The organism is Trinickia symbiotica (assembly GCF_003028655.1).
Taxonomy (GTDB): Bacteria; Pseudomonadota; Gammaproteobacteria; order Burkholderiales; family Burkholderiaceae; genus Trinickia; species Trinickia symbiotica_A.
The window spans coordinates 1-57,671 of record NZ_PYUC01000022.1; the positions used below are offsets into that span (position 1 = coordinate 1).

Annotated in this window: 51 protein-coding genes and 1 tRNA gene (1 of these 52 running past the window's edge); 23 read left to right on the forward strand and 29 right to left on the reverse strand. The window is 65.2% G+C overall.

The annotated features are described in order from the left end of the window. Both alaS and C9I57_RS29300 read right to left on the reverse strand, forming a co-directional pair. Window positions 1–2,553: alanine--tRNA ligase (gene alaS / locus C9I57_RS29290; RefSeq protein WP_107154093.1), on the reverse strand; the 2,553-nt coding region annotated here is incomplete at its 3' end. 243 nt (window positions 2,554–2,796) lie between these two features. Continuing rightward, a complete protein-coding gene (locus C9I57_RS29300; protein ID WP_018438968.1) occupies window positions 2,797–3,009 on the reverse strand; it encodes a hypothetical protein in 213 nt (70 codons plus the stop codon). Window positions 3,010–3,303: 294 nt separating this feature from the next. Between C9I57_RS29300 and C9I57_RS29305 the strand changes: the two genes are divergently transcribed. Then, the gene (locus C9I57_RS29305) at window positions 3,304–5,019 is read left to right on the forward strand and encodes a glutamine--tRNA ligase/YqeY domain fusion protein (RefSeq protein WP_107154094.1); all 1,716 of its coding nucleotides are present in this window, start codon (window positions 3,304–3,306) and stop codon (window positions 5,017–5,019) included. A 74-nt stretch (window positions 5,020–5,093) separates the two neighbouring features. On the opposite strand, the gene C9I57_RS29310 is transcribed toward C9I57_RS29305, so the two are convergent. From C9I57_RS29310 to C9I57_RS29365, 12 genes are all read right to left on the reverse strand, one after another. Then, complete coding sequence (locus tag C9I57_RS29310; protein WP_107154040.1) at window positions 5,094–7,829, reverse strand: MGH1-like glycoside hydrolase domain-containing protein; 2,736 nt, start codon at window positions 7,827–7,829, stop codon at window positions 5,094–5,096. 93 nt (window positions 7,830–7,922) lie between these two features. Further along, window positions 7,923–9,893: an amylo-alpha-1,6-glucosidase gene (locus C9I57_RS29315; RefSeq protein ID WP_107154041.1), complete on the reverse strand. Its 1,971-nt coding sequence runs from the start codon at window positions 9,891–9,893 to the stop codon at window positions 7,923–7,925. A 10-nt stretch (window positions 9,894–9,903) separates the two neighbouring features. Continuing rightward, the gene (locus C9I57_RS29320; protein WP_107154042.1) at window positions 9,904–10,353 is read right to left on the reverse strand and encodes an NUDIX hydrolase; all 450 of its coding nucleotides are present in this window, start codon (window positions 10,351–10,353) and stop codon (window positions 9,904–9,906) included. 139 nt (window positions 10,354–10,492) lie between these two features. Continuing rightward, on the reverse strand, window positions 10,493–11,221 hold the full coding sequence (gene aqpZ / locus C9I57_RS29325; protein WP_107154043.1) for an aquaporin Z: 729 nt from the start codon (window positions 11,219–11,221) through the stop codon (window positions 10,493–10,495). 209 nt (window positions 11,222–11,430) lie between these two features. Next, a complete protein-coding gene (locus C9I57_RS29330; RefSeq protein WP_146166289.1) occupies window positions 11,431–13,989 on the reverse strand; it encodes an ATP-binding protein in 2,559 nt (852 codons plus the stop codon). Then, window positions 13,986–14,642: a response regulator transcription factor gene (locus C9I57_RS29335; RefSeq protein ID WP_181321995.1), complete on the reverse strand. Its 657-nt coding sequence runs from the start codon at window positions 14,640–14,642 to the stop codon at window positions 13,986–13,988. Before C9I57_RS29335 ends, C9I57_RS29330 begins: the two co-directional genes overlap by 4 nt. A gap of 250 nt (window positions 14,643–14,892) precedes the next feature. Next, window positions 14,893–15,498, reverse strand: coding sequence for an HrpE/YscL family type III secretion apparatus protein (locus tag C9I57_RS29340; protein ID WP_107154046.1), 606 nt, complete (start codon window positions 15,496–15,498; stop codon window positions 14,893–14,895). 9 nt (window positions 15,499–15,507) lie between these two features. After that, the gene (locus C9I57_RS29345; RefSeq protein WP_146166290.1) at window positions 15,508–16,122 is read right to left on the reverse strand and encodes a hypothetical protein; all 615 of its coding nucleotides are present in this window, start codon (window positions 16,120–16,122) and stop codon (window positions 15,508–15,510) included. Between the two features lie 71 nt (window positions 16,123–16,193). Next, window positions 16,194–16,931: an EscJ/YscJ/HrcJ family type III secretion inner membrane ring protein gene (locus C9I57_RS29350; protein WP_107154048.1), complete on the reverse strand. Its 738-nt coding sequence runs from the start codon at window positions 16,929–16,931 to the stop codon at window positions 16,194–16,196. Beyond that, complete coding sequence (locus C9I57_RS29355; protein WP_107154049.1) at window positions 16,928–17,275, reverse strand: hypothetical protein; 348 nt, start codon at window positions 17,273–17,275, stop codon at window positions 16,928–16,930. Before C9I57_RS29355 ends, C9I57_RS29350 begins: the two co-directional genes overlap by 4 nt. A gap of 18 nt (window positions 17,276–17,293) precedes the next feature. Next, entirely contained in the window at window positions 17,294–17,497 is a 204-nt protein-coding gene (locus C9I57_RS29360; protein WP_107154050.1) for a hypothetical protein, read from the reverse strand. Window positions 17,498–17,574: 77 nt separating this feature from the next. Beyond that, window positions 17,575–17,904, reverse strand: coding sequence for a hypothetical protein (locus C9I57_RS29365; RefSeq protein WP_107154051.1), 330 nt, complete (start codon window positions 17,902–17,904; stop codon window positions 17,575–17,577). Window positions 17,905–18,176: 272 nt separating this feature from the next. Here C9I57_RS29365 and C9I57_RS29370 point away from each other — a divergent pair, with 272 nt between their 5' ends. From C9I57_RS29370 to C9I57_RS29420, 11 genes are all read left to right on the forward strand, one after another. After that, complete coding sequence (locus tag C9I57_RS29370) at window positions 18,177–18,719, forward strand: RNA polymerase sigma factor (RefSeq protein WP_107154052.1); 543 nt, start codon at window positions 18,177–18,179, stop codon at window positions 18,717–18,719. Window positions 18,720–18,805: 86 nt separating this feature from the next. Beyond that, window positions 18,806–19,006 carry a hypothetical protein gene (locus C9I57_RS29375; protein WP_146166291.1) on the forward strand — a complete coding sequence of 67 codons (201 nt, stop codon included), beginning with the start codon at window positions 18,806–18,808 and terminating at the stop codon, window positions 19,004–19,006. A 20-nt stretch (window positions 19,007–19,026) separates the two neighbouring features. Next, the gene (locus C9I57_RS29380; protein WP_181321996.1) at window positions 19,027–20,643 is read left to right on the forward strand and encodes a secretin N-terminal domain-containing protein; all 1,617 of its coding nucleotides are present in this window, start codon (window positions 19,027–19,029) and stop codon (window positions 20,641–20,643) included. Window positions 20,644–20,714: 71 nt separating this feature from the next. After that, the gene (locus tag C9I57_RS29385) at window positions 20,715–21,425 is read left to right on the forward strand and encodes an FHA domain-containing protein (RefSeq protein ID WP_107154055.1); all 711 of its coding nucleotides are present in this window, start codon (window positions 20,715–20,717) and stop codon (window positions 21,423–21,425) included. Then, window positions 21,419–22,822 (forward strand): FliI/YscN family ATPase, encoded by a 1,404-nt coding sequence (locus tag C9I57_RS29390; protein WP_107154056.1) that lies wholly within the window; start codon window positions 21,419–21,421, stop codon window positions 22,820–22,822. Before C9I57_RS29385 ends, C9I57_RS29390 begins: the two co-directional genes overlap by 7 nt. Then, window positions 22,803–23,240 carry a hypothetical protein gene (locus C9I57_RS29395; RefSeq protein ID WP_107154057.1) on the forward strand — a complete coding sequence of 146 codons (438 nt, stop codon included), beginning with the start codon at window positions 22,803–22,805 and terminating at the stop codon, window positions 23,238–23,240. The genes C9I57_RS29390 and C9I57_RS29395 overlap by 20 nt, the downstream gene beginning before the upstream one ends. Further along, on the forward strand, window positions 23,237–24,271 hold the full coding sequence (gene sctQ, locus C9I57_RS29400) for a type III secretion system cytoplasmic ring protein SctQ (protein WP_107154058.1): 1,035 nt from the start codon (window positions 23,237–23,239) through the stop codon (window positions 24,269–24,271). Before C9I57_RS29395 ends, sctQ begins: the two co-directional genes overlap by 4 nt. Next, on the forward strand, window positions 24,268–24,918 hold the full coding sequence (gene sctR, locus C9I57_RS29405) for a type III secretion system export apparatus subunit SctR (RefSeq protein WP_181321998.1): 651 nt from the start codon (window positions 24,268–24,270) through the stop codon (window positions 24,916–24,918). The genes sctQ and sctR overlap by 4 nt, the downstream gene beginning before the upstream one ends. 4 nt (window positions 24,919–24,922) lie before the next feature. Continuing rightward, the gene (locus C9I57_RS29410) at window positions 24,923–25,192 is read left to right on the forward strand and encodes a flagellar biosynthetic protein FliQ (protein ID WP_107154060.1); all 270 of its coding nucleotides are present in this window, start codon (window positions 24,923–24,925) and stop codon (window positions 25,190–25,192) included. Beyond that, the gene (locus C9I57_RS29415) at window positions 25,189–25,983 is read left to right on the forward strand and encodes an EscT/YscT/HrcT family type III secretion system export apparatus protein (RefSeq protein ID WP_107154061.1); all 795 of its coding nucleotides are present in this window, start codon (window positions 25,189–25,191) and stop codon (window positions 25,981–25,983) included. Before C9I57_RS29410 ends, C9I57_RS29415 begins: the two co-directional genes overlap by 4 nt. Next, complete coding sequence (locus C9I57_RS29420; RefSeq protein ID WP_107154062.1) at window positions 25,980–27,092, forward strand: EscU/YscU/HrcU family type III secretion system export apparatus switch protein; 1,113 nt, start codon at window positions 25,980–25,982, stop codon at window positions 27,090–27,092. The genes C9I57_RS29415 and C9I57_RS29420 overlap by 4 nt, the downstream gene beginning before the upstream one ends. Before the next feature lie 70 nt (window positions 27,093–27,162). On the opposite strand, the gene sctV is transcribed toward C9I57_RS29420, so the two are convergent. From sctV to C9I57_RS29475, 11 genes are all read right to left on the reverse strand, one after another. Beyond that, on the reverse strand, window positions 27,163–29,379 hold the full coding sequence (sctV, locus tag C9I57_RS29425; protein WP_146166292.1) for a type III secretion system export apparatus subunit SctV: 2,217 nt from the start codon (window positions 29,377–29,379) through the stop codon (window positions 27,163–27,165). Next, the gene (locus C9I57_RS29430; protein WP_107154064.1) at window positions 29,372–32,872 is read right to left on the reverse strand and encodes a hypothetical protein; all 3,501 of its coding nucleotides are present in this window, start codon (window positions 32,870–32,872) and stop codon (window positions 29,372–29,374) included. The genes sctV and C9I57_RS29430 overlap by 8 nt, the downstream gene beginning before the upstream one ends. A 162-nt stretch (window positions 32,873–33,034) precedes the next feature. Next, window positions 33,035–33,445: a hypothetical protein gene (locus C9I57_RS29435; RefSeq protein WP_107154065.1), complete on the reverse strand. Its 411-nt coding sequence runs from the start codon at window positions 33,443–33,445 to the stop codon at window positions 33,035–33,037. Continuing rightward, on the reverse strand, window positions 33,420–36,602 hold the full coding sequence (locus C9I57_RS29440) for an ATP-binding protein (protein WP_107154066.1): 3,183 nt from the start codon (window positions 36,600–36,602) through the stop codon (window positions 33,420–33,422). The genes C9I57_RS29435 and C9I57_RS29440 overlap by 26 nt, the downstream gene beginning before the upstream one ends. A gap of 8 nt (window positions 36,603–36,610) precedes the next feature. Next, complete coding sequence (locus C9I57_RS29445) at window positions 36,611–37,252, reverse strand: response regulator transcription factor (protein WP_258187889.1); 642 nt, start codon at window positions 37,250–37,252, stop codon at window positions 36,611–36,613. 697 nt (window positions 37,253–37,949) lie between these two features. Then, window positions 37,950–38,261, reverse strand: a complete 312-nt coding sequence (locus tag C9I57_RS29450; protein ID WP_107154095.1) for a helix-turn-helix domain-containing protein — start codon at window positions 38,259–38,261, stop codon at window positions 37,950–37,952. A 12-nt stretch (window positions 38,262–38,273) separates the two neighbouring features. Next, complete coding sequence (locus C9I57_RS29455; RefSeq protein ID WP_258187890.1) at window positions 38,274–38,498, reverse strand: hypothetical protein; 225 nt, start codon at window positions 38,496–38,498, stop codon at window positions 38,274–38,276. Between the two features lie 477 nt (window positions 38,499–38,975). Next, window positions 38,976–39,362, reverse strand: a complete 387-nt coding sequence (locus tag C9I57_RS29460) for a type II toxin-antitoxin system death-on-curing family toxin (RefSeq protein WP_107154068.1) — start codon at window positions 39,360–39,362, stop codon at window positions 38,976–38,978. After that, window positions 39,363–39,542, reverse strand: a complete 180-nt coding sequence (locus C9I57_RS29465; protein WP_107154069.1) for a hypothetical protein — start codon at window positions 39,540–39,542, stop codon at window positions 39,363–39,365. It abuts the gene before it with no gap. A gap of 238 nt (window positions 39,543–39,780) precedes the next feature. After that, window positions 39,781–39,855, reverse strand: a tRNA-Arg gene (locus C9I57_RS29470). Window positions 39,856–40,022: 167 nt separating this feature from the next. Next, on the reverse strand, window positions 40,023–40,856 hold the full coding sequence (locus C9I57_RS29475) for an undecaprenyl-diphosphate phosphatase (protein ID WP_107154070.1): 834 nt from the start codon (window positions 40,854–40,856) through the stop codon (window positions 40,023–40,025). Window positions 40,857–41,095: 239 nt separating this feature from the next. On the opposite strand from C9I57_RS29475, the gene C9I57_RS29480 reads away from it, so the two are divergent. From C9I57_RS29480 to C9I57_RS29520, 9 genes are all read left to right on the forward strand, one after another. Further along, window positions 41,096–42,139, forward strand: a complete 1,044-nt coding sequence (locus C9I57_RS29480; protein WP_107154071.1) for a substrate-binding domain-containing protein — start codon at window positions 41,096–41,098, stop codon at window positions 42,137–42,139. Between the two features lie 122 nt (window positions 42,140–42,261). Further along, window positions 42,262–43,305, forward strand: coding sequence for an ABC transporter substrate-binding protein (locus tag C9I57_RS29485; RefSeq protein WP_107154072.1), 1,044 nt, complete (start codon window positions 42,262–42,264; stop codon window positions 43,303–43,305). A gap of 26 nt (window positions 43,306–43,331) precedes the next feature. After that, complete coding sequence (locus C9I57_RS29490) at window positions 43,332–44,156, forward strand: ABC transporter permease (protein ID WP_107154073.1); 825 nt, start codon at window positions 43,332–43,334, stop codon at window positions 44,154–44,156. 28 nt (window positions 44,157–44,184) lie between these two features. Further along, window positions 44,185–45,060: an ABC transporter permease gene (locus C9I57_RS29495; protein ID WP_107154074.1), complete on the forward strand. Its 876-nt coding sequence runs from the start codon at window positions 44,185–44,187 to the stop codon at window positions 45,058–45,060. A 40-nt stretch (window positions 45,061–45,100) separates the two neighbouring features. Beyond that, window positions 45,101–46,144, forward strand: a complete 1,044-nt coding sequence (locus tag C9I57_RS29500) for an ABC transporter ATP-binding protein (RefSeq protein WP_107154075.1) — start codon at window positions 45,101–45,103, stop codon at window positions 46,142–46,144. 127 nt (window positions 46,145–46,271) lie between these two features. Then, entirely contained in the window at window positions 46,272–47,099 is an 828-nt protein-coding gene (locus tag C9I57_RS29505; protein ID WP_107154096.1) for a phosphodiesterase, read from the forward strand. A 113-nt stretch (window positions 47,100–47,212) separates the two neighbouring features. Beyond that, the gene (locus C9I57_RS29510) at window positions 47,213–48,370 is read left to right on the forward strand and encodes an MFS transporter (RefSeq protein WP_440130257.1); all 1,158 of its coding nucleotides are present in this window, start codon (window positions 47,213–47,215) and stop codon (window positions 48,368–48,370) included. A gap of 345 nt (window positions 48,371–48,715) precedes the next feature. Further along, window positions 48,716–50,647, forward strand: a complete 1,932-nt coding sequence (gene thiC, locus C9I57_RS29515) for a phosphomethylpyrimidine synthase ThiC (RefSeq protein WP_107154076.1) — start codon at window positions 48,716–48,718, stop codon at window positions 50,645–50,647. A gap of 328 nt (window positions 50,648–50,975) precedes the next feature. Further along, on the forward strand, window positions 50,976–52,253 hold the full coding sequence (locus tag C9I57_RS29520) for a sensor domain-containing phosphodiesterase (RefSeq protein ID WP_107154077.1): 1,278 nt from the start codon (window positions 50,976–50,978) through the stop codon (window positions 52,251–52,253). A gap of 10 nt (window positions 52,254–52,263) precedes the next feature. Here the strand turns inward: C9I57_RS29520 and arfB are convergent, their stop codons facing one another. Continuing rightward, window positions 52,264–52,677, reverse strand: a complete 414-nt coding sequence (gene arfB, locus C9I57_RS29525) for an alternative ribosome rescue aminoacyl-tRNA hydrolase ArfB (RefSeq protein ID WP_107154078.1) — start codon at window positions 52,675–52,677, stop codon at window positions 52,264–52,266. Between the two features lie 101 nt (window positions 52,678–52,778). On the opposite strand from arfB, the gene C9I57_RS29530 reads away from it, so the two are divergent. Beyond that, complete coding sequence (locus tag C9I57_RS29530; RefSeq protein ID WP_107154098.1) at window positions 52,779–55,049, forward strand: FUSC family protein; 2,271 nt, start codon at window positions 52,779–52,781, stop codon at window positions 55,047–55,049. 27 nt (window positions 55,050–55,076) lie between these two features. Here C9I57_RS29530 and C9I57_RS29535 read toward each other — a convergent pair whose 3' ends face one another. Both C9I57_RS29535 and C9I57_RS33485 read right to left on the reverse strand, forming a co-directional pair. Further along, a complete protein-coding gene (locus C9I57_RS29535) occupies window positions 55,077–55,283 on the reverse strand; it encodes a hypothetical protein (RefSeq protein ID WP_107154079.1) in 207 nt (68 codons plus the stop codon). 155 nt (window positions 55,284–55,438) lie between these two features. Continuing rightward, on the reverse strand, window positions 55,439–55,681 hold the full coding sequence (locus tag C9I57_RS33485; RefSeq protein ID WP_258187891.1) for a hypothetical protein: 243 nt from the start codon (window positions 55,679–55,681) through the stop codon (window positions 55,439–55,441). Here C9I57_RS33485 and C9I57_RS29540 point away from each other — a divergent pair, their 5' ends adjacent. Continuing rightward, window positions 55,682–56,194, forward strand: coding sequence for a cysteine dioxygenase family protein (locus tag C9I57_RS29540; protein WP_258187892.1), 513 nt, complete (start codon window positions 55,682–55,684; stop codon window positions 56,192–56,194). Between the two features lie 15 nt (window positions 56,195–56,209). Here C9I57_RS29540 and C9I57_RS29545 read toward each other — a convergent pair whose 3' ends face one another. Next, window positions 56,210–57,671: the 3' portion of an ATP-binding response regulator gene (locus C9I57_RS29545; RefSeq protein ID WP_107154081.1), read on the reverse strand. 200 nt of this gene lie beyond the right edge of the window; only the last 1,462 of its 1,662 coding nucleotides appear in the window; the start codon falls outside the window, past its right edge; it ends in the stop codon at window positions 56,210–56,212.

Consider the following 57,671-nt stretch of genomic DNA (forward strand, 5'->3'; position numbering starts at 1 on the left):
CGCCTGAGCCATGTCGGGCCGCCCGCCCCCCTTGCCGCCCACCTGTTGAGCGACAAAATTGACGAGCTCGCCGGCCTTCACCTTCTTGCTCGCGTCGGGCGTCACGCCGGCGATGAGACTCACCTTGCCGCCATCGACGGAGGCCAGCACGATCGCGGCATGCTTGAGCTTGTCCTTCAGCTTGTCCACGGCTTCGCGCAGCGTCTTCACATCGGCGCCTTCGAGCGTCGCCGCAAGCACTTGCAGCCCGGCCACGTCGACAGCCTGCGCGACGAGCTCGTCGCCCTGGCTCGAGGCCAGCTTCGACTTCAGCGCGGCAAGCTCCTTCTCGAGCGACTTCACCTGATCCTGCACCTGGCCGATGCGCTGAGTCAGCTCGGACGGCTGCGCCTTCAGCGTGGCCGCGGCTTCGTGCAGCTGCGTTTCGAGCGTTTGCACATAGCGCACGGCGTTGTCGCCCGTGATCGCCTCGACGCGCCGAACGCCGGCCGCCACGCCGGTCTCGCCGACGATCTTGAACAAACCGATGTCGCCCGTCCGATGCACGTGCGTGCCGCCGCAGAGCTCGCGCGAAAAGCCGAGATCGAGCACGCGCACCTCGTCGCCGTACTTCTCGCCGAAGAGCGCCATGGCGCCGGCCTTCACTGCGTCGTCGAACGGCATCACGCGCACGACGCCGGGCGCATTGGCCAGCACCTCGGCGTTGACGATGTCCTCGACGCGCCGGATCTCGTCATCGGTCATCGGCGCATTGTGCACGAAGTCGAAGCGCGTCTTGTCCGGATCGACGAGCGAGCCCTTTTGCTGCACATGCGAGCCGAGCACTTCGCGCAACGCCTTGTGCATCAGGTGCGTGGCCGAGTGATTGCGCGCCGTGCGCGCCCGGCGGATCGCATCGATTTCGGCTTTGACGACGTCGCCGACTTTCAACGTGCCCTGCTCGACGATGCCGTGATGCCCGATCACGTCGGCCTGCACCTTCTGCGTATCGTGCACGGCAAAGCGCACGCAGGCGTTGGCAAGCAGGCCCGTGTCGCCGACCTGGCCGCCCGACTCCGCATAGAACGGCGTGTGATCGAGCACGACGACGGCCTGCTGGCCGTTCTCCGCCTGATCGACGGACGAGCCGTCGACGTAGAGCGCGACGACCTTCGCATCGTCGAAGATCATTTCCTCGTAGCCGTGGAACGTCGTCTTCGCGCCCGAGTACTCGAGCCCCTGCGCCATCTTGAACTTGCCGGCGGCGCGGGCCTGCTCGCGCTGGCGCGACATCGCCTCGTCGAACGCCGCCTCGTCGACGGACACGCCGCGCTCGCGGCAGACGTCGGCCGTCAAGTCGAGCGGGAAACCGTACGTATCGTGCAGCTTGAACGCCACTTCGCCGTCGAGCACCTTGCCGCCCTTCTTCTCGAGATCGGCGAGCGCCGCCTCGAGGATCGACATGCCGTGCTCGATCGTTTCGAAGAAACGCTCCTCCTCCTGACGCAGCACGTCAGTGACGCGCGCCTCGCCTTCGCGCAGCTCGGCGTAAGCGCCGCCCATCTGCGCGACGAGATCGGCCACGAGCTTGTGGAAGAACGGCCGCTTGCAGCCGAGCTTGTACCCGTGGCGGATGGCGCGGCGCACGATCCGGCGCAGCACGTAGCCCCGCCCCTCGTTGCCGGGAATGACACCGTCGACGATGAGGAACGAGCAGGCACGAATATGGTCGGCGATGACCTTCAGCGAGTTGTTCGAGAGATCGGAGACGCCCGTTTCGCGCGCGGCGGCCTCGATGAGCGCCTGAAAGAGGTCGATCTCGTAATTGCTGTGAACGTGCTGGAGGACGGCGGCGATCCGCTCGAGCCCCATGCCGGTGTCGACGCACGGCTTCGGCAGCGGCGTCATGTTGCCCTGCGCGTCGCGATTGAACTGCATGAACACGAGATTCCAGATCTCGATGTAGCGGTCGCCGTCTTCCTCGGGCGATCCGGGCGGGCCGCCCCAGACTTCGGGCCCGTGATCGTAGAAGATCTCCGAGCAAGGACCGCAGGGGCCCGTATCGGCCATCTGCCAGAAGTTGTCGGACGCATAGCGTGCGCCCTTGTTGTCGCCGATGCGCACGATCCGCTCGGCCGGCACGCCGATTTCCTTCGCCCAGATGTCGTAGGCCTCGTCGTCCTCCTGGTACACGGTGACCCAGAGCTTGTCCTTCGGCAGATGGTAGACCGAGGTCAGCAGCTCCCACGCGTAGTGAATCGCATCGCGCTTGAAGTAGTCGCCGAACGAGAAGTTGCCGAGCATCTCGAAGAACGTATGGTGCCGCGCGGTATAGCCGACATTCTCGAGGTCGTTGTGCTTGCCGCCCGCGCGCACGCTGCGCTGCGCCGTGGTCGCGCGCCGGTAGGGACGCGACTCAGCGCCGAGAAACACGTCCTTGAACTGCACCATGCCCGAATTGGTGAAGAGCAGCGTCGGATCGTTGGCGGGTACGAGGCTCGACGAGCGGACGATCGTATGGCCCTTCGATTCGAAGAACTTGAGGAATTTCTCGCGGATTTCGGCGGCTTTCATAAAGGACTGGGAGACGGTCTCGACAGGAATCCGGCTTGCCCCGCGCTGCCGTGCGCGGGCCTGAGCCGTTTTCACCCTAAACGAGTCATTATACGGAAATGTCGGCCGGGCGCCCCGTTCCGTGGGGCGCGCTTCGCGACGAATCCCGAGCGCGTTCGCCATCGCGATACGCTCGTCCCGATCATCGCCGAGATGGTCCGCTCACGCGGCAAGCACGAATGAATCGCGACGCTTCGTTTGAGCTCAGCGTCGCGCCGTGCCCGCGCCGATGAGGCCGCCCGCGGCCGCACCGGCGATCGTGCCGATCGGGCCGCCGGTCAGCACGTAGCCGAGCGCGCCGCCCGCGGCCGCGCCGACGGCGGCGTGCGTTTGCGTGCGCGACATCGATCCGCAGGCCGTCATGCTCGATACGAGCGCGGCGACGACAGTGAGCTTGGCAATGGTCGAAGTCTTCATTTTTTGACCGATACGCGAGATTGACGAATGAGCGCCGCCGCATGCGTGGCGATCTGCTTGCGGGGCTCGATGCAATACGGGTCGCATCGTAAAGACGACTGCGCCCCGCGCGCAAACCGATTTACCGCCTGTTACGCCGCTAACAGGGTCGCAATGCCTGTAAGCGTCGCGGGGCCCGATTTGCGCGCGCGAAGGCGCAAGCGCCCGAGAGGGCCGCCTCCGAAGCCTCTCAGGTAGAATGGCTGGATCGAGCGGGCGCGTCCCGCGTTGTATAAGCCGACCAAACTCCTGCGCATGAACACCGAACGTAACGACGCCGCGGCGGCAGCACCGTCCAATTTCATCCGAAACATCGTCGACGAAGACAACCGCAGCTCGAAGTGGAGAGGCCGTGTCGAGACGCGCTTTCCGCCCGAGCCGAACGGCTATCTGCACATCGGCCATGCGAAGAGCATCTGCCTGAACTTCGGCATCGCGCGCGACTACGGCGGCGTATGCCATTTGCGGTTCGACGATACGAACCCGGAGAAGGAGAGCGTCGAATACGTCGAGTCAATCGTCGACGCCGTGCGCTGGCTCGGCTTCGACTGGGCGAAGGAAGGCACGGAGCATCTCTACTATGCGAGCGACTACTACGACCGGCTCTACGAGTACGCCGAGCTGCTGATCGAGCGCGGCAAGGCCTACGTCGACAGCCAGTCGGCGGAGCAAATGCGCGCAACGCGCGGCTCGCTGACCGAGCCGGGCACGCCGTCGCCCTATCGCGATCGCACGCCTGAAGAAAACCTCGACCTCTTTCGCAGGATGAAGGCCGGCGAGTTCGAAGAAGGCGCCCACGTGTTGCGCGCGAAGATCGATATGAGCTCGCCGAACTTGAATATGCGCGACCCGGTGCTTTATCGGATTCGTTTCGCGCATCACTACCGGACGGGCGACCGCTGGTGCGTCTATCCGATGTACGACTACACGCACTGTATCTCGGACGCGCTCGAGGGCATCACGCACTCGCTTTGCACGCTCGAATTCGAGGATCATCGCCCGCTTTACGACTGGATCCTCGACGAGCTCGCGGACGCCGGCGTGTTCACGCGGCCGCTGCCGCAGCAAATCGAGTTTTCGCGGCTGAATCTGACTTATGCGATCACGAGCAAGCGCAAGCTGCTGCAACTCGTGACCGAGGGGCACGTCGACGGCTGGGACGATCCGCGCATGCCGACGATCGTCGGCGTGCGGCGGCGCGGCTTCACGCCTGACAGCATCCGGCTGTTCTGCGATCGCATCGGCGTGACCAAGGTCGATTCATGGATCGACATGAGCGTGTTCGAAGGCGCGCTGCGCGACGACCTCGATGACAAGGCACCGCGCACGGCGGCGGTGCTCGATCCGGTAAAGCTCATCATCGACAACTTCCCGGCGGATCTCGCCGAACCCTGCACGGCGCCCGTCCATCCGCACCATCCCGAGCGCGGCGAGCGCACGTTCCCGATTACGCGCGAGCTCTGGATCGAGCGCGACGATTTCATGGAAACACCGCCCAAGGGATACTTCCGGCTCTTCCCGGGCAACAAGGTGCGCTTGCGGTACGGCTACGTGATCGAATGCACGGGTGCCGAGAAGGACGAGCACGGCAACGTGGTCGCCGTTCACTGCAACTACTTCCCCGACAGCAGGTCGGGCACCGAAGGCGCGAACAACTACAAAGTCAAGGGCAACATTCACTGGGTCAGCGCGACGCATGCGCTGCCCGTGGAAGTGCGGCTCTACGATCGCCTTTTCAAGGAAGCGCAACCTGACGCGGGCGGGCGCGACTTCCTCGAGGCGCTGAACCCCGACTCCAAGCGCGTGGTGCAGGCCTATCTCGAGCCGGGCGCCGAGACGATGCAGCCCGAGGACCGGTGTCAGTTCGAGCGGCATGGATACTTCGTCGCCGATCGCTACGACTCGAAGCCGGGCAAGCCGGTGTTCAACCGGATCGTCGGCCTGCGCGATAGTTGGGGCAAGCCGGCCTGAACGACGGGGCGCGCAAGGCGCCCCTGTCGTCGCGAGCCGGAATCTCGATCGAATCGATTCTTCGAGTCCAGGCGCTAGCGCGCCGCTGCTTCGGTCGGTTCCCGCTCCACGGTCGTCGGCGCCATCGCCGGCAACATGCCCGAGGGCATCATCCGATGCGGCTGGAGCAGCAGCGCGACGAGCCCGCTCCAGCCAGTCTGATGCGAGGCGCCCACGCCACGGCCGTTGTCTCCGTGAAAATACTCGTGAAACAGGACGAGGTCCTGCGAACGGGAATCCGCCTGCAGCATCGGGTAGGCCGCCATGACGGGGCGCAACCCGGCGTCATCCTTCAGGAATAACGTCGTCACGCGTCGCGCAAGTTCGTCCGCGACCTCCTTCAGGGAGACGTTCTTTCCCGAACCCGTCGGGCATTCCACCTTGAAGTCGTCGCCGTAATAGCGATAAAACTCGTACAGCGACTCGATCAGCAGGTAGTTCACCGGTATCCATATCGGCCCTCGCCAGTTCGAATTGCCGCCAAACGCACGGGAGTCCGATTCGGCCGGCTGATACTTGACCGAAAAGCTCGCGCCGTCATGCTCGAAAATATACGGTGCATCCCGATGCACGCGCGAGAGCGCGCGCACGCCGTGAGGGGAAAGGAATTCGCTCTCGTCGAGCACGCGCCGCAACAGCGCCTTCATGCGATGTCCGCGCAGCAGCGACAGCAGCGTCGTATTGCCCGAGCCGGGCTCGGTCCAGCGCGAAACGAGCTTCGCCAGATTCGGCCGATGACCGAGGAACCAATCGAGCCGCTCGCGTAGTCCGGGCAAATGTCCATGCAACCGCTCCTCGAGAACGTGAACGGCAAAGAGCGGGATCAATCCGACGATCGAACGGATTCGCATCGGCAAGCGGCAACCGTCGGCGAAGTGCAATACGTCGTAGAAAAACCCGTCCTCTTCGTCCCACAAGCCCGTATCGCAACCGTCGGAGCAACTCACCGCCTCCGCGATGTAGAGAAAGTGCTCGAAGAACTTCACGGCGATGTCGACATAGGCCTTGTTCGTCATGGCCAGCTCGAGTCCGATCCGCATGAGATCGAGGGCGTACGCCGCCATCCAGGCCGTGCCATCCGCCTGATCGATGCGATCGCCCGCCGGCAATCGCGAAGACCGGTCGAAGATGCCGACGTTGTCGAGACCGAGAAAGCCGCCCTGAAAAATGTTGCGGTCCTCGGCGTCTTTGCGATTCACCCACCATGAGAAATTCAGCAGCAGCTTATGGAAGATGAGTTCGAGAAACTCGCGATCGCCGACGCCCGTCTGCTCGCGATCGAGCTCGTACACGCGCCATGCCGCCCAGGCATGCACAGGCGGGTTGGCGTCGCCGAACGCCCACTCGTAGGCCGGCAGTTGTCCATTCGGATGCATATACCGCTCTTTGACGAGCAGCAGCAGTTGATTCTTGGCGAACTCGGGATCGACGAGCGCCAGCGCGACCGCATGAAACGCCAGGTCCCACGAGGCATACCACGGGTATTCCCATTTGTCCGGCATCGATACGACGTCGCCGTTGCACATATGCCGCCAGTCGGCATTGCGGCCACGTCGACGCGCTTTAGGCGGCTTCGGCTGCCCCGGATCGCCGTCGTGCCAGCGCGTCACGTCGAACTGGTAATACTGCTTCGACCAGAGCATCCCGGCGAGCGCTTGCCGCTGAACGAGTCGGGCATCGGCATCGGCGATGTCGTGCTGAAGCGCCGCATAGAATTCGTCCGCCTCGGCGAGCCGGCGCGCGAAGAGCGCCTCCATGTCGAGCGGCGCCTCGGCGACGAGCGGCGTTGGACGCCAGCGCAAGTACGACACGGAGCGCTCATGCGGCGTGAGTTCGAGACGAAGATGCGCCGCCGCGCGCGTGCCGGCGTCGCGTCTGATTGCCCGCTCGTCGCCGTGGACGATGCAGTCGTTGAAGCCATCCTTGAACGGCCCAGTACCATCCATGCCGAATAGGCGGCGCACGTTCGTTTCGTTTTCGCAGAACAACCATTCGATCGGCTGTTGAGCCGCCGCCGTCACGGTCAACGGTTCGAGCGCCGGGTTGCGCGCCGCAACGCACATGCCGCCGCCCTCTTGCGGCTCGAGCGTGAGCGTCGGCTTGCCGCCCTTGCCCGACCACGCCCACCGGTTGCGCGCCCAGAATTGCAGCAATAGGTGCAGTGCCGCCGGCTGCTCTCCACGGTTTTCCACTGTCACGCGCATCGCGACATCATCGGGTGTGCGCTTCGCGTATTCGACATAGACGTCGAAATACCGGTCGTCGTCGAATGCACCGGTGTCGAGCACTTCATATTCGGGCTGGTCCGCGCCGCGCCGCTTGTTTTCCGCGACGAGATCGTCGTAGGGGTAGGCGCCATGGGGATACTTGTAGAGCATCCGCATGTAGGAATGCGTAGGCGTGCCGTCGAGGTAGAAGTAGAGCTCCTTCACATCCTCGCCATGATTGCCCTCGGCGTTGTTCAAACCGAAGAGGCGCTCCTTGATGATCGGATCGTGCCCGTTCCATAGCGCGAGCGATACGCACCAATCGAGCGGATCGTTGCCGAACCCGGCCAGGCCGTCCTCGCCCCACCGATACATGCGGCTGCGCGCATGGTCATGCGGAAAGTAGTCCCAGGCCGTGCCGTTCTCGCTGTAGTCCTCGCGAACGGTTCCCCACTGCCGCTCGCTCAGGTAGGGCCCCCAGCGGCGCCATCGATCGCGCTCGGGACCATGAAGGCGAGCCCATTCAGCCGATTTGAGCGGATCGACGGTACGCGGTGGCGACATGAGACCTCCGATCGAAAGTCCGAGCGCGGCAGGTTCGGCGCACGAGCGCGGGTTCGCCGCGATAGCTGCAAACGGCGCGCCGCTTCTCGGCTATTATGCCGCGAGCATCCTTTCGATTCGCAACAGCTCGCCGAGCGACCACGCCTGAAACGGCGCGCCGCGAGCAACGTGCGGCGCATCGCCGTCCGCAATCTCGCTGAGGTGGTCGAGCCCGAATCGTTCGAGATGCGCAAGCAACGGCGCGAGAAAGCGCTTGCGCGCCAGATCGAAGCGGGTCGCGTCCGAAATGCCCGCGTCCCGCTGCACGCGCAACCAGGCCTCGACGAACGGCCCGATCAGCCACAACCAGACTGCCCCTTGATGATAGGCGCCGTCGCGCTCGAGCAGCGATCCTTCATACCGACCGACATAATCAGGGTCGCTCGCTGCAAGCGAACGCAGGCCGAGCGGCGTGAGCAATTGCGCTTCGACCTGCTCGACGATAGCGCGCGCACGCGCGCCGTCCACAATGGCATACGGCAGACCGCCTACCGCGAAGATCTGGTTAGGACGGATTTTTGCGTCGACGCGGCCCGGCTCATGGTCGGCGTCGACGACGTCATACAACGCACCGGTCTGCGGATTCACGAAGCGCTCGGCAAACGAAGCGCTGGCGCGCGCTTCCAGTTCGCGCCAGCGCCCATCCCATTCGAGCGCGATACGCAACGCATTGATCCACAGCGCCTGCACCTCGACCGGCTTGCCGATGCGCGGCGTGACGACCCACTCGCCCACTTTCGCGTCCATCCACGTCAGTTGCACGCCGGCCACGCCCGCGCGCAGCAGGCCGTCGCCGTCGGCCGCGATGTTGAAGCGCGTTCCGCGCGCATAGCCTTCGAGAATGGCGCCGATGGCGGATCGCAAGCGCTCGCATGTCGCCGCCGACCCGCATCGCTTCCCGAGGTACTCGTGGACTGCCACGACGAACCACAACGATGCGTCGACTGAGTTATAGACGGGTGCGGCGCCGTCGTCGGGAAAGCGATTGGGCAGCATGCCGTCCGAAATCGATCCTGCCCATTCGAGCAGGATCGATTCGGCTTCGCGATATCGCCGAGTTGCAAGCAGCAACCCGCGCATGGCGATGAATGTATCGCGGCCCCAATCGGTGAACCAGGGATAGCCCGCGATGATCGTGCGGCCGTCGCCGCGCGCGACGAGATAGGCGTCGGCGGATCGTTCCAGGCGGCTCGCGAATGCGGCGCGGCGTCGCCGCTCGCGGTCCGCGAGATCGACGACGGCATGGAGGGCGGGCGTGACGGCGGGCACCATCGCTTTTAGCGCGTCGCCTGAGCATGCGTTCAGAATCATCACGGCTTCAATGCGCGTCAGATCGAACGAAAAAATGCCCGGCGCCGCGAGATCCTCGCTGTAGTCGAGCCCGCGTTCCTGTTCGCGCACATAGCAAAAATTGCGATACCAATCCGGCGCATGAGTGTACGCACCGTTGTGCCGCACGACGATCGCGGGCAGATCGCCGTACGGCCGCCACCCGACGCGGCCGTCCGCTTGATGCGGCGAAAAGTCGAATAAGGGATTTTCGTGATGGAGCGCGTGATAGTCGCGCCCGGAAATCAAAGGGCGGACGTGCAGCGTGAGCGCGCCGGTACACGGCGTACCGCTTTCCAGCCGCCAGCGTAAGACAGTCTCCGCCGAATCGCGTACGACGAAGACCTCGACCGTAACGTATGAATACTCGTCGATCCGAAAGCGCCACGTGGGCCAGGGCGTGGTATCGAACGCTGCGAGTTCCGCCGTGGCGGCCGGATACATCGTATGCGGCAAGTAGAGATGCCGCGTGAGCGCATAGCGGGCTCCGCCCGCCGACTCAATCCATGCCTCCATGCCGTTGACCAGCACGACACGGCCAGTCGGCGGCCGTGTCGCTGCGAGCAACAGTGCGTGATAGCGCCGCGTCCGCTCTCCTCCCGCCGTCCCCGACGCAAAGCCGCCGAGCCCGTCGGTCTCCAGCCACTCGGCCTCGCTTGCCTCCCCGGCGCCGTGCGGTTGATCGACTCGAGTCACGGGGCCGGCCCTAGAGGGATCCGTGCAGATCAGTCAGCGACAACGCCGTCTCGAAGAGCCGTGTCAGGCTCTTGCTCGCGTATTGCGACAATTCGAGCGGCGCTGCCCAACGAAATGCGTCCATCTCGGGAATCATCGATCCGTCCTTGCGGCTTGGGAACATCGATGTACATGTACATTGCGCGAGATCGACCTCGCCTTCGGCCACACGCGCGGCGAACAAGTGCAAGTCCTTGTCGCGCCGATAAGGAAAACGCCCGAGGTCCTTGAGACGCTCGGGCGCAAGCGCGATGCCGGTCTCCTCGCGCAATTCGCGAAGCGCCGCGTCGCACGGCGATTCGCCCTCCTCACCCTGCCCCTTTGGAATGTCCCAATGTGTCGTATCCGTCGCGTGCGCCAGCAACACACGCCCATTCGGATCGAGCAGGATGACCCCGCATGAAACTGTTCGCTCGCTCATCGTATTCACCTCTCTCGCACTCCCCGAGCGTACCGCGGAACGCGCGTACGCGGGCGCAGGCAATCAAGCGGGATACGAGAGCGAATCCGTATTTCGAGCCGCTACCCCCAACGAACAACGTAAAGGCGAAAGTCCGCGATCACGTGGTAGCGGGACGACTCGCCGCGACCGCCGCCGGCCGCTCCTCGAGCAAGAACCGATACACGGCACCCCCCGCCGCGCCGCCGACGAGCGGAACGACCCAGAAAACCCAGAGCTGGCCGAGCGCCCAGCCGCCCTGAAAGAGCGCGACGCCCGTGCTGCGCGCCGGATTCACCGACGTGTTCGTGACCGGGATGCTGATGAGGTGAATCAGCGTCAAGGCGAGCCCGATCGCGATCGGTGCGAAACCCGCGGGCGCACGCTTGTCCGTGGCGCCATGAATGATCAGGACGAAAAATGCGGTGAGCACGAATTCGGCGATGATGGCCGCTTGCAACGAATAGCCGCCAGGCGAATGCTCCCCATAGCCGTTCGACGCGAATCCGCTCGCCGATGCATCGAAGCCCGCCTTGCCGCTCGCGATCAAATAAAGCACCCCCGCTGCGACGATGCCTCCAATCACCTGCGCCACGATGTATTGGACGACTTCCTGACCGGGAAAACGCCCGCCCGCAAAAAGACCGACCGTCACGGCGGGATTGAAATGGCCTCCAGAAATATGACCGACCGCATAGGCCATCGTCAGCACGGTGAGCCCGAACGCCAAAGCCACGCCGACAAAGCCGATACCCAATTGAGGAAATGCCGCGGCAAGCACGGCGCTGCCGCAACCGCCGAACACGAGCCAGAACGTGCCGAATGCTTCGGCCGCGAGTCGCCTGAACATGAACCCTCTCCCAGGTGATGAGGTACGAGGATACTAAGCGAGGCGAAACCGCAATTCAAGGCGAATTAAGCGTACTTCCAGTCGATTTAACAATATTTGAACCTTTGCTGAAAATTGGCTTTTTTTATCCTATTGAAGCCCAGACTGATTGCGGCTACCTCACTGGCTACGCGCTGTTTTCGCGGGCCTACCGCGCGACGGCGCGCGTTCTACGAAGCGCGCTCCGAGCGCGGTCGCGACGATTCGCCAGCGACGCGCGCCACGGCCGACTGCAGCGCCTGCACGTCCGGCCACGGCGCCTCTCCGTTCAGCAGACTTTGCTCGAGCCGACGCGCCACGCGTGCGAGCTCCTCGAGGTGAAACCACGACGCAGTGCCGGCGATGCGATGAACGATCTCTCTCATTTGCTCGGCGTTCTCATCGATCGATAGCGACGACAGTTCCGCTGTCTCCTCAGTCAACGTTTGTCGCAGCTTTTCCCACAAATCGGCGTGCTGCTCAGCCGGAATGCCGGCCTCCTCGAGCGCGTAAGCAGGCGGCGCCGTCGTGCCGTAGCGCTCGAGCAGCGCACGCAATTGCTGCGGTTCGACGGGCTTGACGAATACCTCGTCGGCGCCGGCGGCAAAGCATTCGTCACGTTGCTGCTGTAGGGCATTCGCTGTCAGCGCGACGAGCACCGTGTGTGCGCCCGTGCCGACTTCGCGCTGACGAATCCGCCGCATCAGCTCGACTCCGCCCATGACCGGCATCGCGCAATCGGTGATGACCATCGCATAGGACCGGCGCCTGAGCGCCTCGAGCGCCTCGAGGCCGTTACTCGCACAATCGCATTCGGCGACACGAAGATTCGTGAGCTGACGCCTCAGGACCTCGCGATTGATGTCCTGATCCTCGACGAGCAGGATGCGCCGCGAAGATCCTTCTCGTGCCGGCGCGGCCGCGCCGGGGCTGGCGACGAGCGCTTCACCCCCGCCTGGCGCGGCACTTCGGTCTACGCACAACGGCAGTTCGATCGACACTGTCGTGCCGCGCCCGGCCTCGCTCTCGAGCGCAATCGATCCGCCCATCGATTCGACGAGTCGCTTGCAGATCGCGAGCCCGAGGCCGGTGCCGCCATAGCCGGCGGTCGCCGCGCTGCGAGCCTGGACGAACGGCGAAAAGAGCCGCGCCAGATCCTCGCGAGCGATGCCGATGCCCGTATCGGCCACGCGAATGAGGATGCGCTCTTGGTCTTCCGTCGTGGCAAGCACGTCGACCGACAGTGTGACGGCCCCACGATCGGTAAACTTCGACGCATTGCCGAGCAGGTTCAACAGCACTTGGCCGAGCCGCTGGCCGTCGCCGATATGGCGAGGCGCGAGCGCCGGCGATACATCGACGTTGAAACGCAACCCCTTGCGTTCCATCTCGGGCGTGACGATGCCGGCCGTTCGCTCGACGAGCTCAGTCAGGTTCATCGGCGCGGACGTCAGCGTCAGATCGCCGTTTTCGCTCTTCGCGAAGTCGAGGATATCGTTGAGGATTCGCAGCAGAATCTCGGCAGCGTTGCGCGCCATGTTGAGCAGATACTGGTCGTCGCGCGAAAGCCGGCCGTGATCGAGCAGTTGCAGGATGCCGACCACGCCGCTCATCGGGGTGCGTATCTCGTGACTCACGGTGGCAAGGAAAGCATCGCGCGCGCGAGAGGCCTCTTCGGCATCGTGTTTGGCGGCGACGAGCGCGGCCTTCTCCAGGACGAGCTGACGCTCGGTCCAACGGCGCTGCCTGACCTCCTTGCGCAGCCGCAACATGTAGCCGCAGAGCACGGCCAGAAAAATGATCGTGACGGCGACGACGGGAGTCAGGACGATCCATAGCGTGCGCGGCGGAATGCCGAAAGTGAAGCGCGTCGACAGCCAACTATGTTGGATATGTTCGCGCTCGCGCTCCGGGATCGACGCAAGCACGCGATCGATCAAAGGCACGAGGGCCGCGAAACGCGGCGCGACGCCGAAAGAGAGGTCCTCGAAATGCCCCGTCGGCGCGGCGATGCGCAGGATTCCGGCGTATTTTTCCCGCACCAGCCGATCGACGACACCGAGGTTGCCGATGTACGCGAACGCTTGGCCGCTCGCCACGGCGTCGAGCCCATCCGCTGTCCGCGCCACCGTGATCGTCCGCATCTTGTCCAAGCCCGGCATTTCGGCGCGCATGCCCTCCGAATCCTTGACGAGTGCCACTTCGGCTCCGGCGATATCCCTCGGCCCACCAATGAAAGGTGCCGTTTCGCGCGTCACGATGACGAGCGGATAGCGGACGTAAGGCCGCGAATAGTTGAAGCCCGCGACGAGGCCATCGGAACGCGATGCCGCCACGACGAGATCGAGCCCGCCGCTGTTGGCGAGCCGGATCGTTTCGCTCCATGACTGAGTCGGCACCATACGGACTCGCACGCCCAGCGTCTCGCGTATGAAATCGAGGTAATCGGCGGAAATGCCTTCGAAATGGCCCGTATCGTCGACAAACGCCATCGGCGCCCAGCGAGGGTCGGTGCCGATGCGCAGCTCCGGCAGCGACGCAAGATACGATCGCTCCTCGGGCGAGAGCGACAGGTGCAAGTCCCAGCTCGCGCGTGGCAAGCGCGGCGCTTCGTCGGAGGCCTCGCAACCGGCCAGTGCCGCGAGCAGCGACGAAGCCAGCAGCCACGCGAGCATTGCCGCGAGCGCGCGCGAGCGCAATGGCAACGCCGTCTGCCAGTTCGACAATCTCCCGCGCGCCATACGACTCATGCCGAAGAAAGGTCGTTATTGCGGCAGTATTCGAGCAGTTCCTGGTTCGTCGAAAGCCCGAGCTTACGCTGCGCATTGATCTTGTGGCGGCTGATCGTCTTCGGGCTCCTGTTCAAGCGCTGCGATATTTGCGTCGCGGTGAGGCCGTCATAGGCGAAAAGACGAATCACCTCGAGCTCGGCCGTCGTCAGCTCAGCGACGTGGCCCACGCGCGGACCGACGATGCTCGCGCTCGCCAGCAACGATTCGAGCCCCGGGCTCAGATAGGTGCGGCCCTGGGCAGCCGCAAGCAGGGCGAAACTCAACTCCTGCACGCCACCCGCTTTCTCGACGATCGCCTTCACGCCCTTCGCCATCAGCTTGTTGTGAATCGCCGCATTGCGCAGCGCCGTGATGACGACAATGGGCATATCCGGCTTGATCCTCTTCAGGCGATCGATCAGCGCGACGCCGTCTTGCGTGCGCCCACCCGGCATCGCGTAGTCGGTGACGATCAGATCGCAGGGCACGGTCTTGACCGCGGCTATGAGCTCGTCGGCAGTGCCGGCCTCCCCCACGATCTCGGCCATCCCATTGGCCTCGAGCGCAGTGCGGATGCCGTAGCGGACGACGGCGTGATCGTCCGCGATGATGATACGCAGCAGCTTGTTCATGATGCCCTGTACCCCTGATCCGATGCGAACGACAACGATGCTCCGAAGACTCGAACGCCGCGTTGCGCGCACCACCGGCATTCTTTTAATGGGTCGCGTCCGAGGAAACTCGAAATGCTAGCGATAAGGACTGCATTCGATAATACGAAAATTCTTGGAATCGCAAAGAACTTCCAGCGAGCGTCGAGTCTGCTTTTCCGCATTCCATGCCGAATCGTCAAAGTGTGGGAAAAGAGCCGTTTTTGCGCATTCAGCGAGCGGCGTTCGATATGGTTTCGATGAGGACGTCGAACGAAAGCAGCCACTCGCCTTCCCCGGACGACAGCCGACACGCTCCCGCCGCAAGGGCCTCGTCGACTTCGATCGGCCATGGGAACGCGAGACCCGTGGCGCGCGTCGCGGCTTCATCGCCGGGCGAGAGATGAACCCGAGCCGCCGGCCCCGGGTCGATTTGCTTGCGCAGCTCGTCGACGACGATCGCAACGCGCTGATCTGCCGGCATGCGCACGGCTACCCGTTGCAAAGCAGCCTCCAAAGCAGCATCCAGCACCGGCTCGAGGCGAGCCAGCAGCGCTTCCCGGCAAGAACGGTAGGCGGCTTCCAACGCAACGGCTCGACGCAGCAACGCGGCATCGCTATCGCGGCGACGCTGCGCCTCGTCGCGCACAATGCGCGCTTCATGTTCCGCCGCCGTGCGATGCGCACGCTCAACGACGGCGTCCGCGGTCAGTCTTGCCGCCTCCATATACGCGGCAAGCTCGTGCAGCTGCGCCACTTCACCCGCTCGATAGACTAGCTGCACGGGCCAAGCATCGAGTCCTGGTGCGCGCGGAATGCGGCGGGCGACGAAAGTCATAGCGCGAAACTAGCCGGCTGCGGCAGGGGTAGCGGCGAGCCGCCGAGCTGTTGCAAGGGCGACGGCCAGGCAGAGCCCAACATCGATGTGAGCGATCGCGAGCGGACCCGTGACAACCGGTTCGGGCGGATCGCCGGAACAGGAATGTCCGCCGCCGGCGCACGCCATCGTCGAGGGCTCTTCGCCGTGCCGTTCATCGGGCGAGCGCATCATCAGGAGGCGGCCCGAGATATCGGGCCATTGCATCGCGGCTGCCCGCTGCAATAGGCGCAAGCCTGCCGTGCGCGCGTCGTAGGTGGTCGTGGTGGGCGATTCGACGATCCGCGATTCGAGGCAGTTGACGTCTCGATAACGAAGCGCGCACTGCCACAACGGATGGTGCGTCGGCCAACGCTTGAGTGGGCCTTCGCCGCCGCGAGCGAAACGCCATCCTCCCGAGGCACGCAGCACCGCGATCCAGCCGAGCACGCTCGCCAGTTCACGAAGAAGAGCCGGCGAAAAGCTGACAAGCTGCAGCCAGCGCGGGTCCGGCGGCGCGCGCCACTCGCACTCGAGGCCGAACGCGCCGATCCAGCCGCCAAAGACAAGACGCGCGGCCGAACCGGCTGCCGGCGCGACTGGCACTCCGTATCGAAGATGCCATCCGTGATCGGCCCAATGCCAAGGTTCAAACCAGAATCGCGGCCAAGCATTGCTCATCGGTTTTGCCGCCAATACAGGGCGCATGCCGCCGCGCCGAATACGAGCGCGAGGAACGCCGGCACACCGACGAACAGCCACACCGGCCGACGCGGCGACACAAGCGCCGCTGCGACCGCCCCGGAGGCTTCGTGCTCGGTCACGAGGACCACTGCGATCCGGCCGTCGTCTTCCCCGGCCAAGCCCGGCACGCCGTTCTTGACGAACCGCACGATGCCAGGCATGAGCGGAGCCAGGTCGACGTTGCTTCGATGCTTGATCAGCAGTGAAGCCGATGCCGGCGTCAGCGGCATGCCGGGCGCGGGCCGCTCTTGCGGCACCACGCGAGCGCGCGCCGCCACGACGCCGTCGATGTCGAGCATCGTGCTTTCGATTTCCTCCTCGAGCGCATGGATGTAGCGTGCACGGTCTTCGAGCGGCGTCGACATCGCGCCCTTCTTGCCGAAGGCATCGGCGAGCCGCGAACGCGCATGTCGCGGCAATCCCGCGTCGCGCAGCGCCGCGATGGCATCGACGAAATCGGCGTCGGTCACCGAGAGCACGACGCCCTCCTTGCCCTGCCTGCGCGCGACGGCGATGCCGCGCTGACGCAGGGCGGCTTCCGTTTCGTTGGCGCTTTGCATGTCCGGCGCAATATGCAGATCGATGCGCTTGGAGCATGCGCAAAGCGCCAGCAGGACGACGGCCGCAATCGCACGACGCCGGCAGCGCGCGGCGAACGGCCGGCGCGTCATGCCGCCGTGACCAACTGCTTGAGTCCCGCGGCGGTCGCGCCGACGACTCGCGCGGCGCACATGACGTCGATCTGGTAGGCGGCCATGAGGCGCGCGTGCCTGTGCATGGCAAGCACGACCTCGGGACCGGACGCGCCGTGCGCGTGCGCATGGGCAATCTGGCCAGGCAGCTCGGCTGCGCGTCGACGGCCGCGCTCGATTTCGTCGACGCCGCGCACGAGCATCTGCAAAGCCGGCGCTTCATCGATCGATATCAGCGCGTCGGCGAAAGCCGCGCCCGCCAAGACGCCAGCGTCCGCGGACGTTCCCGATAACGGCGGCGAGAAAAGTCGAAGATGGTCCACGCGTTGCCTCTTCGGCCTTCAGGGCTTGAGCTGCGCCGTCAGTTGACGAAGCGAATTGACGAGCTCGGTCGTCATCCGGCCGTGCGCCGATTCGAGCGCGTTGCCCGCGTCGACTCGCCGCTTCTCGAGCGCGAACTCGAGACCCGCGCGCATCGTCTCGTCCACCGCATACGCCTGGCCGGCGCTGCGCGCGGCCATCGATTGCAAACTGTCGATCACCATTGGACCTCCAACCGATCCGTCGATGACGGATGCATGCTCGAGTTCATGCATCCGCCGAAGGTCATGTCAAATCCGGGTTAGAACTGAATGCCCTGGGCCGCCTTATGGACGGCGTTTTGCACCTTGTTGCCCGAATCAAGGTGCCCGCTCGCGATGCTGTTCGCGGTGTCGGCCAACATCTTTTGAATATTGGCCTGCGTTTGCATTTCCATCGTCTGCAATTGCGTTTCCTGCTGACGTCGCAACAAGCCCTGCATTTGATCGAGGGCCTTCGCTGAATCGGCACCGGCGGCATGCGTCGACGCCGCCGATTGCGAAGATCCCGAGATCGCCGAGACGACCGTACCGGCCAGCGACGCCAACGCGCCGACCGTCTGCAAAGCGGGAACAACGGCTGCAATGGTCATGATTGGACCCCCTTGACGAAAGAGAAAACTCGGCACTCTTCCGACGCCGGCGCGATACCGGCGCGGAATTGGAGCGTTAGTAACGGCAGATGAGCGAGCGGTTCCGCATAGCGGCGAAAACGCTTGCCTGACCGCGCGAACACGAGGTCGTGCCGCGAGCCGAACGGCGCGCCGAACGTAATGTCGTCCGATTTTTATATCAAAATTGACGCACGAGAGCGCGACGTCTCGATCATTGCGCCATTGCAGCTTGATCGAGGCTCGATCACATCATGATTTCGACGCTTTCGGATGGGACCCGTCGCTTTGCCGACTCTGACGCGTCCGTCGAATTCGACGACTGGTACCGCGCGCACCGGCAGGCGATCTACCGGTTCATCGCGCGGCGCGTGCGAAGCGCCGAGGACGCGGAGGACATCCTTCAGTCCACCTACCTTGGCGCCTGGGAGAATCGCGCGTCGTATCGCGGCACGGCGCAGCCCAGGACATGGCTCATCGCCATCGCGCTGAATGTGGCGCGCAACCACGTGAGCCGCGCTTCGGATTATCGGTTCGTCGTCGAGCGCATCGACGACCACGAGGAAGCCCTCGTCGATACGCGCGGTCCCGAACTGCGCCTGTCGGTCAAGCAGAGCCTCGCCAAATTCCTCGAATTCGCGCAGTCTCTGCCGCCCGAGCAGCAACGGATGATCGAGCTGCTTTTTCTCGACGACGTCAGCTACGTCGAAGTCGCCGCCATGCTCGGGATTCCCGTCGGCACGGTTCGCTCGCGACTTTCGAGGTTGCGCGCCAAGCTCGAGAAGCACTTTTCCTGAGCCGCGAGTACACCCGGATCGGTTGATCGCTCGGTCGGCCGCGCTCGCACATTCACCTTCTTTTGCTCTCGTCGATCACCATGGACATGAATCTCACCGAACTTCAACTCCTACGCGCGATGCAGCACGCCGATCGCGTCCGCCACTCGATGTCGCCGACCGACGTCCGGCAGTGGCAGCGCTACGTCGAAGCGTTGCGCGGCGTCTCGCTCGCGAACTGGAGCGCGACGACGGACGTGCAGATGCGGTTCGCGCTGCTGCGCAGCGTATTGAACGAGATCCGCTGACCATGGCGCTGGCGCACGACATGACGCGTTCCCTGCCGCGCTGGCCAGCCTGGTGGCTCGCCGCCATTGTCGCCGTCTTGCTGCTCCCTCCATTCGGCGTCACGGCCGGGACCGCAAGCGCGACCGAACCGACGCATACAGCCGGCACCGCAAGCGCCGGTCTGTCCGCACCCTATGCCTATCGGGCAACGAACCGCTCGCCGCTGGAGATATTGCGGCACTTCGCCGGCGATCACGGTCTTTCACTGCGTGTCGCGCCAGCGGCGAACGGCCGCGCGCCATCATGGAACGGTGCCCGTCTCGACGGCTGGATTCGCGCAGAAAGCGGACGCGACTTTCTCGAACAGCTCGCGAACGCCCACCGATTTGATTGGTTCGTCGCCAACCGGACGCTGCATGTCAGCGCGCGCGTCGATTCGATCGTCGAGCGGATCCCGCTTCACGGCATTTCGGCCGATGCGGCGCGGGCAGCGCTCGCGGCCGTCGGGCTTTACGACGAACGCTTCGGCTGGGGTGCGCTAACCGCGCAAGACGCGGTGCTGATCTCCGGTCCTCGCGAATACATCGCGCTCGTGAAACGCTTTCTCACCGTGCGATCCGCGCCGAGCGCGGCCGCGTCGCGCGCCGAGCCGATGATCTTCCCGCTTCGCTACGCGCCCGCGACGGACGCGGACGGCCTCGATGCAGGCGACAGAACGAGACCCGGCGCCGCGTCGATCATCCGGCAGCTCGTCGCTCGCGACGCAGCCGACGACGCCCCGGCCTTTTTCGTGCCGGCGCTCGAACCGGCGGCCGCGCCCGGTGTCCGCCAGCCAGCGTCCGCGAGCGTCGACGGGCTCGCCCACTTGTTCGGCATCTCGCCGCCCGTGCCGGCTTTGCCGCCGCTGCCGTCGTCGCGCTCCCCGTCGATGCGGCTCGCGGCGACGCGCGCAACGGCCGCGCGCGAAGCCGATGCCGTCGTGATCGGCGACGAGCGCAGCAACACCGTCATCGTATGGGGCGATCCGGCGTTGCGCGGCCCACTCGAGCGCATCGTCGAAGCGCTCGATCAGCCCATGCCAATGGTCTCGATGGAAGTGCTCGTGCTCGAGACCGACGATGGGACGTTACGTTCACTCGCGCAAGGCCCCGCGCACCGCCGGGCCGACGCGGACGAAATCGACACCGAACGCTTGCGAGCCGGTTTCGACGCGGAGCTCTCGCATGCGCTCGAGGCTCAACGCGCCAAGGTGCTCAATCGCCAGACCCTTGTCGGCTTCGCCAATCAACACGTCACGCTCGCTCTCGGTGCCGAGGAGTCGCATCGCGGCGCGCCGTTGCGCGGGGGAGACGCCGCCGGCGAATTCGACGACAACGCCAGCGGCCGCGCGGGTCATCGCGGCGACGCGCTCGATCTGGTCGCCCGCCCGTTGCCGGCGCAGCCGCCGGGGCCTTCGGCCATTGCCGTCGACGTGAGACTCCTCATGGCACAGCCGACCGGCCTGCCCGGGCAGGAGTGGAGTACCACGACAAGCGTGCGGCTGAGAACGGCCATCGCCCTCGAGGGCGGCGGCGCGCCGCGGCTCCTCACGAGCTACCCCGTGGCGACGTCGCGCGACCGGCAGCGCGCGATTTTCATCAGTGCGAGCGCGCTCTAGTCGCGCCCCAACACCACGGACACCACGGATAGCACAAATACCGCCAGCACGACGAGACGAACCCCGAACCCATGCTCGAACTTCGAATACTCAGCGGCCTGCATCGCGGAGCCGCCTTGCCGCTCGATGGCGACTCGATCCGCCTCGGCAGCGGTAGCGCCAACGACATCGTCCTGACTGACCCAGGCATGCCGGAGCATGGCATCGAGCTTCGCAGGCAAGCCGACGAAGGATGGACGTTGCGCCGTCTCGACGAGAGCCATGAGTCGGCCGCCGCGATCGGCGCCGGGATGCAGATAGAAGTCGGTCCCGTGCTCGTCGGATTCGCGGACGAGACCGATCCCTGGCGCAGCGATGCCGCGCTATCGATTTCGATCGATCGTCCTGCGGCTCCACGCCGAACGGCCGCGCGGCTAGCGAGCCTCGCCGCGCTCTTCGCATTCGCCGCGGCGGCGGCGCTGGTAACCCTCCTCGCAGGGCCTGCCGCGAATGGCTCCGTCGCGCCTCAACCGGCCAGTCGGTCCGGCGGGCGGGACGCCGAGGCCGCGGCGTCGCGGGCCGCCGTGCGCGAAGTGCGGGCCATCCTCCATCCGGCACCCGCAAACGCCGCGTCGCCGCCGTTCGGCGTGCTCAGCGTGCGCGGCGGCGCTCACGGGTTCATCGTGACCGACGACGGGCACGTGCTCGTGCCGGGCAACGTCCTGAGCCAATTCACGCTCGACCGAATCGAGTTGCACCGCATCGTCTTCTCCGGTCCTCATCCTGCCGAACTGTCATGGTGACACGCGATCTGACGCCCTTCGGGGTCACTGTTTCGCATCTCGCTCCCGCGAACGACGTCGAGCCGCGGCTCGCCGCGTGGACCGCGTCCGCGCGCCGACGCATCGACAGTGCCTGCGCGATCGAGGCGTTCGGCCGCATGGAGCGCGTAAGTGCCACGCTGATCGTCGCACGCATGCCCGGGGCCAGGATCGGGGATCTCTGCGAACTGATCGGTTCGCGACGCGGCGGCGCCAAGCCAATGCTGGCGGAAGTCGTCGGGATCGACGGTTCGCACGCTAAGCTCGCTCCGCTCTCGTCGACCGACGGCCTCGCCGCGAATGCGCTCGTACACTCGCTGCGCAAACCGCATGAAGTCGCCGTCGGGGCGGACCTCATCGGGCGCGTGCTGGACGGATTCGGGCGGCCGCTCGGCGAACCCTGCGTCGAGTCGGTCTGCGCACGCCCTTGCAAGCGCGTGCCCGTCCTCGCCGACGCGCCGCTGGCGAGCACGCGTCCCCTGATCGCCGAGCGCGTGACGACGGGTGTCCGCGCGATCGATGCCCTGCTGACGCTCGGACGCGGCCAGCGGGTCGGCCTGTTCGCGGGCCCCGGGTGCGGCAAGACGACGCTGCTCGGCGCGCTCGCGCGCGGGATCGAGGCCGATATCGTCGTCTTCGCGCTCGTCGGCGAGCGCGGCCGCGAGCTCAACGAATTCGTCGAGCGTGAAGTCGATACCGCGCTCGCCGCACGTTCCGTCGTCGTCTGCGCGAGCGCCGATCGTGCGCCGATGGAGCGGGTCCGCGCCGCATTCACCGCGACGGCCATCGCCGACGGCTTTCGCGCCGAGGGAAAGCACGTGCTGCTGCTCGTCGATTCGCTGACGCGCGTCGCCCGCGCGCAACGCGAAATCGGCCTCGCCGCCGGCGAGCCGCCCGGGCGTCAAGCATTGCCGCCCTCCGTCTACTCGATGCTCCCGCGTCTCGTCGAACGAGCGGGGAATACGCCAAGCGGTTCCATCACGGCGATCTACACCGTGCTCGTCGAATCGGAGGCATCCGACGCGATCGCCGAGGAAGCGCGGTCCTTGCTCGACGGACATCTGGTGCTCTCGCATGAGCTTGCGGCGAAGGGTCATTTCCCCGCGATCGACATTCTCGCGAGCCTGAGCCGCACGATGAACGCGGTCGTCGACGATGCGCAAAGGCGCGATGCCGAACGTCTGCGAGCGCTGCTTGCGCGCTATCGCGAGCTCGAGTTGCTGCTGGCGCTCGGCGAATACGAGGCGGGCCACGACGAGCAAAACGACGAGGCCATAGCGCGGCATCCTCGCCTCATCGAATTTCTGCGACAAGACCTCGGCAGTCCGTCTTCCTGGAACGACACACTGGAGCGATTGGATGCCGCACTCCGTCGCTGAGATTCATTGCTGGCGAGCCCTGCGTGCACGCAACGAGGCGCGCTTGATCCGAGCACGCCAAAGCGTGGCGGCGGCCGCGCGCGCGTCAGCAGCCGCGCTCGCCTCACTCGATGCGGCGCGCGCCGCATTCGAGCAAGCCGCGCACGAAGCGAGCAAGCGGCGGCACGAGATCGAACGCGGCATGCGTGCGCGGTACGACTTCCTTCAGCGCGCCGATTTATATCGCGCCACTGACGCTTACGCGAGCCTCGAGCGGATGAGAGATGCCGCTCGCGCGAAGCTCGCCGACGCTCGGACGGCGCATGACGATGCGTGCAGGACGCTCGAAGACGCGCGGGCAAGGCTGACTCCGCTGCTGCGCCGTCGCGAGAAATATCGATTGGCGCTAAGCCGACTCCGTATTGGAGCCTCATCATGACGACGAGCGGCTATCGGCGGCTCGCGCCTCGACGCGTCGATACGGCAATGCGGTCGGCGCGCCGCCTGCTGCGGACGTATTGGACCGAGCTCGCGCTCGAAGACGGCACGATCACGCAGTGGCATTTGTCCACCGATTCGCCGCAGTGCACCGCGCCGGATCAGGGCCTGCCCGTATCGACGCGCTTCGGCCCGACAATTTGGCTCGACTATCGTGCGCTGTTGCTGGCCCTCACGGGCATCGACATCGACACCGCGCCCACTCAGTCCGCGCGCACCGCATTCATCCGATATGCCGTCGCGTCGCTACCTGAATCGCTATGCACCGCCCTCGGCGACCCCGTCCTCGAAGGCGACGCGCACGGCATGCATCGGGACGCGCCGATGGTCGCGAACCTGCGCTGCGAAACAAAATCGATCCGCCTCGCGATGCGGCTCCTGATCCACGCGGACGCCCTCGTCGCGTTGATCGAACACGGGCCGTGGCGCCCCGCGCCGACGCTGCCGCCCGCCTGGCTGATCGCGCTTCCAAGTCGCACGCGCGTCGTCGCGGGCGAGTTGACGCTGCCCGCCGCGCGATTCTCGCAGCTGCGACGCGCCGATGTGATCGTCCTGCCTGACAGCGCATTCGACGTTGCGGGGAACGGTCACATTCGCATCTTCGATCGTCTTGCCGAAGTCCGGTGGCTCGACGACCGCCATTGCTTCGAGGTTCAACGAATGTCGCCAGAAGACACCTCCTCCCCTTCCGCTCCCCAAGCCGAGACAGCGCCAGCCGACGCCGGCGCGGACATGACCGCTCTGCCGGTGCGCCTGTCGTTTTCGCTCGGCGCATTGTCATTGCCGATGGGCGAAGTCGCGGCCATTCGCGCCGGTACCTTGCTGCGTCTCGAAGGTGGCTTGCCGCCGAGCGTGCGCATCGAGGCGAACGGTGTGCCGCTCGGCTACGGAGAACTCGTCGATCTCGATGGCCGGCTCGCTGTCGAAATCGTCGAATGGCCGCGGGTGGATTCCGGGCCGCAATCGCCATGACATTCGACCAGCATCCGCTCGGCCTGCTCGTCCTGTTGGGCGTCCTATCGCTGTTGCCGCTGATCGCGATCACGACGACGTCCTTTCTCAAGATATCGGTCGTGCTGATCCTCGTTCGACATGCGCTCGGCGTGCAGCAAGCGCCGCCCACGATGGCGCTCAACGCGATCGCGCTCGCCGTCACGATGTTCGTCATGGCGCCGACGTTCGAGGCGTCCTTCGCGATCGCGCGCGACGGGGCACCGCAATCGACGGGCCGCGAGCAAGTGGCCTATGCGCTCGCCGTCGCGGAGCCTCTGCGCCAGTTCATGTTGCGCAATACGCGGCCCGAGCAACGCGAGCGCTTTCTCGACATCGCGCGCCGTGGCTCGCCTGCCTCGGCAAAACCATCGGCGCGCGCCGACGACTGGACCATCCTCGTACCGGCTTTCGTCGTCTCCGAGCTCCAGGCGGCATTCGAGATCGGCCTGCTCCTCTTCGTGCCTTTTGTCGTCATCGATTTACTCGTCTCGAACGTGTTACTGGCGATGGGCATGCAAATGGTGCCGCCGATCATGGTTTCGCTGCCGCTCAAGCTGCTGCTCTTCGTCGTCGCCGACGGCTGGGGCAAGCTGCTGCACGCGCTCGCGATTTCTTACCGGAGTTGAGCCCTTGCCCGAGACACTCGCGCTTCTCGAGCAGGCGCTCCTCTTCGCGTTCAAGGTCTCGCTCGCGCTCGTGCTCGGCGCCGCATGCGCGGCAATCGCGACCTCGGTCGTGCTGACCGCGTTTCAGATCCAGGATCAGGCGTTGCCGTTCGCGGTGAAGCTGATCGTCGTCTGCGTGGGGCTCGCGGCCGCGGCCCGGTCGATCGGCTACGAAATGCTCGGCATCGTCGAGCAGGCGTTCGCGCTCGTGGCCTCGTCGGGTGTTTCGCCATGATGATCGAGTTCGCGGCCGTCGCTCTTCCCTACGTCCTCTCGCTCGGCCTCGCCGCCGCGCGCTGGGTGCCGGCGCTGATACTCGTTCCCGCTTTCTCGCCGCAAGCGTTGTCGGTGTCCACGCGCGGCGCCATCGCTCTAGCGCTCGCCCTGCCTGTCGCTCCGTCGATGCTGCCCCTGCTGCAAGCAGCGCCACTGCCATCAGTGGTGCTCGCCCTCCTTGCGGGAAAAGAGCTTGCGCTCGGTTTCGTCATCGCGGCGACGCTCGCGGTCCCCCTATGGGCCATCGAAGCGGTCGGCGTCTATGTCGACTATCAGCGCGGCGCCAATCCTCAAGCGCTCGACCCGGGGGCATCGCCCGACGCGTCGACGACCGCGCTCGTACTGCAGCGTGCATCGTGTGTCTACCTGATGCAGGCGGGCGCCTTTCATTCTCTGCTCGGCGCGGTCTATGCGAGCTTCGCCGTCTGGCCGCCGCTCGAGCTTCTACCCTCGCTCCCGGACAACCTATGGCAAACGGTCGAGCCGCTCTTGCGCGGCCTTGTCGGTTTCACGGCGACGCTCGCGCTGCCTTATTTGCTCGCGCTCGGTCTCATCGAGGGCTCATTCGCACTGCTCGCGCGCGCGAATCCGCGCTTTCCCGCGTACGTGGCCGCGCTGCCGTTCAAAAGCGTCGCTGCGCTGCTGCTCGTCGCGTTGAGCCTGCCAACGGCGCTACAAGCCGTGCATGACGTCGTCGCGGGCCACGCCGACGCAATCGCTGGAACCGCTCCAAACGCCAGCTCGAAATGAGCGAAAAACCTCTTCCGCCAACCGAAAAGCGGCTGCGCGATGCTCGCGACAAGGGGGATGTACCGCGCAGCGAGCCGCTCGCGGCGTGGTTTGCCATGGCGTTTGCCACCGAGGCGGTGTTCGCCTCGCTCGACATCGCTTGCGGCGCGTTGTTGGACATCATCCATTCAACGTTCAACGCGCTCGAGGAGCCTCACATCGTCGTCGCCGTTGCGCGATCCGCGACGAACGGCGCGCGACTCCTCGTGAGCGCGCTTGCCGTCGTGGCCGGCTCCGCCGTGATCGGCGCTATCGTCGCGGCATGGATATGCGGCGGCGGCCTGCGCTTTGCCCCGAAAGCGTTGAAGCCTTCATCAAAGCGCATGAACCCGCTGACGCACTTCAAACAGATGCTTTCGGCAAAGCATCTGACCGACGTCCTGCTCTCCGTTATCACCGCGCTCGCGATCGGCCTCGTCGGGTATGCCGCTCTCTTCCATCGGATGCCGCTTTTCCTCGCGGTGCTCGACTGGCAATCGGTCGAACACGCCTGGCGAGCAGGCGTCGATACGCTGCACGCGCTGGTGCGCACGCTGCTCGCGGCATCGATCACGCCGGCGGCCATCAGTGCGCTCGTCGCCAAGCGTCACTACCTGCGCAGGTTGAGCATGTCGCATCACGAAGCGAAAGAGGAGCTCAAGCAGACTGCCGGCGACCCGCTCGTGCGCGCGCGTCAACGCGCGTCGCGGCTCGAATCGGCAGCGGCGGTGCACCCCGTCGACGCCAACACGATGACCGGCTGTGTACTCGTCACGAATCCCGAGCATCTCGCGGTCTTGCTCTACTATGAAGGCGACGAGCGGGCGGCCCCGGTCATCGTCGAGAAGGGCTCCGGCGCCGCAGCCGAGCGCATGGCCGAGGCCGCGGGAACGCGGAACGTGCCCATCTTCCGCTTCAGAAAGCTTGCCCGCCATCTCTACGAGCATGGCACGACGAACTCGATGATCCCGCCCGACTGCTACCGAACCATCGCAATCGTCTATCGGCTTGCCGACGAGATGCGATCGCTAGGCGTGCGCGCTGTCGATCCGGTAGAAATCGACGATGCGCTCTTCGACGACGGCGTGTAGTACCTAGTTGCAACGGTCGATCCGCCGCGCTCCAATCGCGGCGCAGTCTGAGGGCGATGCCGCGGCCGACTCACGACGCAGGTTGTGATCCGTCCGTTGCCGACTTGTCGCTGCCCGCCCTGATCATGCCGATCGAGCGCACTCGCTGCGTCGCCGTCAGTTCCGTATAGCTGAGCACGTGCAGATCGAACCAAGTATCACGAACCAGTTGGCGGAGCGGGCGGCGCAGGTCCTGCGCCGTCAGGATGACAGGAGCCGAGCGATGCCGGCCGGCCGAGGCCGCGAACGTCCTGGCCTGCATGGACAGCGACTCCACCGTCTCGTGGTCCACGGCAAGGACGGCTCCCTGCGCCGTTTGCCGCAGTGAAGCGCGCAGCTTGTCCTCCAGATCGCGTTCGAGAAGCAGCGCGTAAAGCAAGCCGTTCTCGGCGAATTCCTGGCAGATCTGACCGGAAAGCGCCTGGCGTACATGCTCGGCCAAGATCGGCGATTCCTTTTCCCGAGTGGCCCAACTCACGAGTGTTTCGACGATCTCCTTCACGTTGCGCAACGAAACGCGCTCCGATACGAGGAGCCGCAGCACTTCGGCGAAACGCGGCAGCGACAGCGCCTGCGCGAGCTCCTTGGCGGCGGCCGGCATTTCGCGCTGAAGCCAACCGAACAAGAGCTGCGCCTCATGAACGCCCACGAACTGCGCCGCGTGACGTTGCAAAAGCTGCGCGAAGAGCCGCGAGAAATATTCGATGGCGCCGATGCCCTCAGCGGCGACGGAGTCTCGAGAGGCGAGCCGTGCTCGCTCGATCCACACCGCGCCTTCGATGAGCGGGTAGGTCTGGAGCTCAGCGTGAGCGCGAAGCGATTCGTCGAGGCTCTTTTCCGACACGCAGAGGCAGTCCCACTGTAGCCGCCCGTGCGCCGCGACGACCTCCTGAATGGCGATTTCGTAGGCATCGCCGTCGAGTCGAGCCACGCCCTCGATCTCGAGCTGGGGCACGGTCAAGCCGTAGCGCATCACGATCTCATTGCGCGTGCGGCGCGCCGCACGGACAAGCGCGGCAAAGCGTTCGTCGCGCAAGATCGCGGGCGAGACAGAGACGACGATCTGGCGGATCGGGATGATCTCGCGCACATCGTACTCGTCGGGAATCGGCATTTCGGCGCCGCCCGAGCTCGCGGCCGAACCCGCGCCCGCCGCCCCGAGCCCCGCGTGGGACGCAGTGGCGAGGCGCCGGCGCGCGGCCGCGTCGCGTCGCAGCCGTGCCGCCCCCTCGAGCAACATCGCCGCCGCGAGTGAAACGAACATCGGCCATGGCATTCCTGGCACAACGGCGAACAGCGCGGCCATGCAGCCCGCGATGATCCAGGCCGCGGGGGCCGCTCGAACCTGCTCGACGATTTCGCCGCCCACCGTCCGAGACCGCGCCGCGTCCTCGCCGCCGCGCGTAATCAAGACGGCTGCGGCGATCGAAATCAATAGCGCCGGTATTTGCGCGACGAGCGCGTTGCCGATCGTCAGAATCGCGTAGCGCTGCAGGGCGTCGGCGAGAGCCAGGCCGTTCTGCGTGACACCGATCGTGACGCCGGCGGTCAAATTCACGAAGACGATGACGAATCCCGCGAGCGCATCGCCTTTGACGAACTTCATCGCGCCATCCATCGCGCCGTGCATGCGGCTTTCCCGCGCGAGCTCGCCGCGCAGATGCTGCGCCGTCTCGGGTCTCGCGAATCCCGCCCGCACATCGGCATCGATCGCCATCTGCCGACCAGGCATCGAGTCGAGCGAGAAACGCGCGGCGACTTCGGCCACGCGTTCCGCGCCTTTGGTGATGACGAGGAACTGCACGACGGCAACGACGAGAAAGACGATCGCGCCGACGACGACGTTGTCGCCCGCGACGAACCGGCCGAAAGTTTCGACGATCGCGCCCGCGTCCGCGGAGAGCAGGATCGAGCGACTCGTGCTGATCTCGATTCCAAGACGAAAGAGCGTGGTGAACAACAGCACGACTGGAAAGCTCGAGAACGCGACCGCGCTCGGCACGTATAGCGCCAGAGCGACCAGCAGCACGGCCGCGGTGACATTGACTGCGATCAGCGCATCGATGATGAGCGTCGGTAGCGGCAACACCATCATGAATATCACCAGCGCAACGAGAACGGCGACGACGGCATCGCTGCGCTCGCCGATGCGAGCGAGCCAGCGGCTCGCCGGCTCGAAGACGCGTGTGGCCCATTCGAAGGCGGGAACGCGCGCCCGCATCGTTCGACGGTGACCGGAATCAGCCACGATTCAGGTATTTGTCTTCGATCGCCGCACTACGCGCAGCCGACGTTTGATAGGCAGCCAAGCGTGCCTCGGCAGCGCTGTCGCCGGCGGTCGCGAGCGCCGCCGAGAGCTGCCGCGGGTAGTGGAAACCCGCTTCCGCCAGCACCGCGTCCGTCAGATAGACGGCCGCGCCGCGATTCGTATATGTCTCGCCGGGCGCCAACCTGTCGAAGCCGCCGATTGCGCGAACCATGTCGTACGTCAGCTTGCGCTCGAACTCCACGTCTCGCACTCCGAGCGAGCTCAAATACCGCATCTCGCCGTCGCGCACATAGATCTCCTTCGCGGCGGCGGACAAGGGTTGACGCGACGCTCCTTGCGCGATCGTATCGGCGGGCGCATGGCTGTCGAGCATGATTCGCCAGATCGCTGGCGCGTCCGCCGCCGAATCGATGACCGGCATCCGATCGAACAAGTGGCGGAACGTGGGACTCTTGTGGTAAAGGCGCCGATAGAAGTCGATCACCGTCTTGGCGTCGGAGGCCGCTACCTCGACCGAGGTGCTCGCTTCGGCAAAGAATCCGAAGTTCCGCGCAAACTTCGTTTCGAATTCATCCATCAAGAAAAAGATATCGTCCTCCCCCGCCGCGACCTCGAGCACCGTTTCTCTCGCCCCGCGCACGGTCACACGCGAATTGACCGGCACACCCTCGACGAGACTGTCCGCGGGCACCGACCGCGGCTTGCCGTCCAGCAACGGATCGAGATAGCGGTTCTCCTCATGCGCCGCATGCATGGCTGCGTCGCGATGGTATTCGATCGTTTCGCGCGGCTCCATGCCGGGCAGCGAGTTCTGCCGACGATACATGACTTGCTCGGCGAATGCATAGCCGCCCTCGCTGAGGATCTTGTCGGTCAAATAGACGACCGGGCCCCGGTTCAGCATGTCGAGCATGCGCTCGGGATCGCGCGCTTCGGTCAGCGCATGGATCGTTTCATGCAGATAGACCTGCTCCCGCGACATCGGCCGAAGCCCGCTTGCCGTCATGTACTCCATGGTCTCGAGCGTCTCGTCCCTCGGCATGTAGATCCGCTTATGTTCGAAGTCGGTATAAGCCTTCGTCGGCGAGCCGAGCGGGCCGACCTCACCGACCCGTACCTCCCATTTTTTGAAAGGGTTGCGCGTGTCGTTGCTCGCGCGGCCGTTCACATCGTCGAAGCGGTTCACGAGTCGTCTGAACGTGGGACTCCTGTCGTAGAGTTTGCGGCAAAACGCTTTGAAGTCGAACGCCGAAGCCTGCGAGCCCGCCGATCGATATTCGAAGTTCGATTCGAAAACTCGGTCGAAGTCGCGAGGCTCCAGACTATTCGCCCTTTTGACGAGATCCTTGACGCTCTTGACCGTCAGTCGCGCTTCGGGATCGGCACCACGAATCGCGGTTGTGTCGCCGCTCGCGCGCTCGACTGGTTCGTTACGCGGACTCAGCTTGCCCGACAGCGGATCGCGTTCGAGCGGCGCGCGCGTGGGCAGGCGACGGCCCGAGCGCCATCCCACTTCGAAACAGGCGTCGCCATCGATCGTCACCGGCACGATGCGGTTCTCATGCTCGAGATGAACCACGTCGTAGTCGCGCCATTTGACATGTCGTTTTCCGTTGCGAACACGCTTCGCGAGGCTTCGATGAACGAGGGGAATGTCGCCGTCCTCGACAGCGATGTCGACGGGATCCGCCGCGGCCTCGACCATGAGCGGATGGGTCGTGACATCCACCGTCGAAGTATCGAGTCGCGATACGACATGCCTCATTTTCGGGACGACAGGATGCGTGCGACGCAATGCGGCGGCATCGCCGCCAGCCCCCATGCCCAAGTCGAACAGGTCGATGCCGAGAAAGAGGACCCCGAACGCCGCACGGGCCGCGTCGTGATGACGCACTCCCTCTTCGATGTTATAGATCGGCCCTGCGACGGGCACCATGTTGATCCAGGTCTCCGCCCCCCTCACCCACGCACGGTGCGCTTCCGTCTCGGCTTGCAGGCCGCTCGCGATCCGCCGCACCTCCTCATCCAGCGCTTGGGCGGTAGGGCGCAGGTCTTTCGCCCACAGGTTCTCGCGAGCTCTCGCGACGACCCACGCATCGGTTGCGAGGCCTTCGTTGAACCGCTCTTCGGCACGCTGCAGCTCGTCGCGCGGCACGATCTGGACGTCCGCGGCCAACCTCATCCGCGATCCGACGAGCCCGCTCCAGTCAGCGCGATCGAGAAACTCGTCGATCCGGTCGCCATACGCAGTCTTCGTCAGATTCGGGTTGTCCCCCGGGATGACATAGTTGCGCGACTCGTCGATCTCGTCGTCGGTCAGGCCGTGTCCGCGCAAGATCTCGGCCGCGGCCTCGCGGCGAGCGAACCGCGGGGCGGCGCCGAACACCGCGAGCAATCGTTCGTTGCCATACGCGATCAGCGCATCCAAGCGCGACCGCTGGTCGCTGCCGGGGCTCATCAGTTCGACCCCGTCGGTGCGGGCGAGATGGGCGGCATACAGAAGCCGCGGATGATAGGGATAGGAGCGATCCGCGGCCCAATCCCGCTCCGCCTGTTGAAACGCCTTCAGCAAGGCCGCAGGGCTCTCGAATCGCATCGGGGACGGCTTGCCGCGAAAGCTTTGCAGGCGAAGCAGCGCCGTGGCGAGCGAATGCTCCGGCGTACCGATCGGGTAAGCGGTGCTTTCGCCCATCTGCGTGAACTTCTTTTCGAGAAGGCGCCGCTTCTCGTCGACAGTCAGCGAGGCGAACGCAGGGTCGGCCGATACGCTCGGCAGCGCCGCAAGCTCATCGAAGGTCTTGTGCCGTGCGTGACGAATCGCGAAGCCGTCGAAAAACGGCGTCTGCTGCCCGGTCTTTCCGGGAGGTGCGGCGAGCGCGGCGAGCGCGCGCCGCTTCGCGTAGTCATCGCGCAACGCCGCGACGAACTCCGATCGCAACGTGGCAAGCGGTACTGTCGCCGCGGACTCGGCCTGGCCGGCATCGGCGCCTTTTCGCAGCTGATGGTAGAGCACGGCCGCAGTGTCCATGACGCGTTCGTCCTCAAGCAGCGAAGGATCGAGGCTCAGCTCGAACTCGGGCGATATCGGTCGATGGTCGTGGTCGGAAACGGCGCGAAGCAGCTGGCTCGGACTATCGGCATAGGGTGCCGCCTTTTCGAGATCGATCCATTCGCGCAACGTCGAGTCGATTGTCTGCCGTTGCAGGGCGTCGCTTCGCGCGCGTGAAGCCGGGGTTGCGTCGCCGGGCGGGACGGCGACGCGGACCGGTTCGGTCGCGGTCTGCGCCGCGATCGAGCGGCGCAGCCTGTCCGCTATCGCGCGCTCGGCCCATTGGTGGCGCTCGGCAGGCACGCCGCCGACATCGGAGCGCTCGACGGCGGGTTCTCCCTCGGTCGTGTCCTGATCGACTTCCACCCAATTCGCGTTCGACGTCAATCCCGACGCGGACGCTCCCGTGATCGCAATGTGCATGACTCACTCTCCTTGTTGACACCCGCCTGGGCGGATCGAATCGGAGCCGCAACAGTGCTTCAAATCCGTGCGGTCGATGCGAGGCGGATGTCAAATCCGGACGAGATTACGTCCTGAATGGCGTGTTTCGATGTTCCGGTGCCGCCGAGCTGTACTCGACGTTCAACGCCTCGCCTCGGAGGGCCAGGGGCCATCGAGATGGGCGAGCGCCCCGGCCAACGCAGCGGACAGGGCTGCAAGAATTGAGCGCGCTCGCGGCAAGATGGATGGCAGCACATTGGCATCACAAAATCTCAATGCGCGCTCAGCGTCATGCAGCACCGCGATCGCCTCCTCGGCGCCACGAAAGAAAGACGCCGTGCCCTTCATGCGATGCAACGCGCTAGCCGCGTTTGCGTACGCTCCGGCGGCAAGGTGTGTGTCGAAAACGCGCTTGGTGTCGTCGAATTCGGCGAGCGCACGGACGATCAAGGCTCGCAAGTCCGCGCGCTCGTATAGCGGGAGAAGCTCGGACAGATCGAAGCGAATCGCGGCGTGCGGAGCCTGGTCAATTCGGTTTGGCGGCATCGTCATTTGCCTCCTTCCACTTCTCGAATAGGCCGACGAGCTTTTCAAGCGTGATCGGCTTCGTCAGATATTCATCCATCCCGGCCGCGCGGCATGCGTCCCGGTCTTCGATCGTTGCATTCGCGCTGATCGCGACGATCGCCGTGCGGGCAACGGCATGGCCCCGACACCGCTCGCCGGCTTCGCGAGCCCGGATGCGTCGTGCCAACTCGTAACCGTCCATGCCCGGCATGTGGCAATCGAGAAGCACGAACGTGGGGCGCAGCCGCTCCCATGAGGCGTATCCAGCCATGCCGTCGGACGCCTTGCTCGCCGATACGCCGAGCAAGGCGAGCTGACGCACGATGATGTCGCGGTTCATCTCGTTGTCTTCAACGACGAGCGCCGCACCGACGCCGAGGTCGCCGCCGCCGTACGGCACGCTTGGCAAGCCAATGTCGTCGAAGGCGGCAGGCGGGATCGGCACGTCGGCGAAATTTGAACGATGCGGATCGACTCGCTCCATGGCATCGACGAATTCGTCGATGGACCGGACGCGCCGCGGGAGGCGCCCCGGTGCGCTGACTTCGATCGCTCCGGCCCGCTCGAGGGCTATCTCGACATCGCACCCCGCGGACTCCCCACGCACTTGCAACACAGCCATCTTTGCGAGCATCGCGCGGATCGACGCCGCCATCGCCGGTACCGGCACAGCGACGCGCGCGCGCATCGGCGAGAGGTTCGGCCAACGGCGAACCGTTTCGCCCCACTCCATCGGCAAGCGCACGCCAATGCGCGTGCCGACTCCGACGGCGCTCGCGACGTCGATCGTGCCGCCCATCGCGTCGACGAGCCGCTTGACGATGGAGAGCCCCAGTCCTGTACCGCCATAGCGGCGCGTCGTCGAACTGTCCTGCTGCGTAAACGGCGTGAAAAGCCGCGATCGATAATGCTCGGCAATGCCCCGCCCAGTATCGGCCACGACCAGCTCGAGCTGGCTGCGCCCGCGTTCGAGCCGGTGCCGCATCTCTACGAGCACGTGACCGTCGTCCGTAAAGCGGATCGCATTGCTCAGCAGATTCGTGACGACTTGATTGAGCCGCGCCTCGTCGCCGATCACGTATCGGTCGAAATGAGGCATCGCGGCCAGATAGACAGGCAAGCGCTTACGATCGGCAAGCGGCGCATGAAGCTCGACCGCCGCGCCGACGAGGCCGAGGATGTCGAACGGCGATGCGTCGAGCGAGACCGCACCCTGCTCCAGCTTCAGGTAGTCGAGCGTGTCGTCGATCACGCGCAGCATCAATCGGCCCGCGCGCTGCGCGGTCTCGATATGGCGCCGCTGCTGCGCCGAGAGCGTCGTGGTTCCAAGCAAGTCGAGCACGCCGATGACACCATTCATCGGCGTGCGAATCTCATGACTCATCATCGCGACGAATGCCGATTTCGCGCGATCGGCCGTCTCGGCACGCTCGCGCGATGCGATCGCGTCGAGACGCGCGGCGTCGGCCGCATGGCGCGCCGCCCGCGTGCGCCAATAGGCCATGAGCAGCGTCGAAAGCACCGTGACGCCGATTGCCGCGGCACAAACCGAAAGCAGAATCACCATGCTTTTGTCGTAGCCGATTTGCAGCGAGACGTGGCGGGAACGGCTCGCGAGTCGCGCCAGCTCGCGCGGAGCATGAGACGCCAGATAGCGGTCGATCATGCCGGTCAGCACGGCATTGCTCGCAGTCGCGGCGAAGCCGATCCGCTCGACGCCGGCGATGGCGGCGTCGGTGTTCAAGCGGCCACAGGGGTAGCGGTCGCGCAGATCGTCGGCCGCGATGGTGTTCACGAGCGCCGCGTCGGCATTGCCGGCAAGTACGGCGCCCAGCGCATCGACGGCGCGCTCGCGCGGGACGATCGCCGCGTCGGCCCAGGTCTCGCCGGGCAGTACCCGTCGCAGACGCCATGCGTTGGCCGCGATGCGAGCCGGCGGCGCCGCCGCCTCGCCGAATCGGACCAGAGACCACGGAAAGCTGTCGTACGGTCTCGTCAAAACGAGATCCCGCGGCTCGCTTGCCGCGGAGCCGAGTGGAAACGACGCCGCCAGATCGATCACCCCCTCGCGCAGCGCGTCGGCCAACGTTTGCGCATCGCCGATGAGCACCGGCTCGAAGCGGATTTGCGCAATCGGCGCCAGTCCTTTCAGCAGCGCGGCGCCCACCCCCTGCCACTCGCCTTCTTCGTCGAAAAAGTCGTAAGGGCGGTGAAGCCGCTCCATACCGACACGAACGACGGGGTGAACGCTTGCCCAGGCGCGCTCCTCGTCGGTCAGGGAAAAGGTCCGCTCCCGCATCGCCGGGATCGAAGACGGCAGCGGCTGCAGTTCGATCTCTCGCCGTTGCGCCGGAGAAAGCCGCGCAAGGCCGCGCGCGATGAACGAAGCCGCGGCAAAATTTTCTCGATGCGCGATGAAGCAGAGCGGCACGGCGAGCCGCAACGGTATCGATTCGAGCGCGTGAAGAGCCCGTGTTTGAACAATTGCCACGTTTGCTTCATGAATGCCGACGAACGCGTCGACGCTCCCGCGCGCCACCATCCGCACGCCGCTTCTTAGATCGTCGGCCTCGACGATCTCGGAGCCAGGCAGCCACGGCTTCACAAAGCGGCCATTTTCCCCCTGCTCTATCGCCACCCGCAGCCCCGCCAGGTCGTCGAATGCGCGAGGCTTCGCACGCTCGCGCCTGACGACTGCGCCGGCCCGCGGCAACGCATAAGGATCGGAGACCCAATAGCGCCTGTCTTCGACCGCAACCGTGCACCGTGCGGGCAAGATGTCGATGCGGCCGGCGTCCAGTGCAGCCAACGCCGCGCCGATCGAGGGGAAACGGCGATAAACAATGATGACGCCGTGAGGATCGGCGATCGCATGCAGCGCACTGGCCGCGAAGCCGTGCCGTACGCCGGAGCGGTCGACGTGGTCGAGGAGACTTTCATCGCCGGTGTAGGTGCCGACGCGCAGGACGTTCGAGAAGTCAGCGGTCCCGACTCCGTTGCCGAGTGCGGTCGCTGCCGCCGAATCAGCGGACACTCGCGCATTGGGGATCTCGGTGCGGGTCGCGCTGATCGCGGTGCCGGCACCGGCCGTCGCGCCAAGGCTGGCGGCGAAGGCGATCGCGGCTAGAAGGCGTAGCAGCATCGGCGGACTCAACTGCGAAACTTTTCCCTGAGATACAGCGCAAGTCCGAGGTCGTCGGCGACCTGCAGCTTGCGCATCGCGCTTCGCTTGTGCGTGCTGACGGTCTTCCTGCTTCTTCGCAGACGTTGCGCGGTCTGGGATACCGAGAACCCCTCGGCGATGTAGCGCAGAATCTCGAGTTCGGCCGAGGACAGCGTGTCTTCGCGTGGAATCGGCACGAGGGGGACGACTTCCCCATCACGCACGGCGAAGAATTTGCGCGGCCAGGCGACCGTATTGCGAATTGCCTCGGCGATCAAGGGCAACGGCGTGGCTTTCTCGAGAAATGCATTGGCGCCGGCGCGATGACAGATGCATTCCGCATCGACCGCGCGCGCGGCGGAAAGCACCACGATCGACAGAGACGGGAAAGCCGTGCGCAGACGCCTGACGAACGCGGCGCCGTCGACCCGATCGTCCGGCAGGTAGTAATCGACGATCGCGACGTCGTATGACTTGCTTGCGAGCTCGGTCATCAAATCCTCGGCGGCAGTGACAGTCGCGGTGACGTCGAAGTCGGCAAATCCGTGCAGAAAGGTTGCCACGCCCAGCGCGACGATCGGATGATCGTCCAGCATCGCCACGTTGATGCGATGTTTGGGGCGGGACAACAATAGGATCTTCCGGGAATTCATGCAAATCGGCCCTCTCTGCATTGTCTTTTTGATTCAATCGATCTCCGCGAGGATTCGATAACGACGATCGGGCATTCAAATACCTGTAATTGATATGAGAATTTTCTTGGAATTGTCGATAACGGATGAATGCCAAACCATCCGCACCGTGGATTCGATAAATTGCTGATCCGGCTTCCGTCGGCGCCCCTATGCGCCTTGCGTACGACCGACGACGAACATCGCGGGATACGCCCCCATCGCCGCCTCCTCGGGCGACCGATTCTAGCCGATGGGGAAGTGACGAACAACAGTCTGGCTCGCGACGTTTATCTCAAAAATAAGAAGACAACGGACGGCACTTCTTTTAGTCCTAAAGTTTGATGTTAATTTGCAATTCGGCGAGGTTTTATGCTTGTCAACAACGGCGAGATTTATCTAGCGCAGCGACTGGTATCGATATCGATGGGGATAGGAACCGGTTCGATCTAGGCGTCTTTCGTGGCGCATGCGCCTGTGTCCCGCTAGGGGCAAGTCAACCGGGGATATTCTCGAAGCGCGCGTCGTCGAGTTCGGCATGGCGGCGGCCCGGATCGATGCCCTGTGTCAATAGGCAGCCGAGCGGAAAGCGGGGTGGGGATGAGGACTTCCCCGACAATGTGAGCGAGCCCGCGCTGGGCGGGCGGACGTGAGCCTAGAGGGTTTCGAGCATCTGCATCAGTTCCGGGTGCTTCTCGACCAACTTGATCAGTACGGCGGCCTGCGCGTTCGGTTTGGCTCGACCTTGTTCCCAGTTTTGATATGTGCGCTCATTCACCCGCAGGCGGCGGGCCATGACGGCTTGAGACGCCTTGATACCCTCTCGTACAGTCCGGATTTCTTCCGCGGTTACCTCGACCCGGTCCGGAATCTCGACGCTAACCGTTCGAAGCGTCGCTTTTCCCTCATGCGCGGCCTTGAGTTCGTCGAGGCCTTCCTTCAGCTCGGCAAACAAGTTACGTTTCATCATGCACTCCCATCAGCGATCCACCAGCCTGAGAACGTCCCGCAGAAGCTCAGAGAACGCCTCGCGTCCAGCCTTCGACAAGTCGTCCATCTCGTCTTTGCCGTAAAGCGTAAAAAACCAGAATTCAGGGCCCTTGACCCAGTAGTAATAGATCACCCTGAGCCCGCCACGCTTGCCTTTGCCGCGGCGCTTATCGCCAAATCGGAGCTTGTGCAGACCACCGGTTCCCTTGATCACGTCGCCTGCTTCCGGTTGCACATGAGTTCGACCTGGAGAGCGCGATACTCATCATCCGCGAGATAGTTCTCGCGAACCCTACGGAACGGGGGAAGCTCGACGAAGATTGCTTTCATGGCGACTATACGCTACCTGCGTAGGGTTTCGCAACAGAGAAATTGCGCCGAGATCGATACGACGTCGGCGAAGCTTGGCTTATTTTCTCTGAGGAAAAGCGCCCTCAGTCCCACGCTTGTCGATTTCTGGCCATTCGGCATAGCGCCGCGCGTCTGGATGCTCAAGGCATACCGGCCGGACTGGTCGACGCCGAATCGAAGAAATAGTCGGGGAGAATTGCGCAGCGCGCCAAGCGCTTGAGGAAGCGACGACTAGCACCGGACGCGTGACGACGCTGCGCAGATCATCGAGCGAACCGGCCCGGAAAGGAGCACGCAGATTTGAAAGAGCCCGCGCGGGGCGGGCGTTCAGCGTGATGGCCTAGATTGGGTTTGTGCTGAGCCAAAGCGCGCTCAGATAGCGCGAAAATATTTCGTGGTCCACGGCACCGCGCGCCACCTCCACCACCACATGCTCCAACTCAGGGGTGCGGGGTATCGTAAAACCTTCCCGTTTCAGATACGCCAGAGCGCAAGCGAGTCCTGTCCGCTTGTTTGCATCGTTGAAGACGTGGCCGCGAGCAATCGCCACTGTGTACATCGCGGCGATACCGAAGACGTCATCGATACCATTGTAGTGAGCGTGGTTGTCGACGCGAGCCAGTGCAGACTCCACGCCACCTCGACCGCCGCTAGCAAATCCAGCCAGACCGCCAAGCTCTAGAAGGATCTCGTCATGCGTCGTGATGACGTAATCGAGATCCAGCACTCAGCGATCCTTCAGCGCAACCATTACGTCGCGATGTTCCGAAATAACCTCGCGGATCGACTTGAGGACTTCGGACTTTTGAGCGGGCGTAGCAACGCTGACCGAAGCCTTCGGACGAACGATCACACGCGGCTTCAGCTCAACGCCGTACAGCGTGGTGATGCGGTCTTTCTGGTTCATCGGACACCTCCGGTCAACATGTTGCGGCGACTGCGTGACTATCAAGCCGCAACTATCAATGCTTCGGCGGCAGAATCCCCGGAAAGTTGAGGGCCAGACCGCACTAACGATTGATACTATTCTAACGGAAGATAGTAGGCCTTTGGAAAATGTGGCAGCCGTGCGCTGCCGAACGCCGTTCACCCGCCCGCGACCGGCCGCGCGCCGAGCGACGAGAAGGAAACGCTTGAAGGCTACGTGGCCCCCCCACGAGGAATCGAACCTCGATTTCAGGTTTAGAAGACCCGTGTTCTATCCGTTGAACTATGGGGAGGCATCGCGGAAATTGTACGGCGGGCGGGCTGACGGAGCACGCGTCACCGGCTCGATCCCGGGGGGCGGATTATAACCGATCGCCTTTCGCCGGTCGGCACCGCATCGGGCTACGCGCCGTCCGGCAAGCCGAGCCCCTGGAAGACCCCAACTTTCGGAAAGAGGCCCTCAAACCGGCTGCGTATGCGTCATGAACCAGACGAGGCAAAGCGCGCCCGCCACGATGCAATAGACGCCGAAATTCGCGAGCCGGCCGCGCCCCTCGAAGTAGCGCATCAGGAAACGCACGCTCAGATACGCCGCGACCGCCGTCAGCACCCCGCCGAGCACCGCGTCGCCGAGCTGCCCGGGCGCCCCCTTGAACAGCTTCGGCACCTCGAGCACACCGGCCGCGAAGATGATCGGCGTGCCGAGCAGGAACGCGAACTCCGCCGCGCTTTCCGCCGTCAGCCCCGCCGCGTTGCCCGCAATCATCGTCAGCCCGCTGCGCGAAAACCCCGGCACGAGCGCCCCGACCTGGGCAAGCCCGACAAGAAACGCCTGCTTGAACGTCAGCTTCTCGGGCGGACGGTGCGCGCGCATGCGCTGGAGCCTGTCGCCGAACCAAAGCAACGCGCCGTTCACGATCAGCGCCAGCGCCACGATGCGCAGGTCGTGAAACACCTGTTCGAGTCGCTTTTCGAGAAGAAGACCGACGAGCCCCGCCGGGATCGTCCCGATGATGAGCGCCCACATCATGTGACCCTCGTCGCTCGGCCGGCCGGCGAGCGTGCCGAACCACCCTCTCACGAGCTCGATCCAGCGCTTTCTGAAATACCACAGCAATGCAAGGGCCGTGCCCAAATGCAATGCGACGAGAAACGGGATCAACTGCGGCGCGTGCTTGTCGATATGCATGCCGACGAGCGCCGGCGCCAACAGCGTATGCCCCAGGCTGCTGACAGGAAAAAGTTCAGTCACGCCTTGCAGCACGCTTAGAAAAACCAAAAACCAAAGGCTCACGCGTCGATCCTTTTTTTGCTATGAAAGTGGGGTTCGAAGAAAAAAGCGCTCACCCACCCGGGCCGCGGCGCCGAACCGCGACGATTATGCCTACGGGCACGGGAGTCGCCAAGTCGCAAGGTAGACTTTTTCAGCCCAGGATGTGGGCAAAAGTGTCATGTGTCAGTCATAATCGGTCAGGATAATCGTTGCGACGTAAACGTTTACATTCCCAGCACTACCGGACTGTACAGACTGCGATGAAACATACCATCAAGGATGTCGCCGCCTATGCCGGCTTCTCCATCGCGACGGTCTCGCGCGCAATCAACGCGCCGCACACCGTCAACCGCGTGACGCTCGCGAAGATCCGCGCGGCGATCGAAGCGCTGCAGTTCCGCCCGAGCCCGCTCGGCCGCCAGTTGCGCGGCGAACGCACGCGTCTGATCGGCGTCATGCTGCCGACGCTCGCGAACCCGGTTTTCGCCGAATGCCTGCAAGGCATCGACGACCTCGCCTCGGGCGAGGGCTATCGGCTGATGCTGATGACGACCCAGTACGATGCCGCGCGCGAGCGCCATGCGATCGAGGCGCTGCTTGCTCAGCGAGTCGAAGGGCTCATCATGACGGTCGCCGACGCCAACACGCACCCGCTGCTCGACGACCTCGAGCGCGAAGGCATGCTTTACGTCCTCATGCACAACGATACGGCGCGGCGCCCGTCGGTCTCGGTCGACAATCGGCGTGCCGCGTTCGACGGCGTGCGCATGCTGATCGAGCACGGTCACCGACGCGTGACGATGGTCGCCGGCACGCTCGCCGAATCGGATCGCGCGCAACTGCGCTACCGCGGCTATGCGGAAGCCATGCAGCAAGCGGGGCTCGAGCCGGTGCCGGCGCTCGAAGTCGATTTCAACGCGGACGAGCTCGCCCCGTCCGTGCTCGCTCATCTGACGTCGGGCCCGAAGCGCCCCACCGCGCTCTTTTGCAGCAACGATCTGCTCGCCATGGTCGTCATGCGCGGCCTGCGTCGTGCGCGCTACTCGGTCCCCGACGACATGTCGATCCTCGGCTTCGACGGCCTCGCCGTCAGCGAGCTGCTTTCGCCACCGCTCGCAAGCGTCGCGACGCCGAACCGCGAAATCGGCTGCTCCGCGTGGCGGCGGCTGATGGCCCGCATCGCAGGCGCCGACGATGGCGAATCGCTCTCGTTCAGGCTGCCCCACACGCTGCGCCAGGGCGCGACGATCGGTGCGCTGTCGGGCGCGCCCGACCCGGCGTTGCCCGCGCAGCCTGTCGTCTGAACGTCGATCGTAAAAGCGCGACGCAGCGACGAGCCGTAGCAATCCGTAGTTCGGACGGCGTTCCGCCCTCGGCGGCGCGCCGTCCGCCGACGTCCCATCCCAGCACCGAAGGAGACCCTCACGTGACACGCCGTTCATCTTCCGTCCGCGCGCGTTTTGCGCGATTCGTCTGCGCCAGTGCGGCGGCGCTCGCCGCGGCCCTGCCGTTCACAGGCACGGCCCATGCCGAAGACACCGCGATCTGCTACAACTGCCCGCCGGAGTGGGCCGATTGGGCCAGCGAGCTCAAAGCGATCCAGGAGAAGACGGGCATTCACGTGCCGTCCGACAACAAGAACTCCGGGCAAGCCATCGCGCAACTGATCGCCGAGGAGAAGAGCCCCGTAGCCGATGTGGTGTATCTCGGCGTCTCGTCGGCGTTCCAGGCGAAAGACAAGGGCGTCATTCAACCCTACAAGCCGAAGAACTGGGACGACATCCCCGCCGGCCTGAAGGACCCGCAAGGCTACTGGTTTGCCATCCATTCGGGCACGCTCGGCTTTTTCGTCAACAAGGACGCGCTCGAGGGCAAGCCGGTGCCGACCTCGTGGGCCGACCTGCTCAAGCCCGAATACAAGGGGATGATCGGCTACCTCGATCCGTCGAGCGCGTTCGTCGGCTATGCGGGCGCCGTCGCCGTCAATCAGGCGTTGGGCGGCACGCTCGAGAACTTCGAGCCGGGGCTCAAATGGTTCGAGGCGCTCAAGAAGAACGCGCCGATCGTGCCGAAGCAGACGGCCTATGCACGCGTGCTGTCGGGCGAGATTCCGATCCTCATCGATTACGACTTCGACGCTTATCGCGCCGAGTACAAGGATCACGCGAACGTCGCGTTCGTGATTCCGAAGGAAGGCACGATTTCCGTGCCCTACGTGATGAGTCTCGTCAAAGGCGCGCCGCACGAAGCGAACGGCAAGAAGGTGCTCGACTTCGTGCTTTCCGACGAGGGGCAGAAGATTTGGGCCAACGCGTACTTGCGCCCCGTGCGCGCGAGCGCGATGAGCAAGGACGCGTCCGCGAAGTTTCTGCCGGCGAGCGAGTACGCGCGCGCCAAACCCGTCGACTTCGCGAAGATGGCCGCTCAGCAGCAGCAGTTTGGCCAGGAATATTTGAAGATCATGCATTGACGCCAGGCAACCGGCCCGTTTTCACCATGCACGACATCACCTTTCCGCTGCGCTGGCGCGTCGCGCTCCTCGCGCCCGCGCTCGCCGTCTTCGTCGCGTTCTGGCTGCTGCCGATGGGCGTGCTCGTCGACGTGAGCGGCAATGGTCATGCGTTCGCGACTTATCGCGCGCTCGTCACCAATGCGCGTTATATGGGCAGCCTCGGCGCGACCGTCGCGCTCTCGGCGGCCGTCACGATCGCAACGCTCGTGCTCTCGGTGATCGCGGGCCTTCTGCTCGCGCGCCGGGAATTCCCCGGCAAGCGCACGCTCGTCGCGCTGCTCACGTTTCCGCTCGCGTTCCCGGGCGTCGTCGTGGGCTTCATGGTCATCATGCTCGCGGGCCGGCAAGGGCTCATCGGCGCGATCACGCAAAAACTCACGGGCGACAAGTGGGTCTTCGCCTACTCGATGGCCGGGCTCTTTTGCGGCTACCTCTATTTCTCGATTCCGCGCGTGATCGTGACCGTGATGGCCTCGGCCTCGAAACTCGACCGCTCGCTCGAAGAGGCGGCGCGCTCGCTCGGGGCATCGCCGTGGCGGATCATGCGCGACGTGATTCTCCCCGCGCTCGCGCCGGGGCTCGTCGCAGCCGGCGCAATCTGCTTCGCGACGGCGATGGGCGCCTTCGGCACGGCGTTCACGCTCGCCACCGACATCGACGTGCTGCCGATGACGATCTATACCGAGTTCACGTTGAACGCCAACATGGTGACGGCGGCCGGGCTCTCGGTCGTGCTCGGCATCGTGACGTGGATCGTGCTGGCGCTCGCACGCAGCGCGACGGGCTCGGCCGTCGCTGCAACGGCATGAGGCTCCTTATGCGCGTCAGGATTTCCCCATGAACGTCATCGTCGACACGACCGCCGCGAACGGGCACGGGGCTCGCCGCATCGCGCATCTCTTCATGCCGCGGCGCGTCATCGCACTCGGCCAGTGGGCCGTCACGCTCGCGCTTTGCGCGTTCCTCATCGTTCCCGTCGTGATGTCGGTAATGGCCGGCCTCACCGTCAATTATTTCCGCGGCGTCTCGAGCGGTCTCACGGTGCGCTGGCTCGTGGAAGTCTGGACGCAATATCACGCGTCGGTCTTCCTCTCGCTCGAAGTCGCGGCCGCCACGCTCGTCGTCACGCTCGTCACCGGTGTGCCGGCCGGATACGCGCTCGCGCGCAGCAAGACCCGGGCGGCTCGCTTCGTCGAGGAACTGCTCGTGCTGCCGATCGCGCTGCCCGGCCTCGCCTCGGCGCTCGCGCTCATCGTCGTCTATGGCGGCTTCACGGCGTTTCGCATGAGCCTTTGGTTCATCGTCGCCGGTCACGTCGTCTTCACGCTGCCGTTCATGGTGCGCGCGGTCGCGGCCGTGGCCGCGAGCGTCGATTTGCGCACGCTCGAGGAGGGGGCGGCCAGCCTCGGCGCGACGTTCCTCGAGCGATTCAAAACCGTCGTCTTGCCGAATCTGCGGCCCGGCATCCTCGCGGGTGCGCTAGCCGTTGTGACGCTTTCGATCGGCGAGTTCAACCTCACCTGGATGCTCCACACCCCCGATACGAAGACGCTCCCCGTCGGACTCGCCGATACCTATGCGTCGCTGCGCATCGAGATCGGCAGCGCCTACACGATCGTCTTCTTCGTCATGACGATGCCGTTGCTCGTCGCCATGCAGTGGCTCGGCGTCGATGCCACGGGCCAGCGCGCAGTGCGGCGCAAGCGCGGCTAGCGCGTCGGCCGACCTTCTTCGTCTCTCTCGCCGAAATTCCATGAAGCTCACTCCCGTTCCCATCAGTCTGTCGCGCTGCGCGAAAACGTTTCAAGGCACGCGTGTGCTCGAGCCGCTGGATCTCACGATCGGCGCGGGCGAAACGATCGTGCTGCTCGGCCCTTCGGGCTGCGGCAAAACGACGACGCTGCGCATCATCGCCGGCCTCGAGACGCCGGATGCGGGCGGCACGGTTTCTTTCGGCGACGACGACGTAACGCGGCTGCCGATCGAACGCCGGCACGTCGGCATGGTGTTTCAGAGCTATGCGCTGTTTCCGAATCTCAACGTACGGGAGAACATCGGCTACGGCTTGAAGATCGCAAAGGTGGAGCCCGCCACGGCACGGCGGCGCGTCGACGAGCTGCTCGCCATGATGCGGCTCGAAGCGCACGGCGAGAAGCCGATTGATCAGCTTTCGGGCGGACAGCGTCAGCGCGTCGCGCTCGCCCGAGCGCTCGCGCGCGAGCCGCGCGTGCTGCTGCTCGACGAGCCGCTCACGGCGCTCGACGCGCGCCTGCGCGATACGCTGCGCCGCGAGATGAACGCCCTGCTGCGCGGGCTCAACGTGACGACGATCTATGTGACGCACGATCAGGCCGAGGCGATGGAGCTCGGAGACCGAATCGTCGTGATGAGTGCCGGACGCATCGAGCAAGTCGGCACGCCGCGCGAGATCTACTATCGGCCGGCGTCGCGGCACGTTGCGCAGTTCGTGGGCACGATCAACCGTCTCGCGGGACAATGGCGGGACGGCGCGCTCGCGACCGCGGGGGGCACGATCAAGTTGCCGCCCGCACTCGTGCCGGCGGCCGGCAGTGAGCTTTTCTTCCGGCCGGAGGACGCCCGGCTCGTCGAGCCGGCCGCGGCGTCGCTCATCGGCACCGTCGAAGGCGTCTCCTTCCTCGGCGAGCGCACGCGCGTGACGGTGAGCGGCGCGGCCGCCGATACGCTCGTCATCGATGCGCCCGGGCGCATCGAACTGGCGCGCGGCCAAGCCGTCGGCATCGACGTGGCGCTCGAAGGCCTCATCGCGCTCGCGTAATCGGCCGCGACGGTCGCGCCGCCGCCCGTTCGCACGGGCGGCGGCGTACCGTTTCCGGCTCGCGCCGGCGCCCATGTTGAACATGCATCGATACAACGACACAACCTCGACTACTACGGAATCGTTCATGCTGCTGGCACAAATCAGCGACCTGCACATCAAGCGCCCCGGCGCGCTCGCCTATCGGCGCGTGGATACGGCGGCTGCCCTCGCGCGCTGCATCGCGCGGCTCAACGCGCTCGAGCCACGCCCCGACGCGGTCGTCGTAACCGGCGATCTCGTCGACTACGGCACCGCCGAGGAGTACCAGCATCTGCGCGGGCTGCTCGCGCCGCTCGCCATTCCGTACTACCTGCTCGTCGGCAATCATGACGATCGCGGCGCCCTGCGCGACGCTTTCTGCGAGCAGCCGTGGTTGCATTCGGGCGGAGAGTTCGTCCAGTACACCGTCGATATCGGCCCGCTTCGCCTCGTCGCACTCGATTCGCAAGTGCCGCGGACCAGCGCGGGGGCGCTTTGCGATATGAGGCTCGCGTGGCTTTCGGCCGAGCTCGAGAAAGCCCGCGGCATGCCCGTCGTCATCGCGCTTCATCATCCACCGTTCGTGTCCGGAATCGGCCACATGGACCGCCAGCGGCTCGACGCGGCCTCGAGCGAGCGGCTGGCCGCGATCGTGAGACAGCATCCCAACGTCGAGCGCGTGATCTGCGGGCACGTCCATCGGCCGATGTTCACGCGATTCGGGGGGACCGTGGCATCGGCGGTGCCAGCCCCGGCGCATCAGGTCGCGCTCGATTTGCGCGAGGATGGGCCGTCGGCATTCCGCCTCGAGCCGCCCGCCTTCGCGCTGCATCGCTACGACGAGGCCACCGGGCTCGTGACGCATCACGCCTATGTCGACGAAGGCGAAGGCCCCTATCCGTTCTACGAGCCGGACGGCCAGCTCATCGACTGACGCGCGCCGCTCCCTTCTCTCTCGCCACCGCTTCTTACGTCAGGCCAATCGTGTCTTCTTCCGCCGATACCCGTTCGAGCGCCGCCGGACAGGCGGCCCCCTATTCGCGCGGCATGTTGTTGCTGCTCGCGACGGTGGCAGGCGTCTCGGTCGCGAACATCTACTACAACCAGCCGTTGCTCGACAGTCTGCGAGCGAGCTATCCGGCCGAGGCGGCCTGGGTCGGCGCCGTGCCGGCGTCGACGCAGCTCGGCTATGCGGCCGGCATGTTGTTTCTCGCGCCGCTCGGCGACCGGTTCGACCGCCGTCGCATCATCCTGCTGCAGACGGCCGGCCTCATGCTGGCGCTCGTGATCGCCGCGATTGCGCCGACGCTCGCGGTGCTCGCCTGCACGAGCCTCGCCATCGGGATTCTCTCGACGATCGCGCAACAAGCCGTCCCGTTCGCCGCCGAGCTCGCGCCGCCCGCTGAGCGCGGCCATGCGGTCGGCACCGTGATGAGCGGACTGCTGCTCGGCATCCTGCTCGCGCGCACGGCGGCGGGCTTCGTCGCGCAGTACTTCGGCTGGCGTACGGTCTTCTCGGCGTCGGTCGCGGCGCTCCTCGCGCTCGCCGCCGTCGTCGTGCTGCGCTTGCCGAAAAGCCAGCCGACGTCGACACTGCCGTACGGCAAGCTGCTGGCGTCGATGTGGCACCTCGCCGTTGAGCTTCCGGGGCTGCGCCAGGCCTCGTTCACGGGCGCCGCGCTCTTCGCGGCGTTCAGCGCGTTCTGGTCGGTGTTGACACTGCTGCTTGCCGGACCGCCGTTTCATCTCGGGCCGCAGGCGGCCGGGCTCTTCGGCATCGTCGGCGCGGCGGGCGCCATGGCGGCGCCGCTCGCCGGGCGCTCGGCCGACAAGCGCGGGCCGCGCGCCGTGGTCACGCTCTCGATCGTGCTCGTCGCGATCTCGTTCCTCGTCTTCGCCGTCTCGGCAACGAGCCTCGTCGGGCTCGTGATCGGGGTGATCGTTCTCGACATCGGCGTGCAGGCCGCGCAGATCTCCAATCAGTCGCGCATCTATGCGCTGAAGCCCGAAGCGCGAAGCCGCGTCAATACGGTCTTCATGGTCTGCTACTTCATCGGCGGCGCAACGGGCTCGGCCGTGGGCGCGCTTGCGTGGCGCCACTTCGGCTGGACGGGCGTCAGCGCGGCGGGGTTCGCGTTCGCCTTGCTCGCCCTGCTCCGGCACCTGCCCGATCAAGACCGGCGCCGCAAGGGGCTCCCCGGATAGTGTCTTGCCGGGACACCGCAGCGCAGCCCCGAACGCGGTCTCGTCGGACGACATACGCCACCCGGCAAAGCCTGGCGCGGCGCGTTTCTTGCGCGGTTGCCAGGTCCGCCATGCCGGTGTATCTTCTCCGGTGCTAACGCGGGGGTCCTGCGTTGCGCTGTCTCGACGATCGTCGTTTCGAGTCTTTCGTCCGAGTAGCGCCGCGCGGGTGAGAAACACCCTTTGAACCTGATCTGGATAATGCCAGCGCAGGGAAGCGTACGGGTTTCAGGCAATCCTTCGCCGCCCGGCCTCCTTCCCCGTCTCCTGCTCCTGCATTAGCGCCTCAAGCCAGGAGATTCGAATATGAATGCAAACCCCAAGTTCATTTCCGCCAACGCGCACGTCGATGCCGCCGCCGTCGCGCCGCTACCGAACTCGCGCAAGATCTATGTGACGGGCTCGCAGCCGGACATTCGCGTGCCGATGCGCGAGATCACACAGTCGGACACGCCGAGCGGCTTCGGCGGTGAGAAGAATCCGCCGATCTTCGTGTACGACACGTCCGGCCCCTACACCGATCCGGACGTGAAGATCGACATCCGTCAGGGCCTGTCCGCCTTGCGCCAGCGCTGGATCGAGGCGCGCGGCGACACGGAGGTCCTGGCCGACCTCACGAGCGAGTACGGCCGCGAGCGCGCCGCCGATGCGAACACGGCCTCACTGCGCTTTCCCGGCCTGCATCGCAAGCCGCGGCGCGCGAAGGCCGGCGCCAACGTCACGCAAATGCACTACGCGCGCCAGGGCATCATCACGCCGGAGATGGAGTTCATCGCGATCCGCGAAAACCAGCGCCGTGCCGAGTACGTCGAGAGCCTGCGCGCGAGCGGCCCGAACGGCGCGAAGCTCGCCGAGATGATGAGCCGGCAGCATCCGGGGCAAGCCTTCGGTGCCGCGGCGTTCGGCGCCAATGCGCTGCGCGAGATCACGCCCGAGTTCGTGCGCGACGAGGTGGCGCGCGGCCGCGCGATCATTCCCGCCAACATCAACCACCCGGAGAGCGAGCCGATGATCATCGGCCGCAACTTCCTCGTGAAGGTCAACGCGAACATCGGCAACTCGGCCGTCACGTCGTCGATTGGCGAGGAAGTCGACAAGATGACGTGGGCGATCCGCTGGGGCGGCGACACGGTCATGGACCTGTCGACGGGCAAGCACATCCACGAAACGCGCGAGTGGATCATCCGCAACAGCCCGGTGCCGATCGGCACGGTGCCGATCTATCAGGCACTCGAGAAGGTGAACGGCAAGGCCGAAGAGCTCACCTGGGAAATCTTCCGCGATACGCTCATCGAGCAGGCCGAGCAAGGCGTCGACTACTTCACGATCCACGCGGGCGTCCTCCTGCGCTACGTGCCGCTCACGGCGAACCGGATGACGGGCATCGTTTCGCGCGGCGGCTCGATCATGGCGAAGTGGTGCCTCGCGCATCACAAGGAGAGCTTCCTCTACGAGCATTTCGAGGAAATCTGCGAAATCATGAAGGCCTATGACGTGAGCTTCTCGCTCGGCGACGGCCTGCGTCCGGGCTCGATCTACGACGCCAACGACGAAGCGCAACTCGGCGAGCTGAAGACGCTCGGGGAGCTGACCCAGATCGCGTGGAAGCACGACGTCCAGGTGATGATCGAAGGCCCGGGTCACGTGCCGATGCAGCTCATCAAGGAGAACATGGACCTGCAGCTGCAATGGTGCGATGAAGCGCCGTTCTATACGCTCGGACCGCTCACGACCGATATCGCGCCCGGCTACGACCACATCACCTCGGGCATCGGCGCGGCGATGATCGGCTGGTTCGGCACGGCGATGCTCTGCTACGTCACCCCGAAGGAGCACCTGGGGCTGCCCAACAAGGACGACGTCAAGGAAGGCATCATCACATACAAGCTCGCGGCGCATGCCGCCGACCTTGCGAAGGGTCATCCGGGCGCGCAGGTGCGCGACAACGCACTCTCGAAGGCACGCTTCGAGTTCCGCTGGGACGATCAGTTCAATATCGGCCTCGATCCCGACAAGGCGCGCGAATTCCATGACGAAACGTTGCCGAAGGAGTCGGCCAAAGTCGCGCACTTTTGCTCGATGTGCGGCCCGCACTTCTGCTCGATGAAGATCACGCAGGACGTGCGCGAGTTTGCGGCGGCGCAAGGCGTATCCGAAGACGCCGCGTTGAAGAAGGGCATGGAAGTGAAAGCCGTCGAGTTCGTCAAGAGCGGCGCGGAGATTTATCAACGGCAGTAGCGCCACTCCAACCCGCGCGTGGCGTTCGCGCGTCGGCAATGTTCGGCGGCTCACGCCGGATGACCGCGTGCGTACGCCAACTCCCTCCCACCGTACCCCATCGAACATAGCGGTGCACGGTCGCGGGCATAGGCTCGCGACCAAGGTGCACATCCGCGCGTTTGCTACACTGGCATTCTTTCGTATGGGTACAGTCAGGCATGTTCGGCCTTCCCGTTCGCCCCGCCCCGCGCAACCGCGCGTGCGCGGCGGACACGATCCGTTCCCACGTCTTGCGCGCCGCCGAGCCGGCTCCGCAACGCTTACTCGCGCTGATCGCGCTATCGCCATGGCATCGCAACGGGAGTTGACGCTCGGCGGTATCTTGTCTCACCTCCGACGCGACGACGCCGGTTGGCACATCGTCTATCAAGGCTTGACGCTGCGCAGCGTATTTCAGCCCGTCGTCTCGATCACGCACAAGCGCATCGTCGGCTATGAGGCGCTGCTGCGCGCAACGGACCAGAGCGGCCGCGCGATCCGGCCCGATGCGGTGTTCGCGCGCGCTCCCGGCAAGGGCGCCGCGCTCGCGTTCGAGCGCCTCGCACGCTGTGTCCATTTCGCCAACTTTGCCGAGCAAAACTCAGAGTCCGGCTGGCTCTTTGTCAACGCGCTGCCGCGCCTTTTCCGCACGGGCTGGTCCTACACCTCTTTCATCGACGAGCTTTGCGACCACTTCGGCTTGCCGCCATGGCGCGTCGTCATCGAGATGATAGAAGAGCCCGCCGCCGACGAGGGGCTCTTCATGCGTACCGTCGAGGCGTTGCGTGAGCGCCAATTGCTGATCGCGATCGACGATTTCGGCACAGGGTTCTCGAACTTCGACCGCATCTGGCACGTGCGGCCCGACATCGTCAAGCTCGATCGCTCGCTCGTCGCGCGCATGGCGACGCCCGGAGCCGATCCGCAGTTCGCGACGCAGCTCGTCACGATGCTTCACCGCGCGGGAACGCTCGTGCTCGGCGAAGGCGTGGAGAACGACGCGGAAATGCTGACGCTGATGGAGGCCGATGCCGACTTCATCCAAGGGTACTGGCTCGGCGAGCCGGGCGCTTCGCTCGATGCGGCCGGCCGCGCGGCGGCGCCCGCGATCGATGCCATGTGGGAGCGATTTCGCGCGCACGCGGGCGCAGTGCCGCGCGTGCCCGCCGATTTCGCCGAATTCGAGGCGGTCGTGCTCGCCGGCGCTCGCGTCTATGCGGACACGCGCGACCTGGCGGTCGCGGCCCGCGAAACGTTCGCACGGTCGCCGGCGCGCCGCGTATTCGTCCTCGATGCGGACGGCGAGCAGCATCAGCCCTCGATTGCGCACGAGACCGCGCCGAAACCCGCGCGCCTTTGGCCGCTCTTCCCCGACACCTATAGCAATTGGTCGCGCCGCGCTTATTTCCGGCGCGCGCTGGCGGCCCCGGGGCGCGTCGCCGTCATGGGCCCGCATTACTCGCTGACCGAAGGGAAGGATTGCTATACGGGGGCCGTCGCCATCGAAGTCGGCGGCGTGACGCAAGTCTTCTGTGTCGATTTCGCGCCGAACGGATCGTCCGTGCGGCTCTTCGACGAGAGTTGAGTACGCCCCTTCAGCGCTCGCGGTCGACGATCCGCGCTCTCGTCGCCTTCACGTCGGCGCGGCGCGTCTTGCTTTCCAGCCGCCGGATCGCCGAGGCGCGCGTCGGCTTCGTCGGAATCCGCGCACGCGGCGCGACGCTGACGCTCGCGATCAACTCGTTGAGCCGCGCGAGCGCGGCGGCGCGGTTCATTTCCTGAGTCCGATACTCCTGCGCCTTGATGACGACCATGCCGTCGCGCGTGATCCGATGATCATGAAGCGCGAGCAGGCGCATCTTGATCGGCTCGGGCAGCGACGAAGCGCGAATGTCGAAGCGCAAATGAATCGCGCTCGATACCTTGTTCACGTTCTGGCCGCCGGCGCCTTGCGCGCGCACAGCCGTCAGCTCGACCTCGGCAGGCGAAACGGTATGGCGAAACATCATCGGACGCGCTCTGGTAACAAAACAAACAGAATACGATAGACTCGTCGCAAAATCCGAACCGATGGGCCCGACGGCCCCACCCGCCGCCCCGTATGGTCCCGATGCGCTATTCGATCGAAATCAAGAAATTTCTTTACAGCCAATATTTCTTCGGTGGACTGCGCATTGCGGTCGGCATCTCGCTGCCGGCCGTGCTTTGTCTCATCGTTTTTCATAACGCCGATCTCGGCTTCACGATCGCAACGGGCGCGCTCGGCGCCTGCGTCGTCGACATGCCCGGCCCGCTCAAATACAAGCACAACGAGATGCTCGTTTGCAGCGTGCTTGGCTCTCTCTCCGCGCTCGCAACGGGTCTTGCGACATTCAACGTGTTCGTGCTCTGGGCGACCGTCGTCGCGCTGACGTTCGCGCTCTCGCTGACCGTCGTCTACGGCAATCGCTGGCCGCAGATCGGATTCGCGACGCTCTTCATGATGGTCGTGACGCTGGAGGAACACCTGACCCCGGTGCATGCGCTCGTCAACGCCGCATGGATTCTCGCCGGCGGCCTCTGGTACACCTATTGGGCCACGCTGCTGCTGCAATGGCAGGCCTACCGTGTCGAGAAACAGGCGCTCGCCGAGTGCGTGTTCGCCGGTGCGGACTATCTGCTCGCGCGCGCCGATTTCTATGATGTCGATGCCGATCTCGACGCCTGCTACGCCAACCTTGTCGAAAAACAAATCGCGGCGATCGAAATGCAGGACGCCGCGCGCGCGATCGTTTTGCGCAACCTCCCGAAGCTCAGGCGCGGCAAGCTCGACCCGCGCCGCGTCGCGCTCTTCAATCTCTTCATCAATTCGGTCGATTTGCACGAGCTTTTCGTCGGCGCCCATACCGACTACCCGCTGCTGCGCCGCACGTTCGGCAATGCGGACCTCATGATGTTCTATCGCGATCTGATCCGCAAAGCGGCGCGCGATCTCGAGGAAGTCGGGCTTGCCGTCCTGCAGAACCGTGCGCCGGACTCGCGCATCAACGTCAAGGCGGAGTTGCGTGCGATCGAATACGAGCTCGAGCTCGTGCGCAAAGGGCACAGCGCGCAAGCGAACCCCGAGGCCTATGCGGCGGCGACGACTTCGTTCCGGCGCATCTGGAGCGGCATTCGTCTCATCGACAAGATGAAGAAAAGTCTCGCAAGCGAGGCGGCGCCCAACAGCACGGAGATACGGATCGATCCGGGCCTGAGGCGCTTTCTCTCGGGGCGGCGGGTACCATTGCGGCAGATATTCTCGAATCTGACGATGTCGTCGCCGAGCTTTCGTCATGCGCTGCGCGTGACGATCGCCGTCGCCATCGGCTTCTGGCTGGGCCGCATTCTGCCGCTCACGAATGCGTACTGGATCGTCATGACGACGCTCATCATCATGAAGCCCGGCTATTCACTGACGAAGCAGCGCAACACGCAGCGTATCGTCGGCACCGCGATCGGCTGCGCGGCCAGCCTCGCTTTGATCTTCACCGTGCATTCGCCCAAGATCCTGCTCGCCGTCATGTTCGGCTCGATGGTGATGAGCTACAGCCTGCTGCTCTTCAACTATGCGGCCAGCGTCGTCTTCACGTCGTCCTACGTGCTGATGCTCTTTCACCTGCTGGCGCCGGGCAGCCTGCGCATCATCGGGGAGCGCGCGATCGATACGGTCATCGGATGCGCCCTCGCCGTCGCGGCCAGCCATTTCTTCCCGTATTGGGAATATCGCGTGATGGGAAAGCTCGTCGCGGACCTGCTGTCGGCGATGCGCCAATACTTCGAAACTGTTTTGTCGTTCGGTGGCAAGCGGAGCGCTGACGACGCGAACGCGTCGGGCGCGTCTACGACGAGGGCGCCGGATACGAGCACGAGCGCCGCCGATCCCGATATCCGCTTCCGGCTGGCGCGCAAGAACGCGCACGTCGCATTCGCGAACCTGGGGCAGGCATTCCGCCGCATGATGCTGGAGCCGAAGCCGCAGCAGAAGTTCGTGCCCGAGATCAACGACCTGCTCGTGCAAAGCCATGTGCTCGCCGCGCAGATCGCGACGGCGGCGGCGCTCGTGCGCAACTTGGCCGACGAGGAGAACGATGCGCCGGCGGCGCTGGCGCGCGCGCTCTCCACCGTGCGCGACAACCTCGCCCGCGCGCAGGCGGGCGAGCCTCCTCCCGTCGATCAAGCCGAGACGACGAAGCAGCTCACGCGCGAGCTCGATTCGATGGTGACGGAAATCGAAAAGGCGGGAGCGCGGCCGCCGGAGTTCGTTCACGAAATCAAGATGCTCGTGCTTCAGTGCAAGCAGATGCTGGCGGCGTCGTTTCTGATTCGCAAGGATGCAGGGGCGATCCGCTTGCCGGCTTGAGCGCCGCGGCTGTGCGCTACCCTGCTCCTACTGCGAAGCGCCCGGTCCGGGGGCGGCGGAGCTGGCGGCGCCGATCGACGCCCCGCTCGCGGGCGCCGACGCCTTTTCCGCGTCGTACTCGCGTTTGCTCTTGAGCGCGTTGTAGACCAACGTGGCGAGCGCGATCAGGACGGCGACCACGATGATTGCCGCGACTCGCGTAGTGGGATTGGGTTTGTTGCGGGGGTTGTTCATGGCGCGGTTCCCGAGCGAAGCCACGACGGCTTCGGGGCGAATGACGAGGTGAGAGAAGCCGGCATTCTACGCGCGTCGAAGACTGGCCGTGATGGCGCGATCGCATCGCCGAATTGTCGGCAAAGCCTGAAAAAATTTTCTACTCATCGCCCAGATTAGAGCAAACGACGCAAACTCTTTTCGCGCGTGGTTGGATATAAATAAGACATCGACCGCGGCAATTCGCCGCCGGTCACCACCCCTTCCTCGCCATGAGCCACGAACAACAAAACCACCTTCTCAGCCCTGCCGCGCGCGGTACCCATGTCGTTTTTCGGCGCGGCGCGGGTCCGGTCCTCGATCGGTTCGCAATCGGGACTCATCGCGGCGACGGTGTCGCGCAAGACGGTGTCGCGCAATTGTGCGATGCGCTCGATGCGGCGTTCGAGGCCTGCGGCGCCGCCGCCGACCCATCGCACTGTCCGGCGTTCGTCCTTGGCGTGCGCGCGGCCATTGCCGAGGCCGCGGCGAACGAAACGCTGCTCGCGCCCGCGCAGTGCGAAGGCTCCTCCGAATGCTATCGTCGACACCTGTTGGCCGCCGACGCCTCGGGCCGCTATGCGGTCGTCGCTCTCGTCTGGCACCCGGGGCAGGCGAGCCCCGTGCATGGCCATCATGCATGGTGCGGCTATGCCGTCCTCTCCGGCACGCTGACCGAAACGCTCTACCAGTGGGACGAGTCGCTCGGCTCGGCAAAGCCGGTGCGAACGCACGCTCGAGCACCCGGCGCGGTCTCGTACACGCGCGCCGGCCTCGGCGGCATTCATCGCCTCGGCAATGCCGGCCCGGCGCGCGCAATCTCCCTGCACGTGTACGGCGTTGCCGGCGACGAGGTGTCAACGCGCGTCAACGATGTCGTGCGTGTGTTGTGACTGGCAAGCGGCCGCTCACCGTTCGGCCGCATCGGCGCCCGCATCCGTCATCGTCCGGCCCGCGAGGGCCGCGACGACGACGACGAGCTCGAGGGGATCGATGGGCTTCGACACATGCGCCTGGAAACCCGCGAGCAGCGCGCGGCGCCGGTCTTCGGCACGCGCGAACGCAGTCAGGGCGGCCGCTGGCGTCTTGCGTCCGCGCGGCGCCTCGAACGTCCGCAAGCGGCGGATGAACTCATAGCCGTCGACCCCGGGCAGGCCGATATCGCTGACGATGACGTCGGGCGGCGCGGCCGTACAGGCTTCGAGCGCCTCGAGCGCCGCGCCGAACACGGCTGTCTTCGCGCCGCGCTCCTCGAGCACGCTGCGCACGAGCTCGCGGGCGTCGGGCTCGTCCTCGACGATCGCGATATGCAGGCCGGCGAGCTCGGGCGGCGTGACGCCCGCCAACGGCTCGTCGGGCGAGCGCACGAGCGCGGCGGCGTCGGTAGCCGGCAGCTTCGCGATGAAAGTCGCACCGAGCCCCGCGCCGGCGCTCCTGGCCTCGATGCAGCCGCCGTGAAGGTCGACGAGCTGCCGGGCGATCGCGAGCCCGAGCCCAAGGCCGCCGTGCTGACGCGCGATGCTGCCGTCCTCCTGACGAAACCGCTCGAACACATGCGGAAGGAACTCGGGCGTGATGCCCTGCCCGTTGTCCGCGACGATCAGCTCGACTTCGCCGGCCGCGCGTCGCACTGTCACCTCGACGGTGCCGCCCTTGCCCGTGAACTTGACGGCGTTCGACATCAGGTTCCAGACGATCTGCTGCAGCCGCGCCGGATCGGCGAAGACCACAGCGCCCGGCTCCAGCGCGGAGACGATGCGGATATCCTTCGCCTCGGCGGCCGGGCCGACCGAGCGGATCACATATTCCACGATATCGACGAGATCGACGCGCTCTGCCTCGAGCCTCAGCTTGCCCGCGAGAATGCGCGAAAAATCGAGCAGCTCGTCGACCATGCGCGTCTGAGCGCGCGCGTTGCGATCGATGACGTCGAGCCCCTTGCGGATCGACTCGGAAGCGCTCGGATCGCGCAGCAGGAATTGGGTCCAGCCGACGATTGCATTGAGCGGCGTGCGCAACTCGTGCGAAAGCATCGCGACGAACTCGTCCTTCATCTTCGAAGCGCGCTCGGCCTCCGTGCGTGCCGCCCGCTCCGCAGTCAGCAGCCCTTCGCGCTCTTCGGCAAGTGCGCGAAAATGCGCTTCGCGCTCCCGCGCGCGCATCGCCTCGGCCAGTTCTCGCTCGACGCGCCGCTCGCGCAGCACCCGCTCGATCGCTTCGGGCAGATAGTCGAGGTAGCCCTCGCTCTTCGGGACTACATCCGCGACGCCCGAGCGCATCGCCTCGACGACGCGCGCCTCGTCGGCAAAGCCCGTGCAAAGGATCGCCGGCAAAACGAGCCCGCTTGCGCGCAGCGCGCGCAGGAAGTCG

Excerpts from the sequence above, each read along its gene's own strand:
- C9I57_RS29300 (WP_018438968.1), bottom strand. The coding sequence starts at position 3,009 with ATGAAGACTTCGACCATTGCCAAGCTCACTGTCGTCGCCGCGCTCGTA.
- C9I57_RS29305 (WP_107154094.1), top strand. The coding sequence starts at position 3,304 with ATGAACACCGAACGTAACGACGCCGCGGCGGCAGCACCGTCCAATTTC.
- C9I57_RS29310 (WP_107154040.1), bottom strand. The coding sequence starts at position 7,829 with ATGTCGCCACCGCGTACCGTCGATCCGCTCAAATCGGCTGAATGGGCT.
- C9I57_RS29320 (WP_107154042.1), bottom strand. The coding sequence starts at position 10,353 with ATGAGCGAGCGAACAGTTTCATGCGGGGTCATCCTGCTCGATCCGAAT.
- aqpZ (WP_107154043.1), bottom strand. The coding sequence starts at position 11,221 with ATGTTCAGGCGACTCGCGGCCGAAGCATTCGGCACGTTCTGGCTCGTG.
- C9I57_RS29330 (WP_146166289.1), bottom strand. The coding sequence starts at position 13,989 with ATGAGTCGTATGGCGCGCGGGAGATTGTCGAACTGGCAGACGGCGTTG.
- C9I57_RS29335 (WP_181321995.1), bottom strand. The coding sequence starts at position 14,642 with ATGAACAAGCTGCTGCGTATCATCATCGCGGACGATCACGCCGTCGTC.
- C9I57_RS29340 (WP_107154046.1), bottom strand. The coding sequence starts at position 15,498 with ATGACTTTCGTCGCCCGCCGCATTCCGCGCGCACCAGGACTCGATGCT.
- C9I57_RS29350 (WP_107154048.1), bottom strand. The coding sequence starts at position 16,931 with ATGACGCGCCGGCCGTTCGCCGCGCGCTGCCGGCGTCGTGCGATTGCG.
- C9I57_RS29360 (WP_107154050.1), bottom strand. The coding sequence starts at position 17,497 with ATGGTGATCGACAGTTTGCAATCGATGGCCGCGCGCAGCGCCGGCCAG.
- C9I57_RS29365 (WP_107154051.1), bottom strand. The coding sequence starts at position 17,904 with ATGACCATTGCAGCCGTTGTTCCCGCTTTGCAGACGGTCGGCGCGTTG.
- C9I57_RS29370 (WP_107154052.1), top strand. The coding sequence starts at position 18,177 with ATGATTTCGACGCTTTCGGATGGGACCCGTCGCTTTGCCGACTCTGAC.
- C9I57_RS29375 (WP_146166291.1), top strand. The coding sequence starts at position 18,806 with ATGAATCTCACCGAACTTCAACTCCTACGCGCGATGCAGCACGCCGAT.
- C9I57_RS29380 (WP_181321996.1), top strand. The coding sequence starts at position 19,027 with ATGACGCGTTCCCTGCCGCGCTGGCCAGCCTGGTGGCTCGCCGCCATT.
- C9I57_RS29385 (WP_107154055.1), top strand. The coding sequence starts at position 20,715 with ATGCTCGAACTTCGAATACTCAGCGGCCTGCATCGCGGAGCCGCCTTG.
- C9I57_RS29390 (WP_107154056.1), top strand. The coding sequence starts at position 21,419 with ATGGTGACACGCGATCTGACGCCCTTCGGGGTCACTGTTTCGCATCTC.
- C9I57_RS29395 (WP_107154057.1), top strand. The coding sequence starts at position 22,803 with ATGCCGCACTCCGTCGCTGAGATTCATTGCTGGCGAGCCCTGCGTGCA.
- sctQ (WP_107154058.1), top strand. The coding sequence starts at position 23,237 with ATGACGACGAGCGGCTATCGGCGGCTCGCGCCTCGACGCGTCGATACG.
- sctR (WP_181321998.1), top strand. The coding sequence starts at position 24,268 with ATGACATTCGACCAGCATCCGCTCGGCCTGCTCGTCCTGTTGGGCGTC.
- C9I57_RS29415 (WP_107154061.1), top strand. The coding sequence starts at position 25,189 with ATGATGATCGAGTTCGCGGCCGTCGCTCTTCCCTACGTCCTCTCGCTC.
- C9I57_RS29420 (WP_107154062.1), top strand. The coding sequence starts at position 25,980 with ATGAGCGAAAAACCTCTTCCGCCAACCGAAAAGCGGCTGCGCGATGCT.
- C9I57_RS29430 (WP_107154064.1), bottom strand. The coding sequence starts at position 32,872 with ATGCACATTGCGATCACGGGAGCGTCCGCGTCGGGATTGACGTCGAAC.
- C9I57_RS29435 (WP_107154065.1), bottom strand. The coding sequence starts at position 33,445 with ATGACGATGCCGCCAAACCGAATTGACCAGGCTCCGCACGCCGCGATT.
- C9I57_RS29440 (WP_107154066.1), bottom strand. The coding sequence starts at position 36,602 with ATGCTGCTACGCCTTCTAGCCGCGATCGCCTTCGCCGCCAGCCTTGGC.
- C9I57_RS29450 (WP_107154095.1), bottom strand. The coding sequence starts at position 38,261 with ATGAAACGTAACTTGTTTGCCGAGCTGAAGGAAGGCCTCGACGAACTC.
- C9I57_RS29465 (WP_107154069.1), bottom strand. The coding sequence starts at position 39,542 with ATGAACCAGAAAGACCGCATCACCACGCTGTACGGCGTTGAGCTGAAG.
- C9I57_RS29480 (WP_107154071.1), top strand. The coding sequence starts at position 41,096 with ATGAAACATACCATCAAGGATGTCGCCGCCTATGCCGGCTTCTCCATC.
- C9I57_RS29490 (WP_107154073.1), top strand. The coding sequence starts at position 43,332 with ATGCACGACATCACCTTTCCGCTGCGCTGGCGCGTCGCGCTCCTCGCG.
- C9I57_RS29495 (WP_107154074.1), top strand. The coding sequence starts at position 44,185 with ATGAACGTCATCGTCGACACGACCGCCGCGAACGGGCACGGGGCTCGC.
- C9I57_RS29500 (WP_107154075.1), top strand. The coding sequence starts at position 45,101 with ATGAAGCTCACTCCCGTTCCCATCAGTCTGTCGCGCTGCGCGAAAACG.
- C9I57_RS29505 (WP_107154096.1), top strand. The coding sequence starts at position 46,272 with ATGCTGCTGGCACAAATCAGCGACCTGCACATCAAGCGCCCCGGCGCG.
- C9I57_RS29510 (WP_440130257.1), top strand. The coding sequence starts at position 47,213 with ATGTTGTTGCTGCTCGCGACGGTGGCAGGCGTCTCGGTCGCGAACATC.
- thiC (WP_107154076.1), top strand. The coding sequence starts at position 48,716 with ATGAATGCAAACCCCAAGTTCATTTCCGCCAACGCGCACGTCGATGCC.
- C9I57_RS29520 (WP_107154077.1), top strand. The coding sequence starts at position 50,976 with ATGGCATCGCAACGGGAGTTGACGCTCGGCGGTATCTTGTCTCACCTC.
- arfB (WP_107154078.1), bottom strand. The coding sequence starts at position 52,677 with ATGATGTTTCGCCATACCGTTTCGCCTGCCGAGGTCGAGCTGACGGCT.
- C9I57_RS29530 (WP_107154098.1), top strand. The coding sequence starts at position 52,779 with ATGCGCTATTCGATCGAAATCAAGAAATTTCTTTACAGCCAATATTTC.
- C9I57_RS29535 (WP_107154079.1), bottom strand. The coding sequence starts at position 55,283 with ATGAACAACCCCCGCAACAAACCCAATCCCACTACGCGAGTCGCGGCA.